The following is a 55,748-nucleotide window of genomic DNA, read 5'->3' as shown; positions in this document are numbered from 1 at the left end:
GGGTCGGTGGCGGTCAGGAGCCGGTCGACGAAGGCGTTCCGCTCGGCCGGGTCGGCGCAGAGGGTGTACAGCTCCTCGAACTGGTCGACGATCAGCCAGGTGTCGGCGTCCGTGTCCGGCACCGGGCCGAGCCGCTCCGCGTGGGTGGTCGCCGGTGTCGCGCCGGGGGTGAGGATGCGGACGGCCGCGGGGGCGGCGGGTGCGTCGGCGCCGGTTCTGGGGGCGCGCAGGCGGGGGATCAGGCCGGCCCGCAGCAGGGAGGACTTGCCGCTGCCCGAGGGGCCGAAGACGGCGGTGAAGCGGTGCTCGCGGGACAGTCCGGCCAGCCGGTCCACCAGTCGGTCGCGGCCGAAGAACAGGGCGGCGTCGTCCGGTTCGTAGCGGGTCAGGCCGCGGTAGGGCGGGCGGGTCTCGTCGTCGGCGCCGGCGAGTGCGGCGGCCTCCGCGCTCGCCGCCCGCCAGCGCCGCTCCCACTCCCCCGGGTCGCCGCCGCAGACGTCGACGTAGGCGAGGGTGACCGCGAGGGTGGGCAGTTGCCGTCCGGCGGCCGCCTGGGACAGGGCGGTCACCGAGAACGGGACCTTGTCGGCCATCGTCCGGTACGTCGGCCGCCCCACCGCGTCGCGCAGGGCGCGCAGTTCGGCGGCGAACCGCTGTACCGGTCCGGCCGCGGGGTCCAGCCGTCGCTCCCGGCGTCCCACTCCGTTTCCGCCCACGTGTGCCCCGCCCCGCCGTCGCTCTCGGTCCCCGTCCGGGCGCCCACGGTAGGGAGGTGCGGCAGCGGGCGGCAAGCGCCGGGCTGCCCGTCGGGGGGTGGCGCACGGGGAGTTCACGGTGTCTTCACGCCGGGTCCGCACGGTTCCGGTTCGCTCCGCGAGGCCTGCCGCATTGTTCAGTGCCGGGTGCGGGCTGCTGAACAACGGTGTTCCGCGGTGGAATCGGTGGCCGGGGGAGTGCGGGGCGGCACGACCGCGGGGTCCGTCACGGCCGCGCCGCCCCGCGCCGGTTCCCCCGTCCGTCGAAGGCACCCGCACGCCCGGACAAGGCACATGAAGGAGTGATCCGATGACCGCCGAGACGGCGACCCGCCGGCCGTGGACCGTGACGCTGGCGGTGGTACTGGTGATGCTGGGCACGCTGGTCGCGGCGACCACGGCGGCCGGGCCGCAGGACGCGGCGACCCTGGTGCTCCTGCTGGTGGCGGTCTGCTTCTGGTTCGCGGTCCGGGCGGGCCGCGGCCGGCGGGGCGCCCGGACCGCGGTGAGCGGTCTGACCGCGGCGGTCCTGGTCGTCGCCGCGCCGTTCGCCCTGGACGATCCGCTGTACGGCGGCACCACGCTGCTGCTGGCCGCGCTGCTCGCCGTCCCGGGCGTGGTGCTGCTGTACCGGCCGGCCGCGGAGGCGTACGTGCGGGCCCGCAGCGGGGAGAGCGGCGAGGAGTTCGCCGGATGACCGAGCCGCCGCACGCCGGGCCGCCGGACGCCGGGCATCCGGACGGGGACCCCGCCGAGCCCTGGGATCCGCCGCCGGACTACGGGCGGATGGCGCCCCGGGAGCCGCGGGCGCCCGATCCGCTCGCCGTGGCCGTCGCCAACGCCTCGCTGCTCGGGGCGGGTTACCTGCTGCTGAGGCGCCGGGCGCTGTTCTGGGCCGCCGCGGCGGTCACCGCGTCGCTGCTGTGGCTGACGTACCGGACCGCCGAGACGTGGTGCGAACTGCTCGTGGCGCTGTGGTGGGCGACGGCCGTCGGGCACGGCTGGTGGCTGGCGCGTCGCCACCCGGCCGCGGCGGCCCGGCGCGCGCGGCGGCTGCTCGCGCTGGCCCTCGCCGTGCCGGTGCTGGCGGCCGCCGGGTGGGTGCGGTTCGACGCGCAGGGGATCCAGGACGAGGTCGCCGCCGCCCGCGCGGACGGGGACTGCGGGGCCGCCTCGGACGCCCAGGAGGGGGTGGGGTTCCGGCACCGGCTGGTCGCCGCGCCGGTGGCCGCCCGGGGGGACGCGGTGGTCGAGGCGTGCGTGCGGCTGGACACGGCCGCGGGCTATCTCAGCGGCGGGCTGACCGGTGACCTGGACTCGCTGCGGACCGGTTTCCGGCGGCTCGGCGCGGTGCTCGGCGAGCCCGGCAACGAGCGGACCGTCCGGGCCGCGCTGGACCGCTTCCTCGGGCGGCTGCCCACCGACGACGGCTGTCTCACCGTGACCATCGCGGACTGGTTGCGGGAGCACGCGACCGGGCCGAAGGACCTGACCGGCCCCGCCTCCGCCGCCGCGGCCCGGGTCGCGCCCCAGGCCCTCATGGACTGCGCCGGTGACTTCATGTTCACGCAGGACTGGCCGGACGCGCGCGAGCGCTACCAGCGGCTGCTCGACGAGTATCCGGACGACTCCCGCGCGGACGCCGCCCGCAAGGGGGTCGGGAAGGCGGGGCTGGCGATCGAGCTGAACCGGGTCGGCGGGCTGATCGAGGCGGCGGACTCCATGGACTCCGGGTACTGCCGGAAACCGGCGAAGTACTCCCGGGCCCCCGCCTACCGCGAGGGCCGGATCCGGGCGGTGTTCGTCGGCGACACCGAGTACACGGACAAGCTGCCCGAGGAGTGGCGGACCGACACGGCCCACGCCTCCCTGGTGGTGTGCGCCGGCGAGGCGGAGGCGGGGGACGTGGTCGAGACGTGCCGGTACCGGGACCACAACGGTCGCATCGGCAGTGTCAGGTTCAACAAGCTCGCGGTCCGGGTGAAGGGCTACGCGCTGCGCACCGGGAAGCTCGTCGTCGACCGCACGGTGCAGCTGGGCGGCGAGAGCTGCCCCGGCGTCCTCCGGTACTTCGACGCGCTGCCGTCGCGGATGGCCGTCACGCCCTCCAGCGGCGACGTGCGCGACGCCTTCGGGCCGGTGGTCGGGCGCTGACGGGACTCCGGCGGCCGTCGGGGCCGGTCGTCGTGCGCCGGGTCCGGCCCCGGTCGTCGTACGCGCGGCCGGTCCCGGTCGTCGTACGCGCGGCCGGTCCCGGTCGTCACGCCGGTACCGGGCGCACGGAGCACGGCAGGCGGTAGGCCTGTTCCGCGCCCTCGGCGACGCGCGCCCAGGTGTAGTGCCGCAGGACGCGCTCGCGGCCGTTCCTGCCGTACTGGCGGCGCAGCCGTTCGTCGGCGAGGAGCGCACGTGCCGCCTCCACCAAGGCCCCCAGGTCCTGCGGGGCCACCAGGCGGCCGGTGCCGCCGTCGGCCAGGGAGTCACGGTGGCCGCCGACGTCGGTGGCGAGGACGGGCACGCCGCACGCCATGGCCTCCAGGGGCACGAGGCCGAACGCCTCGTACACCGGGGTGCACATCACCAGGTCGGCACTGCGCAGCAGGGCGGGCATGTCGTCCGGGTGCACCGCGCCGAGCAGCCGGACCCGGTCGGCCACCCCCGCCCGGTGGGCGATGTCCGTCAGACGCCGCGCCTCGGTGTCGGCCTCCACGGTGCCGGCCGGCGGACCGCCGGCGACGAGAAGCTCGGTGTCGGGGAGGTGGGCCAGGGCACGGACGGCCTGGTCGTAGCCCTTGCGCCGGACGAGCCGTCCGCAGGCGAGGAGCCGGTGCCGCAGGCGCCGCTCGGGGGTGCCGCCCGTGTCGGCGCCGGGGTGGAAGTGCTCGGTGTCGACACCGCCGGGCACCACTCGGATCCGCCGGGCCGGGACACCCATGCGGCCGAGTTCGACGACCTCGTCGGTGCTCGTGGCCAGGACCCCCTCGCAGGTGCGGCCGAGGTGCCGCTCGATGCCGACGCGCTCGTACGGGCTGGTGTCCCGCATGCCCTCGTGGCGCCGCTCGACCGCGCCGAGGGTGTGGAAGGTCTGGAGGAGGGGGATGCCGAGCGGGCCGGCGCCCAGCTGCGAGGCGGTACCGGACATCCAGAAGTGGGCGTGGACCACGTCCGGCCGGTCCCGGGCCCAGGCGCGGGCCAGATGGGCGCCGAAGGCGGGCATGTGCGGCAGGAGTTCGTCCTTGGGGACGGACACGGGCGGTCCGGCCGGTACGTGTTCGACGACCGCGCCGCCGGGCAGCGGCATCCGGTCGGCCAGGCCCGTGGCGTCCCGGCGGGTGTAGACCGTGACGTCGTGACCGCGTTTGGCCAGCTCCTCGGTGAGACGGGCCACGTAGACGTTCTGTCCTCCGGCGTCGACACCGCCGGGCGCGGCCAGCGGGCTCGCGTGCTCGGACACCATGGCGATCCTCATCGGGTCACCTCCTTGAGCAGCCGCTCCCGTCCGTCGGGGAAGCGGGGCGGACCGTGGCGGCCCGGGACGGCCGGGGCCATCACGGCGATCCCGGCCGCGCGTGCCGCGCGGGCGGTGGGCCGGTGGTGCGGGCGGTGGTGCGGGCGGGCTCGCCGGACCGTGTCGGCGTCCGGGGGCACTCCGATGCGGTCGGCTACGGCGCGGATGCCGCGGGCGTGGCGCCCTGCCGGCGACGGCGCCGTGCCGGCTCCCGCGACCGGACGGGCCCGTCCCCGGCGGCCGTCGCGGAGCGCACCGAGGACGACGGCCGCCCCGGCACGCGTGCGGGACGTCCTGAGAGGCATACGGGGCAGCACGGGACGTGTAGGAGGCCTCATACGGCCGCCTCGTGCCACGCGGGCGCGCCGCGATGGCGCCACAGTCCGCTCAGCCGGTGCCAGGTCGCGGCGGGCGGGACGAGCACGCTGGTGATAAGCACGGTGGTGACCTCGTGCCGGGTACGCGGTCCGGGCTCGATCCGGGCCCAGGCGAACTCGGCGGTGCCCGCGGCCCAGCCCGCGCCTGCCGCCGCCGCGGCTCGGGGACGACCGGCCGCCGCGAGGGCGAGGGCCGTGGTACCGGCTGCGGTGATCGCCACGTGGCGCCGGATCCGGCCCCGGGGTGCGACGGCCTTGGCCCACCAGCGCGGGCCGTGCAGCCGCCGCATCAGGGCGTCGTCGGCGTTGCCGCTCTGCTGCTTCACGGCGGCCCAGCGGGGGGCCGGGCGTACGGGATGACGGGTGGCGCGGCCGCCCCTGCGAATGCGCCAGCCCGCGTCGAGGACGCGCAGCGCCAGGTCGGCGTCCTCGCGGAAGGGCCGAGTGAAGCGTTCGTCGAAGCCGTGGACCTGTTCGAGTACGTCGGTGCGGTAGGCCATGTCGGCGGCGGTCCACCGGGCTCGCGCGAGGCCGGCCGTGTCCCGCTCCCGGTCGGTGGGACGGCGTCCCTCCGGCAGCGGCACGGTGATCACACCCTGCACGGCACCGGTGTCGGGCGCCGCCTCGACGACGTCCTGGACCAGCTGGTCGCACCAGTGCGGGCCGACCTGGACGTCGTCGTCGAGCAGGACGGTCCAGGGCGAGGTGACCGCCCGGGCGCCGGCGTTGCGGGCGGCGGCGGGGCCGCGGCCGCCGCTGCGCAGCACCGTCGTGCGCTCCCGCAGGTCGCCGAGGACGGTCAGGGCGTGCTCCAGCGTGTCCGGGTCGGCATCGGGGTCCGTCCGGTCGTCGACCAGCACGATCTCGTCGGGGGCGGCCCGTGCGCGGCGGCCAGCGCGGCCAGGCAGTCGGCCAGCGTGTCGCGCACCAGGGTGGGGACGACGACGGCGTAGCCCGCGCAAGGGTCGCCGGAGTCGTGGGCGCCCGTCACGCGAGCGCCCCCGCGGGGCGGGACGCCGGACGTCTGCCGTGCTCGCGAAGGGTGCGCATGGGGCGTGCTCCTCTCTCGACGTCGCGGGTGCCGCGGCCGGTCCGCCTCAAACACCCGGGTCCGGCGCTTGGGCTCACTGGCAGCAGGCTCTCCGGCGGCCTGATGGGCGCCTCGCCGCCCCTCGCCGCCCCGGTACGTCGAGCCGAGGGGGTCACTATGAACCGCGTATATACACGCAGCGTATAGTCCTCGCATGCCTTCGCTGACCAGGAAGATGACAAAAACGGGGACCAGGTTGCGTGTGCTCGCGACCTTCGCGGCCGCGGCCTCGCTGACCCTCGCGCTGAGCGGCTGCACGAAGCTGGAGACGCACTCCCCCAGCTCCGTCCGCAACGCCGCCGACACCGCCGACACCGCCGACACCGCTGCCGCCGTGCCGGCGGACACGGCCGGCACCCAGGCCCGCGCGGGCGGCCTCGGCACCGTGGACTGCGCGCACGCCAAGTGCATCGCGCTGACCTTCGACGCCGGACCGAGCGAGAACTCCGCCCGGCTGCTCGACATACTCAAGGAGAAGCAGGTCCCGGCGACCTTCTTCCTGCTCGGCAAACGGCACATCGACACATACCCCGAGCTTGTCAGGCGCATGGCCGACGAGGGCCACGAGGTGGCGAGCCACACCTGGACGCACAAGATCCTCACGGACGCCGAGCCGGACGAGATACGCGAGGAGCTGGAGCGTCCGAACAAGGAGATAGAGCGCCTGACGGGCAAGCGGCCGACCCTGATGCGCCCGCCGCAGGGCCGCACGGACGACACGGTGCACGACATCTCCCGCGAGCTGGGGCTGGCGGAGGTGCTGTGGACCGTGACCGCCAAGGACTACAAGACGAACGACTCCGACCTGATCACCGAGCGGGTCCTGGACCAGTCGTCGCGGGACGGCATCATCCTGCTGCACGACATCTACGACGGCACCGTGCCCGCCGTGCCCGGGATCATCGACGCGCTCAAGAAGCGGGGCTACGTCTTCGTGACGGTCCCCCAGCTGCTGGCCCCGGGGAAGGCCGAGCCGGGCAAGGTCTACCGCTGAGTCGTGCCTACGATCGTCCGGTGGCCGTCTTCTCGCTCGAACGCACCGTGCCGCTCGCCCCGGACGAGGCCTGGCGCCGCCTCACCCGGTGGGAGCGGCACGGCGACACCGTGCCGCTGACTCGGGTCACCGCCGGCCCGCCCGGCCCCACCCGCCGAGGCACGGTGGTCGTGGCCCGCACGGGGGCCGGGCCGCTCGCCTTCGACGACACCATGGAGGTGACGGTCTGGCGGCCGCCGCGCGGGGACGCCCCCGGCCGGTGCCGGCTGGAGAAGCGCGGCCGGGTGGTCGGGGGCTGGGCGGAGATCGAGGTCGGGGCCGGGCCCGGCGGCCGGGCGCGCGTCGTGTGGCGCGAGGAACTGGACGTCCGGCTCCTCCCGTCCTTCCTCGACGGCCTCCTCGCCCGCTCGGGACGCCACGTCTTCGGCCGCACGGTCACCCACCTGCTGCGGCACCCGTGAACCGGAGGTTGCGGGCCGGGGACGGGACGCGGTCGCCATCGCGCCGCACGCCTCGCGGTGGCCGTTTCCCGCGTACCGTGCCGGCATGTCTCTCAGAGCGCGCACCTTCACCCAACTGTCCGTCGCGGGTGCATTGTTGGCCCTTGCTGTGACCGTGACCGCCCCGCCCGCCTCGGCCGCCGACCGGGGCCATTCGGTCCCGCTGCGCATCGCCACCTACAACATCCACGCCGGGGCGGGCTCGGACGGCGTCTTCGACCTCGACCGGCAGACCGCCGCGCTGCGCGCCCTCGACGCGGACGTGATCGGCCTCCAGGAGGTCGACGTGCACTGGGGAGCCCGCAGTCGGGGGCTCGACGTGGCCGGGGAGCTGGCCCGGCGGCTCGGCATGCGGGTGTCCTTCGCGCCGATCTACAGCCTCGACCCCGTGACGGCGGGGGAACCCCGGCGCGAGTACGGCGTGGCGGTACTCTCCCGCTTCCCGGTCCGTTCCGCGACGAACCACGAGATCACACGCCTGTCCACGCAGGACGAGAATCCGGTACCGGCCCCCGCGCCCGGATTCGGCGAGGTGACGCTCAAGGTGCGCGGGGTTGCGGTGCAGGTCTTCGTGACCCACCTCGACTACCGGGCGGACCCGGCGGTGCGCCGGGCCCAGGTCGCCGACACGCGGCGGATCATGGCCCGGGAGCGGGCGGAGCGGCCGGGCGCGCACCAGTTCCTGCTGGGCGACTTCAACGCCGAGCCCTCGGCACCCGAGCTGGCGCCGCTGTGGAAGGAGCTGAACGACGCGGGGGCGGGGACCTCCGCCACGTATCCGGCCGAGGCCCCCGTTAAGCGCATCGACTACGTGCTGGCCGGCAAGGAGGTAAGGATCCGGAGCAGCGCGGTACCGGAGGAGCCCGCGGCCTCGGACCACCGCCCGGTGGTCGCGGACGTGTCCCTGCCCAGGAGGACCCCCGGCCGGGACTGAGACCGGCCTTACCGCGCCTTACCGCGCCTTACCGCGCGAGCGTGGCCAGGACGTCCGCGACCGGGGCGGGGTCCAGCGGGCCGACGTGTGACGCCTCGGGGAAGTCGTGCACGCGGAAGCGGTTGCCGGGTGTGGCCGCGTCGGCTTCCGCGATCATCCTGTCCTGGAGCGCGGTGGCGATCGTACGGTCCCTGCCGAAACGCAGGTACGTGCGCGGGAGGCGTCCCCACCGGCCGGCCCGGCCGACCGCTCGGCCCGCATAGGCGGCGACGGGCTCGTCGCTCTGCATGCCGGCCAGGATCCGGCGGAAGTCGGCGTCGGGGTGGTCCGCGCAGATCATCTCCTTCAGGAGGGCCAGCTCACCGCCGACGCCCGTACGGAAATTCAGCCGCAGGACCCCGAGCCGATCCGGGTCGCCCACCGTCAGCTCCACCGGGCTGACGGCGTTCGCGTTCTCGGGTGCCGCCGTACAGGCGTCCGCCGTGGGCAGGACGCGGCTGGGGCAGAAGGCCGCCATGTAGCAGATGTGGTGAAGCAGGTGCGGGACGGCTTCGCCGACCCGGCTGACCGAGACGCCGCCCAGGCTGTGCCCGACCAGCACCACCGGGCCGTTGCGGGCGGCCCGCCGCACGATGCCCGTGACGCGCGCCTCGTAGTCGTCCAGCCCGAGGCCGTTGAGCGGGGAGGGCTCGACCGCCATCGCGGTGAGGTCCTGCCGCTGGTACGACTCGGCCACGAACGCCTCCGCGCCGTGCCGCGGCTGGTCCACCATGACGACGCGGTGGCCGCGCAGCACCAGCTCCCGCGCGATCGGCAGCCAGAACGCGCCGGCGCTGTGCGTACCGTGCACCAGCACGTACGTGGTGATCCCGGGACGCGGGGCCGCCGCGGCCGGCGAGGTTGCGAGCCCGGCGGCCGACGCCATGCCTCCCACCGCGAGTCCCAGCCCACGCAGCGCCGTCCGCCGGGTGGCACCTTCTCGTCCTTCGTTCGTGTCATCCGTCATGAACGCAACGCTATGAAGGGCCCGTTCGGCCCACCAGCGGTCCAGCACCCCCACGGGGGTGGCCCCAGGACCACCCTGCCGGCGGCCCGTCGTGGTGGATGGGGGTGTGGGCGCCGGTCAGGCGGGTGCCCGTGCCGCCGTGGCGGGCCGCGACGATCTCGGCGGCGATGGACAGGGCCGTCTCCTCGGGGGTGCGGGCGCCGAGGTCGAGGCCGATCGGCGACCTGAGGCGGGACAGCTCCGGCTCGCTCACCCCGGCCTCGCGCAGGCGCGCCTCGCGGTCCAGGTGGGTGCGGCGGGAGCCCATCGCGCCGACGTACGCCACCGGGAGGCGCAGCGCCAGCCGGAGCAGCGGGATGTCGAACTTGGCGTCGTGGGTGAGGACGCACAGCACCGTGCGCGCGTCCACGGCGGTGCGCGCCAGGTACTCGTGCGGCCACTCGACGACGATGTCGTCCGCGTCCGGGAAGCGGGCCGGGGTGGCGAAGACGGGGCGGGCGTCGCACACGGTCACGTGGTAGCCGAGGAACTTGCCGGCCCGCGTCAGTGCCGAGGCGAAGTCGATCGCACCGAAGACGATCATGCGGGGAGGCGGGACCGAGGACTCGATCAGCAGGGTGAGCGGTGCGCCGCAGCGCGAGCCCCGCTCGCCGATCTCCAGCGTGCCGGTGCGCCCGGCGTCCAGGAAGGCGCCCGCCTCGGCGGCCGCCGTGCGGTCCAGCTCGGGGTGGGAACCGAAGCCGCCGGTGCGGGAGCCGTCCGCGCGGACGACGAGCGCGCGGCCCAGCAGTGCCGCCGGGCCGCTCACGACGCGTGCCACGGCCGCCGTCTCCCCGCGTGCGGCGGCGGCGAGGGCCGTGGCCAGGGCCGGACGGACGGGGTCGCCCGTCCGTACCGGGGTGACGAGGACGTCGATGACCCCGCCGCAGGTCAGACCCACGGCGAAGGCGTCCTCGTCGCTGTAGCCGAAGCGCTCCAGGACCGTTTCGCCGTCCTGGAGCGCCTGCCGGCACAGCTCGTACACGGCTCCCTCCACGCACCCGCCGGAGACCGAGCCGACCACCGTGCCCCCGGCGTCCACCGCGAGCGCGGCGCCGGTCGGCCGGGGGGCGCTGCCGCCCACGGCCACCACGGTGGCCACGGCGAAGTCGCGCCCCTGCTCGACCCACCGGTGCAGCTCTTCGGCGATGTCCAGCATGTTCCGGTCCTCCTCGGCCGACGGGTACGTGAAGGGTTCCCGTCGTGGCGGTCAGTGCACGCCCAGCCAGCTCTCGATCGGGTTGAGGGCGAAGTAGACGACGAAGATCACCGTCAGGGCCCACATGAACGCGCCGATCTCCCGCGCCTTGCCCTGCGCGACCTTGATGGCGACGTAGGAGATGACTCCGGCGGCGACACCGGCCGTGATCGAGTACGTGAACGGCATCAGGACGACGGTCAGGAAGACCGGGATCGCGGTGGCCCGGTCGGCCCAGTCCACGTGCCGGGCGTTCATCATCATCATCGCCCCGATGACGACCAGCGCGGCGGAGGCGACCTCCTGCGGGACGATCGCGGTGATCGGGGTGAAGAAGAGGCAGGCGGCGAAGAACAGGCCGGTGACGACCGAGGCGAGCCCGGTGCGGGCACCCTCGCCGACGCCGGTCGCGGACTCGACGAAGACGGTCTGGCCGGAGCCGCCCGCCACGCCGCCGATGGCACCGCCGGCGCCGTCGATGAACAGCGCCTTCGACAGGCCCGGCATGCGGCCCTTGTCGTCGGCGAGCTTGGCCTCGGTGCCGACGCCGATGATGGTGGCCATCGCGTCGAAGAACCCGGCGAGCACCAGCGTGAAGACGATCATGCCGACCGTCATCGCGCCGACCTCGCCCCAGCCGCCGAACTCCAGGTCGCCGAAGAGCGAGAAGTCCGGCATGGAGACCGCGCTGCCGTGCAGTTCGGGGGCGCCGTTGGCCCACTGCTTGGGGTCGATGACCCCGGTGGCGTTCAGGACCGCCGCGACGATCGTGCCGGTGACGATGCCGATCAGGATGGCGCCGGGCATGTTTCTGGCCTGGAGCATGAAGATCAGCAGCAGGGTGCCCGCGAAGAGCAGGACCGGCCAGCCGGCGAGTTCCCCGGCCGGGCCGAGGGTGAGCGGGGTCGCCTCGCCCGCGTGCACGAAGCCGCCCTTGACCAGGCCGATGATGGCGATGAACAGGCCGATGCCCATGGTGATGCCGTGCTTGAGGGCGAGCGGGATCGCGTTCATGATCATCTCGCGGAGCCCGGTGACCACGAGCAGCATGATCACCACGCCGTACATCACACACATGCCCATGGCCTGCGGCCAGGTCATCTGGGGGACGACCTGGCCGGCGATCACGCCGGACACCGAGAGCCCGGCGGCCAGGGCGAGCGGCACCTTGCCGACGAAGCCCATCAGGAGCGTGGTGAGCGCCGCGGCGAAGGCCGTCGCGGTGATCAGGGCCTTCTGTCCCAGGGTGTCCCCGGCGGCGTCCTTGCCGGAGAGGATCACGGGGTTGAGCAGGACGATGTAGGCCATCGCCATGAAGGTGGTGGTGCCGCCGCGCACCTCACGCGCGACCGTGGATCCCCGGTGGGATATGTGAAAGTACCGGTCGAGCCAGGACCGTCCGCCGGGGACGCGGGAGCCCGCGCCCGCGTCTTCGGCGGTGATCTCGGGCTCCACTGACTGCTGGGTCATGGGGCCGTCTCCCAAGGTTCATAGGTGCACCCGGCCGGCCGCTGGGGCGGCCGCGGGATTTGGGATATGCACGACCCGGGGGACGGCCCGAGACGAACGCATGTGTGGTGGTACTGGTACTGCTGCTGGTGACACCGGTGGTGCTGCTGGTGACACTGGTGGTGCTTCAAGTGCCGCGAGCGGAGCGGGACTTGGTCGGTGCTCCGGGCGGCGCGGAGGGTGTGACGTTCCGTGCGCCGCCCGGAGGGTCCTGGGGGTGCCGATCGGAGCCCGCCGTGCCGGTGAGGTGTTCCGGTCGTACGGGCGTGCGGTCGAGCGCCAGCCCGGTCGCGTCCCTGACGGCCGCGAGGACCGCCGGGGTGGACGACAGGGTGGGTGCCTCGCCGACGCCGCGCAGCCCGTAGGGCGCGTGGTCGTCGGCGAGTTCGAGCACGTCGACCGGTAGGGCCGGCGTGTCGAGGATCGTGGGGAGGAGATAGTCCGTGAAGGACGGGTTCTGGACCTTGGCGGTCACCGGGTCCACGACGATCTCCTCCATCACCGCGATGCCCAGGCCCTGGACGGTGCCGCCCTGGATCTGGCCGACCACGGAGAGGGGGTTCAGCGCCTTGCCGACGTCCTGGGCGCAGGCCAGCTCGATCACCTTGACCAGGCCGAGTTCCGTGTCGACCTCGACGACGGCGCGGTGCGCGGCGAAGGAGTACTGGACGTGCCCGTTGCCCTGGCCGGTGCGTAGGTCGAAGGGTTCGGTCGGCCGGTGCCGCCACTCCTCCTCGACCTCGACCGCCTCGTCCGCCAGGACGTCCACGAGATCGGCGAGGACCTCGCCGCCGTCGGTGACGACCTTGCCGCCCTCCAGGAGGAGGTCGGCGGTGGCCCAGGCGGGGTGGTGGGAGCCGAGCCTGCGGCGCCCGATCTCCAGGACCCGCTCGCGCACCAGCTCGCAGGCGTGCTTGACGGCGCCGCCGGTGACGTATGTCTGCCGGGAGGCCGAGGTGGAACCGGCCGAGCCCACCCGGGTGTCGGCGGGCTGGATGGTGACCTGGGTGACGCCCAGCTCGGTGCGGGCGATCTGCGCGTGGACGGTGACGCCGCCCTGGCCGACCTCCGCCATCGCGGTGTGCACGGTGACGACGGGGCGGCCGCCCGCGATCTCCAGGCGGACCCGGGCCGTGGAGTAGTCGTCGAAGCCCTCGGAGAAGCCGACGTTCTTGATGCCGACCGCGTAACCCACGCCCCGTACGACGCCCTCGCCGTGCGTGGTGTTGGACAGGCCGCCGGGCAGCTGCCGTACGTCGGCGCCCTCGCTGGACTCCCACTGGCGCTGCGGCGGCATCGGCATCGCCTTGACGCGGCGCAGGAGTTCGGCGACCGGCGCCGGGGAGTCGACGGGCTGTCCGGTGGGCATGAGCGTGCCCTGCTCCATGGCGTTGATCCGGCGGAACTCCACCGGGTCCAGGCCGAGTTCGGCCGCCACCTTGTCCATCTGCGCCTCGTAGGCGAAGCACGCCTGGACCGCGCCGAAGCCGCGCATCGCGCCACAGGGCGGGTTGTTGGAGTAGAGGGCGAGGGCCTCGATGTCCACGTCGTCGACCACGTACGGTCCCACCGAGAGCGAGGCGGCGTTGCCGACGACGGCCGGGGAGGCGGAGGCGTAGGCCCCGCCGTCCAGGACGATGCGGCACCTCACGTGGGTGAGCCGGCCGTCCCGGGTGGCGCCGTGCTCGTAGTGGAGCCTGGCCGGGTGGCGGTGGACGTGGCCGAAGAAGGACTCGAAGCGGTTGTAGACGATCTTGACGGGTTTGCCGGTGCGCAGTGCGAGCAGGCAGGCGTGGATCTGCATCGACAGGTCCTCGCGTCCGCCGAAGGCGCCGCCGACGCCGGACAGCGTCATCCGCACCTTGTCCTCGGGCAGGCCGAGCACGGGGGCGATCTGGCGCAGGTCGGAGTGGAGCCACTGGGTGGCGATGTAGAGGTCGACGCCGCCGTCCTCGCCGGGCACGGCGAGACCCGACTCGGGGCCGAGGAAGGCCTGGTCCTGCATGCCGAAGTGGTAGTCGCCCGTGACGACCACGTCGGCGCGTGCGGCGGCCGCGGCGGCGTCGCCGCGCACGATCGGCTGGCGGTGCACGATGTTGGGGTGCGGGACGTGGCCGCTGTGGTGGTCACGTCGGTTCTCGTGGACGAGGATCGCGTCGGGGGCGGTCGCGGAGGCCTCGTCGGTGACGAGGGGCAGTTCCCGGTACGCCACCTTGATCTTGGCGGCGGCGCGGCGCGCGGTCTCCGGGTGGTCGGCGGCGACGATCGCGACCGGCTCGCCGTGGTGGCGGACCTTGCCGTGGGCGAGGACCGGGGTGTCCCGGATCTCCAGCCCGTAGTGGCGCACGTCGGTGGGCAGGTCGTCGTACGTCATGACGGCGTACACGCCGGGGGTGGCGAGCGCCTCGCCGGTGTCGATGGAGACGATCTCGGCGTGCGCGACGGTGGAGCGCAGGATCTGGCCCCAGAGCATGTCCTCGTGCCACATGTCGGACGCGTACGCGAACTCGCCGGTGACCTTGAGGACGCCGTCCGGGCGGAGCGTGGACTCGCCGATCCCGCCCTTGGTCCCGGAGCCCTGGGTGAGGCCGGTGGGTGCGCCGTTGGCAGCCATGCTCAGGCCTCCTCGGACCGGCGGGCGGCGGCCAGGCGGACCGCGTCCATGATCTTCTCGTAGCCGGTGCAGCGGCACAGGTTGCCCGACAGCGCCTCGCGGATGTCCTCGTCGCTCGGGTTCGGGTGGCGCTCCAGCATCTCGTCGGCGGCGACCAGCAGTCCGGGGGTGCAGAAGCCGCACTGGACGGCACCGGCGTCGACGAACGCCTGCTGCACGGGGGCCAGTTCGATGTTCTCGCCGGTCTGCGAGTCGGTCCCGCCGGCCTGCCACCGCCGGGCCGCGTCCAGTGAGGCGCCCGCCCCGCCGCGGGCGCCGGTGGCGGCGCCGCCCTCGGCGCGCTGCCGGGCGAACTCCGCCAGGCCCTCCACCGTGACGACCTCGCGGCCCTCGGCCTGGCCGGCCGCGACCAGGCAGGAGCACACCGGCACGCCGTCCAGGCGGACCGTGCAGGAGCCGCACTCGCCCTGCTCGCAGGCGTTCTTGGAACCGGGCAGGCCCATCCGCTCGCGCAGCACGTACAGCAGGGACTCGCCCTCCCACACGTCGTCGGCCTCCTGCGGTCGTCCGTTGACGGTGAGGTTGACGCGCATCACGCGGCTCCTTCCGTGGTGCGGCGGGCGCCGCGGTACGACTCCCAGGTCCAGGTGAGCGTCCGGCGGGCCATGACGCCGACCGCGTGGCGGCGGTAGTCCGCGGTGCCCCGGACGTCGTCGATGGGGTTGCAGGCGGCGGCGCACAGGTCCGCGAACCGTTTGACCGCCGACGGGGTGACGATCTTCCCGTTCTCCCAGAAGCCGCCCTCCTCCAGCGCCGCGTTCAGGAACTCCTCGGCGACCGTGGCCCGGACCGGGGTGGGCGCCGCCGAGCCGATGCCGGTGCGGACGGTACGGGTGGCGGGGTGCAGGGCGAGGCCGAAGGCGCACACGGCGATGACCATGGCGTTGCGGGTGCCGACCTTGGAGAACTGCTGCGGCCCGTCGGCCTTCGCGACGTGCACGGCGCGGATCAGCTCGTCGGGCGCCAGCGCGTTGCGCTTCACGCCGGTGTAGAACGCGTCGATGGGGATGCGGCGGGTGCCGCGCACCGACTCGGCCTCGACCTCGGCGCCGGCGGCGAGCAGCGCCGGGTGGGCGTCGCCGGCCGGGGACGCGGTGCCGAGGTTCCCGCCCACGCCGCCGCGGTTGCGGATCTGCGGGGAGGCGACCGTGTGCGAGGCGAGGGCGAGACCCGGCAGCTCGGTGCTCAGGTCCTCCATGATCCGGGTGTACGGCACGGAGGCACCGAGCCGTACGGAGGTCTCGCCGACCTCCCACTCGGCCAGGTCGGCGATGCGGCCCAGGTCCATCAGGTACTCGGGCCTGCGGTGATCGAAGTTGATCTCGACCATCACGTCGGTACCGCCCGCGATCGGCACCGCGGTGGGGTGCTCGGCCTTCGCGGCGAGCGCCTCCTCCCAGCTGGCGGGGCGAAGGAAGTCCATGACCGGCTCTCTTCCTCGTCTGATCGGGTGCGCATTGCTCGGGGCGGGTCTGACCGGGGCGTACGGATTGAGCCATCTGCGGGTACGGGAGGCCCGGCTCGTTCATGTGCTGTTCACGTGGAGTGGCCTCAGTACACCGTCGTGTACTCCACCAGGGTCAGTCGCAGAAACCATGAAGGAGTTGGCTGGCCAGGGCGGGCATCTTGTAGATTCGTATGAACGGAGGTGCTCAATTGCCTCCCTGTTCTCCTCTGGAATCGGGCGACACAGCCGCGTGACCTGGAACACTTCGAGACAAAGAACGGCGGCGACGAGAATGCGGCTGCGCGCACTGCTGGACACCGACGCGCTGGGCCTCAAGCTGCTCGGCGGCGAGGACGAGCTGGACCGCACGGTCCGGGGCGTGATGACCACCGACCTGCGCGACCCCAGCCGCTACCTGTCGGGCGGCGAACTGGTGCTCACCGGTCTGGCCTGGCGCCGCGGCGCCGCCGACTCCGAGCCGTTCGTCCGCCTCCTGGTGCAGGCCCAGGTGGCGGCGCTGGCCGCCGGTGAGGCGGAGCTGGGGGACGTGCCGGAGGACCTGGTGGTGGCGTGCGCGCGGCACCGGCTGCCGCTGTTCGCGGTGCACGAGTCGGTGGCCTTCGCGACGATCACCGAGCACGTCGTGCGCCAGGTGTCCGGCGAGCGGGCCGGGGACCTGGCGGCCGTGGTGGACCGGCACCGCCGGATGATGACCTCGGGGCCGGCGGGCGGCGGCCCCGACGTGGTCCTGGACCTGCTCGGCTCCGACCTCGACCTGCGGGCGTGGGTGCTCTCCCCCACCGGGCGGCAGGTCGCCGGGCCGAAGGACGCGGAGCCCGCGCTGTCCGCGCAGGTGTGCGCCGAGCTGGCGGCCGAGCACCTCGCGGCCACCCGCACGGGCCGGCGGGCGCCGCACCGGGTGACCGTGGGCTCGACGACGTACAGCCTCTTCCCGGTGCGCGGCCGGGGGCAGCCCCCGGTCACGCCGCCGGGGGCGCGTTCCCCGCAGGGCGCCGGTGCGGGGCGTGCCGTGCGCGAGACGGTGCTGTCCGACTGGCTGCTGGTGGTGGAGGCGGACGCCGGGGACTGGGCCGAGGAGCGCCTCGACCTGCTGTACGGGGTCACCCAGCTGATCGCGGTCGAGCGGGACCGGCGGGACGCGGCGCGCACGGTGCGGCGGCGGCTGGCCCAGGAGGTCCTGGAGCTGGTGCAGACGGGCGCCGCGCCGGCCGAGATCGCGGCCCGGCTCCGGGTGGCGGCGCCGGTGCTGCTGCCCGGCCTCGGCGCCGCGCCGCACTGGCAGGTCGTGGTGGCCCGGGTGGAGTGGGAGGACGGCGACGAGCAGACCGGCCGGGTCGCGCAGACGCTGCTGGAGGAGATCCTCGTCGACCCGCTCGCCACCGGGCCCGAGCAGTCGGACCGTATCGCCGTGGCGCACACCGGTGAGGAGGCGGTCGCCCTGGTACCGCTGCCGGCGGTCTCCAGCGAGCACGACGGCTCCGAGGCGGGGGTCCTCGCGGAGGCGCTGCTCGCGTCCGTGCGGGAGCCGCTGACGGCGGGCCTGGACGGCGACGGGCGCATCACGCTCGGCGTCAGCGCGGCCGTGCACTCGGCGGAGGGGCTGCGCGGGGCGCTGGAGGAGGCCCGGCACGCGCGCCGGGTCGCCGCGGCCCGCCCCGGCCGGGTCTGCGCGGCCGGCCACCAGGAGCTGGCCTCGCACGTGCTGCTGCTCCCCTTCGTCCCCGACGACGTCCGGCGCGCCTTCACCGCCCGGCTGCTGGACCCGCTGCGGGACTACGACCGCCGTCACCGCGCCGAGCTGATCCCGACGCTGGAGGCGTTCCTCGACAGCGACGGATCCTGGACGCGCTGCGCGAACCGGCTGCACCTGCACGTCAACACGCTGCGCTACCGCGTAGGGCGAATCGAGCAGTTGACGGGGCGTGACCTGTCGCGCCTGGAGGACAAGCTGGACTTCTTCCTGGCCCTGCGGATGAGCTGAGGCCGCGGGGCCCGCCGAGGGCGCCGGAGAGCCCGGCGTGCTCCCAAACCTCGGTGGCCCGAAGTCCACGACTTTGTGAAATCTTTCACCCATCCCCTTGGCCGGGCCGCCGGATCCGTGCTGAGATGCGGCCACCACTCGAGAGCTCGATGGCGTGCTAAGGGGAGGGCGACGTGGCGCATTCCGCCATGGCTGGTTCTGGCTGGGGAACGACCGAAGGTGACGATCCGCTCCAGACCGCGGTATGGCGGTTGCGCTCGCGCGGCTGCTGGTCCGACGCGGCGGCCCTGCTGGAGCCGGTCACCGCGGACACCGCCTTGCAGCGGACCGCGCTGCTGGTGGAGCGGTGCCTGTACACGGAGCAGGGCTGGGCCGAGGCGGAGGACGCGCTGCGCACCGCGGAGGCCCTGGCGCACACCGACGACGAGCGCGGGGCCGCCGCGTGCGAACGGGGGCAGCTCGCCTACGCCGCCACGGTGCACGGCGTGCGCGACCGGGCCGACGAGGCGCGGGCCGCGCTGGGGCGGGCGGCGGCGCTGATCGCGCCGGGGGCCGGGGGGCGGGCGCTGCTGGACTTCCGGCGGGGGCTGCTCGCGGAGAACCTGACCCGCTCGCCGCAGGCCGCCCGCGCGGCGTACCGGCGGGCCCACGCCGGTGCCACCGCGCACGCCGACCCGCTGCTCCAGTCCTTCACCTGGCGGCATCTGGCCGGACTCGCCCTGCGGGAGGGGGAACTGGCCGAGGCGCGGCACGGTTTCGCGGAGTCGCTGCGGATCCGCGAGGAGCTGGGGTACCTCGTCGGCACGGCCCCGGCGCTGGCCTCGCTGGCGGACGCCGAGTCGGAGCCGGAGGCGTCCCGGCTGCGGGAGGAGGCGCGGCGGCTGTTCCGGCTGCTGGGCGGCGTACCGACGTGGCTGGCGCGGCAGTTGGCGCCGCCGGCGGCGGGGGCGGCGACGGCGTGAGGGACCCGCGCCCGGACGGGCGTCACGGGTGTCTGCTCCAGCGCGGGGCGGTGTTGGCCCAGGCCGCGTCCCACTGGGCGAGGTTGCGCCGGTGCAGCACGAGGCCGGTGGCGGCGTGCGCGGCGAGGCCGGTGACGACGACGCCGAGGAAGGCGAGGATCGCCCAGCCCATGGTGCGGCTGCGGATCTGCTCCGCGGTCAGCGGCGGCTCGGTGATCCGGCCCGCGTCGTCGACCCAGACCAGGACCGTGCTGTCCGCCGGCAGTCCCGGTTCGACCTCGGTCCTCCCGGTCCTGCTCGCCCCGTCGGGGCCGGTGAAGCGGACCGGGACCGGGTAGCGGGTCTTCTTCGCCTCGTCCGAGCCCGGCTCGGGATGGCGCGGGGCGTCGTGGGTCAGCACCGCGGGGCGGTGGTCCCGGGTACGCGCCTCGTGCTCGGCGGTGCTCCGGTAGTGCCGGTACGCGCTGTCGCCGACCCCGAACATCGCGGCCGGGGCCGCCACCAGCACGGCGAGCACGAGCCCGAGCGAGACCCAGGCCCGCAGCCGGTCGCTCGGCCGCCGCAACGGGTTGCGCCGCCAGCGCCACAGCAGGACATACGGGTACCGTCCGCGCTCGGCGCCGGGCTCGGGAACGGCGGGCGGCGGCTGGGCCTGAGGGATCTCTCCGGCCACGGGGTGCCTCCTTCCTGGAACGGGGCGGTTGTCGGGTCGGTCGGGTCGCACGATCCCCCCCCCCCGCTGAGATACGGGTCACGACCGACACCGGGGCGGACGCCGACCGTACGAAGGGGGACGCCGACCGTACGAAGGGGGACGCGGGACGGGGGAAGGGGCGGGGGCGGGGGTGCGAGGACGGGGACGGGGACGGGGGACGGATCGGGAACGGGACGGGGACGAGGACGCGGGACGGGAGCAGGCGGGGCAGGTACGCGGACGGGGATCGGGTAACGAGGGCGGCTTCCGGGAGAAGTTGGGTGCGGTGTTTCCGGTCCGGCGGGCCGGGGCGAGCGGTGCCCGACGTGTGGTGGACGCCGGAGCCTCCGGGTTGGGCCCGACGGCCGGCGTCCCACGCCCGTGCCGGTGCCGTGGCCCCGGAACCGGTTCCGGCAATCGTTTTCCGTGCGGCGGCCGGTACTGGCGGCGCCTGTCTCCTGGGGCGGGTGACCGGGCGCCGAAGTGCCGGGCCCGCGCTCCGCCGGACCAGGGCCTGCCCGGCACCGGAGTGGTGCGAGTGAACCCTCCGGCGGCGCCAACCCCGTCCCACGGACGAACGACCGACACCCTCGGCACCCAGCCCGCCCCCGCCGCACCAGGAAACAGACCCGCGCCCCGGACGGACCCGGCACCGCAACCGAGCGAGCGACACCACCGGCGAAGCCACTCCCCTCCCGGACGAACGACCGAAACCACAACACCCAGGCCCCCGCCCCACCAGGAAACGGACCTCCACCCCGCACGAACCCGGCACCGCAACCGAGCGAGCGACACCACCGGCGAAGCCACTCCCCTCCCGGACGAACGACCGACACCCTCGGCACGCAGCCCGCCCCCGCCGCACCGGAAGACGGACCGGCGGCCCCGGCACCGGCGCGGTACCGGATCAATGCGGGGGGTTGTCCGGGGGGTCCGTGCCGGTGGTCGGCGGGTGGGTGTGGGCGGCCTCCAGGAGCTTCGCGGCGCCGCGGACGGCCGCCGTGTGCGGTGCGGGGACCGCGCGCAGCGGCACGTGCAGGCGGTCGGCGAGCCGGCAGGTGATCTCGGGGCGCAGCGCACCCCCGCCCGCCAGCAGCGGCCCCCGCGCGAGCGCGTCGAGCGTGAGGGACGTGCCGTCCTGGCGCAGCATCGAGGTCGTCATGTCGGCCAGCGCCTCGCCGATCCGCGCGGACGGGGTCGCGTCGTCGATGTCCCCCGTGCCGAGCGCCGCGCGGCGGGCGTCGAAGACGGCGCCGTCCACGAGCAGCACCACCTCCGTGAGATGGGCGCCGATGTCCATCACGAGCAGCGGCCGGGTCAGGTCGGCCCCCGCCGCGAGGGCCACGGCCCGCGCGCTGGGCACGGTCAGCACCGTGCGCGGGCGCAGCACCTCCACGGCCGTACGGGCCTCGGTCCGGTAGGCCAGCCCGTCGAGGACCGGCGCGGTCACCACGACCACCGGGCGGGCGAAGCGGGGCAGCCGGTGACCCAGCAGCCGGTCGAGCATCCGGGCCGTGCCCTGGGTGTCGACGATGGAGCCGCGCTGGATGGGGTACACCGCGCCCGCGCCGGGGAAGGTCACCGTCGGCACGTCGAGGATCATGCCGCGCCCGGCGACCCAGGCGCGGGTCCGGGCGCTGCCCATGTCGAGGGCGACGCCGCCGCACCGCCGGCACAGCGGCCAGGGCCGGTGCCGGGACAGGGCGGCCCGGGGCCGCCGGAGCACGGTCATCGTCCGGCCTCCCGCACCTGCTGGCAGCGGGCGCAGTAGCGGGCCTGCGGCACGATCGTCAGGCGCTCGCGGTCGATGGCGCGCCGGCACAGATGACAGTGGCCGTAGCGGCCCTCGGCGATGCGGTCGAGCGCCGCTTCCACGTCGGCGAGGACCATGCGTGCGGAGGCCGCCAGCTTGACCCGGACCTCGGTCTGCGCGGCGGACCGCCGCCGGATCGGCTCGTCGGTGCGGGACGGGTACGCCGCGATCTGCCGCAGCTGCTCCTCGCGGAACAGCCGTTGCTCCCGGAGGTTGTCCCGGAGCGCGGCGAGGTCCTCGGGCGACAGGGGCGACAGACGCGTGTCGCGGTCGCGGTCGCCGATGATCTGGTTGTTCACCACTTCACCCCTTGGGCAGGGCGGGAGGGACGGTACTGGACGGGGACGGTGGGACGGTGGGACGGGGCGTCAGGCGGCGGCGCGGCGCTGGCAGGCCACGCAGTACCGCGTGTAGGGAAGGATCTCCAGGCGCTCCCCCGGTACGGGCTTGCCGCAGCCCAGGCAGGCGCCGTAGGTGCCGTCCTCGACCCGGGCGAAGGCCTCGTCGATCTCCTTGAGCACCCGCTCGATCGCGGCCTTCTGCGCGGACATCAGCTGATCGTCCGCCTGGCCGCTCTCGGCGAGGGCCTGCAACTGGGTGACGCGGGTGTTGCGGGCGTGTTCGAGGCGCTGGCGCGCCTCGTGAGCGGTCAGCCGCTCGGGGCGGGGTTCGATGCGGGAGGCGTCGAGCGACACGATGAGTGGTCCTTTTCTCGGAAGGTGCTGCGGGTATGCCGAGTGCCGGGCCGATCGGACCCGGTCAGCCTCAACCCTGGCCGGGCCGCCCGGGGAAACCCATCGGGCGCAGGACCCATTTGCCCGGGGGCGCGGGATCCACTCGGCGGTGCGCCGGGGCGGCCATATGGGTATGCCGCGGACCGGAAATGGGGGTCGGGCCCCATCGACCGGACGGGCCCGCGAGGAGCACGCTGGTCGCTTGCTCGGTCGCTACCTGGGCCGCAGCTCCCACCGAGGGTGCGCGATGACCGACAGTAGAGGCGTATCCAAGTCGACACGTCGCCGAAGGAGGCGTACCCCCGGTGTCCCTGTTCTGGCGGATCTTCGGGCTCAACGCGGTGGTGCTGGGCTTCGCCACGGCGCTGCTGCTGTGGGCTCCGGTGACCGTCTCCGTGCCGATCCTGCTGACCGAGGCCGTCGTCCTGGTGGTCGGCATGGGCGTCATGCTGGTGGCCAACGGCGCCCTGCTGCGCTGGGGCCTGGCGCCGCTGGAGCGGCTCACCAGGCTGATGACCACCGTCGACCTGCTGCGCCCCGGCCAGCGGCTGCCGATCTCCGGCGGCGGTGAGGTCCCGGAGCTGATCCGCACCTTCAACGCCATGCTGGACCGCCTGGAGAACGAGCGGGCCACCAGCAGTGCCCGCGTCCTGCTCGCCCAGGAGGCGGAGCGGCGCCGCATCGCCCAGGAGCTGCACGACGAGGTCGGGCAGAGCATGACCGCGATCCTGCTGGTCCTGGGGCGTGCCGCGGACGACGCCGAGGAGCCGCTGCGCGACGAGCTGCACCAGGCTCAGGAGATCACCCGGGAGAGCCTGGACGAGGTCCGCCGCCTGGTGCGCCGGCTGCGGCCCGGCGTCCTGGACGACCTCGGTCTGATCAGCGCGCTGTCCTCGCTCACGCACGACTTCGCCACCCACACCGGGCTGCGGGTGGTGCGCCGTTTCGACGCCGACCTGCCGGTCCTGGACCACGAGACCGAGCTGGTCCTGTACCGGGTGGCGCAGGAGAGCCTGACCAACGCCGCCCGCCACGCGGACGCCGAGCGCCTGGAGGTGGGCCTGGCCCGCGCCGAGGGCGCGGTGACGCTCACCGTCGCCGACGACGGGCGCGGCATCGAGGCGGCGCACGAGGGCGCCGGCATCCGCGGCATGCGGGAACGGGCCCTGCTCATCGGGGCCGCCCTCGACATCACGTCGGCACCCGGCGCCGGCACCCGCATCCGGCTCACCGCACCCCTTCCCAGGAAGTAGCACCGACCATGTCCGACCCGTCCCTGCCCGAGCCGTCCGAGCCGTCGTCCGCGCACGGCCGCCACGCCGACGCGTCCGCGACGCCCTCGTCCGCGACGTCCGCGTCCACGACGTCCGCGTACGGCACGCCCCCGGCGTCCGCCCCCTCGAAGATCCGCATCCTGCTCGCCGACGACCACGCGCTGGTGCGCCGCGGTGTGCGCCTCATCCTCGACCGGGAGCCGGACCTGGAGGTGGTGGCCGAGGCCGGGGACGGCGCGGAGGCCATCGACATGGCGCGGGCGCACGAGGCCGACCTCGCGGTCCTGGACATCGCGATGCCGCGCCTCACCGGCCTCCAGGCGGCCCGCGAACTGGCCGCGCTGAAGCCGGGGCTGCGCATCCTGATGCTGACGATGCACGACAACGAGCAGTACCTGTTCCAGGCGCTGAAGTCGGGGGCCTGCGGATACGTGCTCAAGTCGGTCGCCGACCGGGACCTGGTCGCCGCCTGCCGCGCCGCGATGCGCGACGAGCCCTTCCTGTACCCGGGCGCGGTGACCGCGCTCATCCGCAACTACCTCGACCGGGTGCGGCACGGCGAGGAGACCTCCGACCACATCCTCACCCCGCGCGAGGAGGAGGTCCTCAAGCTCGTCGCCGAGGGCCACTCCTCGAAGGAGATCGCCGAGATCCTCTTCATCAGTATCAAGACCGTCCAGCGGCACCGGGCGAACCTGCTGCAGAAGCTCGGCCTGCGCGACCGCCTGGAGCTGACCCGGTACGCCATCCGCGCCGGGCTCATCGAGCCCTGACGGTCCCCCGGACCGCCCGTGGCTCTGGCCGCCCACTCCCCGGCCGGAGCCCCGGGCTCCTCCACCCGCCAGGCCCGCTCATCCACCACGAAAGGGGACGGTGCATGCGACGACGGCTCGCGAGCGTGCTCACCGTCCTGCTGACCGTCCTGCTGCCCCTGGTCCCGGCCTGGCCCGCGGCCGGTGCGCACGTCGGTCCGAGCGGTCCCCTCACGGCGGCCGCCGCCACGGCCGTGCCGCACCCGGCCCTCGACCTCCACGCCGACGACGGCTGCACGCCGGTCTGCGCCGCCCAGCCCCGGGCCCGGCACGACCAGCCGGCCGGTCGTCCGGCGGCACCGGACCAGCACCCGGCGACCACCGCGCACCTCGGGGGCGGCGCCGCCCCCGGCGGCCACGCACGGACGTCGTTCGCGCCCGGCCCGGTGCCGGTCTCCCCCGGCCGCGCGAGCCACGACAGCGGCCGGGCGCCACCCGTCCCCTCCGGCACCTGAGGCACCACTCCTTCCCCGCACCTTCTTCCGCCGCGGCCGCGCTCGGCCGCCGCCGCGGCGTGCCCGCCGGAGGCCCGTCTTGAAACGCTCCCGTCCCCCTTCCCGCTCCCGGTCCCGTACGCGGTCCCGTACGCGGTCCCGTTCCCTGAACGTCCGCGCGCTCGTCGCGCTGGCCGTGATGGCCGGGGCCGTGTCCATCGCCCTGACCATGCCGGTCCGCCTGGGGCTCGACCTGCGCGGCGGCACCCAGATCGTCCTGGAGACCAAGTCCACCGAGACCACCAAGGCAGACCGGGAGGCCACCGACCGCACCGTGGAGGTGCTGCGCGGCCGCATCGACGCCCTCGGTGTCGCCGAGCCGACCATCGTCCGCTCCGGCGAGAACCGGGTCGTCGTCGAGCTGCCGGGCGTACAGGACCCGAAGAAGGCCGCCGACGTGCTCGGCCGCACCGCGCAGCTCACCGTCCACTCGGTGCTCGGCCCGGCCGAGAGCCCCGGGGACGGGGCCGACGGGACGGCGGCCAAGGACGGTGCGGACGGCGAGCGGGTGCTGCCGGACGAGTCCGGGCAGTCGCTGCGGCTGAAGGACGCCACGCTGACCGGGCAGGACGTCAAGGGCGCCGACGCCCGCTTCGACCAGCAGAACGGCGCGGGCTGGCACGTCACCGTCGACTTCAAGGACGCCGGCAGCGACCGGTGGGCCCAGGTGACCGGCGAGGCGGCCTGCCATCCGGCCGGTGATCCCCAGCGCCGGGTCGCCATCGTGCTCGACGACAAGATCATCTCCTCGCCGCAGGTCGACCCCTCCGTGGCCTGCGGGGCGGGCATCACCGGCGGCTCCACGCAGATCACCGGCTCCTTCGACGACGCCGAGGCCCGCGAGCTGGCGCTGCTCGTCAAGGGCGGCGCCCTGCCCGTGCCGGTGGAGACGATCGAGCAGCGCACCATCGGCGCCACCCTGGGCGACGAGGCCATCTCGGCCGGCGCCTGGGCCGCCGTCATCGGCACCGCGCTGACCGCGCTGTTCATCATCGTCGTCTACCGGCTGATGGGCGCCCTCGCGACGGTGGCCCTGCTCTGCTACGGCCTGATCTCCTACGCCGCCCTGGCCGCGGTCGGCGCGACCCTGACCCTGCCGGGCCTCGCGGGCTTCGTGCTGGCGATCGGCATGGCGGTGGACGCCAACGTCCTCGTCTTCGAGCGGGCCCGCGAGGAACAGGCGGCCCGGACCCGTCCCAGTACGCGCTCCGCGCTGACCGCCGGTTTCCGCAGCGCCTTCAGCGCGATCGCCGACTCCAACGTCACCACGCTGATCGCCGCCGCCCTGCTGTTCTTCCTGGCCTCCGGTCCGGTCAAGGGCTTCGGCGTCACGCTCGGCATCGGTGTGCTGGCCTCGATGGTCAGCGCCCTGGTGATCACCCGGGTGCTGGCCGAGTTCGCCGCGAGCCGCCCGTCGGTCTACCGCCGCCCCCGCATCACCGGCATCTCGTCGACGGGCCCGGTCCGGGACGCCCTGCTGCGTCGCAACCCGTTCCTGATGCGCCGGCCGCGCCGCTGGCTGGCGGCCTCGCTGATCGTCCTCGTGGTGGCGGGCTCCGGCATCCTGGTGCGGGGCCTGAACTTCGGCATCGAGTTCACCGGCGGTCGGCTCATCGAGTACTCCACCGCCACCCACGTCGATCCCGACCGGGCGCGGGACGCCCTGGCCGACGCGGGCTTCCCGCGCGCCGTCGTCCAGTCCTCCGGCGACGGCGACCTCACGGTGCGCACGGAGGAGCTGACCGACGCCGAGGCGGCGACCGTCACGGAGGCCGTCGCCGAACTGGGCGGCGAGACGGAGAAGGTCCGCGACGAGCTGATCGGCCCGAGCCTGGGCGAGGAGCTGCGCCGGGACGCCCTGATCGCCCTCGGCCTGGCGCTGGCCGCGCAGCTGGCGTACCTGGCGGTCCGGTTCCGCCTGCTGTTCGGCACGGCGGCGGTCGGCGCGCTCGCCCACGACGTGGTCATTCTGGTCGGTGTGTTCGCCTGGCTGGGCAAGCCGATCGACGGGGTGTTCCTGGCGGCGCTGCTGACCGTGATCGGCTACTCGGTCAACGACTCGGTGGTGCTCTTCGACCGCATCCGGGAACTGCTGGGCAAGGAGCGCAAGACACCGTTCGACCGGCTCACCAACGACGCGATCCTGCAGACCCTGCCGCGCACGGTCAACACCGGCATGGGCGCGGTGCTCATCCTGGCCTCGCTGGCGGTCCTGGCCGACGACTCGCTCACCGACTTCGCGCTCGCGCTGCTGATCGGCGTGGGGGTCGGCACGTACTCGTCGGTCTTCACCGCCTCTCCCCTGGCCATCGAACTGCACAACCGCGACACCGGCTCCCGCCCCGGGCGCCGCAAGGGCGGCCGCGCCCGCGCCACGGGGAAGTCCGAGAAGCGGGTCCCCACGAGCCGCACGGAACGGCAGGAGGCCCGGTAGCGACGGGCGCCAGGTCCGGGCCCCCTCACCCGAGGGCGCCCGGACCCAGGACACGCACGGCCCGGGACACACGCGACCCAGGGCACGCCGGTCCGGAAACCCGGCCCAGGGACACCCGCCCGAGAGCCCGGCTCAGGGACACCGGTCCGGGAGCCCGGCTCAGGGACACCCGTGCGGAAACCCGGCCCAGGGCGCGCCGGTCCGGGAACCCGGCCCAGGGACACCCGCCCGAGAGCCCGACTCAGGGACACCCGTGCGGAAACCCGACTCAGGGACACCCGTGCGGAAACCCGACCCAGGGACACCCGTGCGGAAACCCGACTCAGGGACACCGGTCCGGGAACCCGGCGCAGGGACACCCGCCCGGAAACCCGGCGCAGGGACACCGGCCTGGGAACCCGGCCCAGGCACACCCGCCCGGAAACCCGGCCCAGGGACACCCGCCCGAGAGCCCGGCTCAGGCACACCCGTGCGGAAACCCGGCCCAGGCACACCCGCCCGGAAACGCGGCCCAGGCACACCCGCTCGGGAACCCGGCCCAGGTCGTGCCCGGCAGACGACCGGCCCGAGGCACATCCCACCCGAGGCCCGTCCCACCCGAGGCCCGTCCGGTCCGGGCGCCCGACCCGGGCGTCCGGGCGGAGGGCGCTCTGCCCGGGCCTCCGGGCGGAGGGCGCTCTGCCCGGGCCTCCGACTCACGGCGTGGCCGTGAAGTGGTCCCCGATCAGGGCCCGCACCGCGGCCGGGTCGCCGGCGATCAGCGCGTCCAGCAGCGCGGTGTGCTGGTGCGCGTCGGCGACCAGGTCGGCCCGGCCGCGCACGGAGGGCGAGCCGGCCGGCGGCCACTGGGCGCGGCGGTGCGCGTCACCTGCGATCCGGACGAGCTGTTCGTTGCCGGCCAGCGCGAGCACGGCGCGGTGGAAGGCGCGGTCGGCCTCGGCGTAGGTGGCCGGGCTGCCGGAGGACGCGGCCCGGACCGTGGCCTCGGCGAGGGGACGCAGCTCCGCCCAGTGCTCCGCGGGCACCGTACGGGCCAGCCGGAGCCACACCGGGACCTCGATCAGGGCCCGGACCTCGGCCAGTTCGGCCAGCTCGCGGTCACCGCGTTCCAGGACGCGGAAGCCCCGGTTGGGGACGACCTCGACGGCGCCCTCCAGGGCGAGCTGCTGCATGGCCTCCCGCACGGGTGTGGCCGAGACGCCGAACCGCTCGCCGAGCACCGGTGCCGAGTAGACCTCGCCGGGCCGCAGTTCACCGGTGACCAGCGCGGAGCGCAGGGCGTCGAGGATCTGCCCGCGCACGGAGGAACGCTGGACGAGGGGCCGGGGGCGGGGCACCGGCGGTTCGCCGTGGGTGTGCTCGCCGCGTGCCGGGCCGTCCGGCTCCGCACCGCCGGGGGCCCGGTCCCGCGCCCTGTCCGCCGCTCCCGGCTGCACCGGGATCCGCACCGCTTCGGCCGCCGCACCCGTTCCCGCACCCGCACCCGTTCTTGCGGCGCCCTGCGCGCTGTGCTTCACGGGTCCTCCTGCGGGACGTGTCGGTACTTGGGGTCATTACGGCGGGTTGTCACCTGTCCGTCAAGCACCATAAGCGCAGGGGCCGTCAGTTCAAATCTCGAACATATTGGGTAAGGTAAGGCTTACCTTTAAGCAGCCCGTTCTCCCGACGTGGATCGGTGGTCCCGTATGCCTGTCGCCCGCACGGCCCTCACGGACGCCTACGCGCGCCTGTCCGAGGTCCTCCCCGGGCTGGGCGTGACCGAACTGGCCGCGGCCGACGAGGTCCCGAGCGGCGACGGCTGGGTCACGGCCGCCTCCCTCGCCGCGGGAGGAACGGAGCTGGCGGGCTTTCTCGCCTGGGACGAGGCCCAGGTACTGCGGGACTACGGACAGCGGGCCCGGCCGGACGTGATCGCGAGCTTCGGCCTGCACCGGTACGCGTGGCCCGCCTGCCTGCTGATCACCGTGCCGTGGTTCCTGCACCGCCGGGTGCCCCGCCACCCCGCGGCCCACGTCTCCTACGACCGCACGGCCGCCGGGCTCCCGCTCGGCCGGATGGCGGTGCGTGCCGCATCGTTCGCCTGCCTCCCCGGCGACCCCGCCGCCGCTCTGCCCGGCGCCCGGGTGGTCGCCGACGAGGAGGCGCTGCGCGGCGAGGTGCGGGCCTCGGTCGCCGAGCACCTGGAGCCGGTCCTGGCCGGATTCGGCCCCCGGATGCGGCGGCGCGGACGTGCCCTGTGGGGGATGGCGACCGACGAGGTCGTCGAGGGTCTGTGGTACGTCGCCCACCTGCTCGGCGAGCAGGAGCGGGCCCGGCGCGAGCTGGACCTGCTGATGCCGGGCGCGACCAGGCCGTACGTCGGGGACGCGGCGTTCCGTGAGCTGAAGGGGCCGGACGGCGAACCGCTGCACACCCGGGACCGGGCGAGCTGCTGCATGTTCTACACCCTGCGCCCCGAGGACACCTGCGCCACCTGCCCGCGGACCTGCGACGCCGACCGCGTCGGCAAGCTGCTCGCCGCGGCGGGCTGAACGGCCGTCAGCTAAGATCGTCCGCGTTGTTCCACAACTCCCCCACACGTGGCGGGAACTTTCCGTGGAACCACCCGTACGGGTAGTCTTAATCGAACTCAACTCCCGCCCCTCACGCGGCAGTTCGAGCAGAACGCCGCCCTGGGCACCCCCTCTGCACTCCCTTGGCGGCCTCTTGCCCCGAAACCCCCTGAGGGCCGCTGGGTTTGGGCCACCATGGCGGGCGTTACGCCCTATCCCACTGCAAGGGACCCCAGATGAGATTGACCGACATATCGCTGAACTGGCTGCTTCCGGGCGCCGTGCTGCTCCTGGGCATGCTGGCGGCGGTGGCGGTGCTCGCGCGCGGCAGGCGTTCCTCGGGGAAGGACGCGGGCGCGGACGACTCGTGGGAGCGCATGGAGGAGCGCCGCAGGCGCAAGGAGGCCCTCTACGGCACCTTCTCCTACGTCCTGCTCTTCTGCTGTGCCGCGGTCGCCGCGGCGCTCTCCTTCCACGGTCTGGTCGGCTTCGGCGAGCAGAACCTCGGCCTGAGCGACGGCTGGCAGTACCTGGTCCCGTTCGGGCTCGACGGTGCGGCGATGTTCTGCTCCGTCCTCGCGGTGCGCGAGGCCAGCCACGGTGACGCGGCGCTCGGCTCACGGATACTCGTGTGGGCCTTCGCCTTCGCCGCGGCCTGGTTCAACTGGGTGCACGCGCCGCGCGGCCTGGGGCACGCGGGTGCCCCGCACTTCTTCGCGGGCATGTCCCTGTCGGCGGCGGTGCTGTTCGACCGGGCCCTGAAGCAGACCCGCCGGGCCGCCCTGCGCGAGCAGGGTCTGGTGCCGCGTCCGCTGCCGCAGATCCGCATGGTCCGCTGGCTGCGCGCCCCCCGCGAGACGTACCGCGCCTGGTCGCTGATGCTCCTGGAGGGCGTGCGCAGCCTGGACGAGGCGGTCGAGGAGGTGCGCGACGACCGGCGCCAGAAGGAGGAGAAGAAGCTCCGGCGGCGCGAGCAGGAGCGGCTGGAGCGGGCGCAGCTCAAGGCGATCAGCCGGGGCCACGGCCACCGCGGCTTCCCCGGGCGCGGCGGCCGTCAGGTCGAGGTCGAGGTGCAGCAGGTCGAGCGGGGCTCGGAACGCGCCACCGCGGAGCCTGCCATATCGACCCAGGAGCAACTGCCCCCGGCGAGCCGGCGGCCCTCCCTGCAGCCCGTGCGGAGCGGGTCTGAGCAGATGTCCGTGGAGACCGTCGACCTCACCGCGGAGGACGACACCCAGGCCCTGCCCCGCCTGGACTCCCTGGAGCGCAAGCTCAAGGATCTGGAGCAGCAGTTCGGCTGAGCCGAGCGCGCACCGTCTCCGATGCCGATGGCCTGAGGCGCCGGTCTCCCCGGCGCCTCAGGCCGCTTCCGCGCCCGCGTCCGCCTCCGCGCCCAGTTCGAACCAGACCGACTTGCCCACCTCGCAGGGCTGTACGCCCCAGTCGTCGGCGAGCGACTCGACCAGGACCAGCCCTCTGCCGTTGGTGCTCTCCTCCCGCTGCGGTGCGCACGGCCGGGGCTGCCTCGCTGGGCCCACGAAGTCCCGTACCTCGACCCGCAGGGCGCGCGGCCCGACCGTCGCGGTCAGGACGGCGCCCTCGTCGGTGTGCACGAGCGCGTTGGTGACCAGCTCGCTGGCGAGCAGCTCCGCGACCTCCGACTGGCCGGGCCCGCCCCAGTGCCGCAGCAGCTCACGCAGCGCCCGCCGGGCCTCGGGCACCGCCCGCAGGTCCGCCCGGCCGAGCCGCCGCCTGAGCTGTGGCACCGCCTGCTCCTTCATGTCCCCCGTCGGCGCGCTGATGTCGTCTCCCCCTGTCTGTCCCGCTCCGGTCGAACATCTTCACGGGGAAAGCCTTGCCCGTTCGGGCCCCCGGCAGTCATCGGGTTTCGGCCGGGTCGTCCGTCCGGTCACGGGCGGGGGACGTTGCGCAGGTTGGAACGGGCCATCTGGACCATGCGTCCGACCCCGCCGTCCAGGACGATCTTCGAGGCGGACAGGGCGAAGCCGGTGACCATGTCGGCGCTGATCTTCGGCGGGATGGACAGGGCGTTGGGGTCGGTGACGACGTCGACGAGGGCGGGGCCCTTGTGCTTGAACGCCGCCTTCAGCGCCCCGGCCAGGTCCTTGGGCTTCTCCACCCGGACGCCGAAGACACCGCAGGCCTCGGCGACGGCGGCGAAGTCGGGGTTCTTGTTGGCCACCCCGTGCGAGGGCAGGCCCGCGACGAGCATCTCCAACTCCACCATGCCGAGCGAGGAGTTGTTGAAGAGGACGACCTTCACCGGGAGGTCGTGCTGGACGAGGGTGAGGAAGTCGCCCATCAGCATGGTGAACCCGCCGTCGCCGGACATCGACACGACCTGTCGGCGCCGGTCGGTGAACTGGGCGCCGATCGCCATCGGCAGCGCGTTCGCCATCGAACCGTGGGAGAAGGAACCGATGATGCGGCGGCGTCCGTTGGGCGAGATGTAGCGGGCCGCCCAGACGTTGCACATCCCGGTGTCGACGGTGAACACCGCGTCGTCGTCGGCCATCTCGTCCAGCAGGGCGGCCACGTACTCGGGGTGGATCGGGACGTGCTTGTCGACCTTGCGGGTGTACGCCTTGACGACGCCCTCCAGCGCGTCGGCGTGCTTCTTCAGCATCCGGTCCAGGAAGCGGCGGCTCTTCTTCTCCTTGACCCGCGGGATCAGGCAGCGCAGCGTCTCCCGCGCGTCGCCCCACACCGCGAGGTCCAGCTTGGAGCGCCGTCCCAGGTGCTCGGGCCGCACGTCGATCTGGGCGATCTTCACATCGTCCGGGAGGAAGGCGTTGTACGGGAAGTCAGTGCCGATGAGGAGCAGCAGGTCGCACTCGTGGGTGGCCTCGTAGGCGGCGCCGTAGCCGAGCAGTCCGCTCATGCCGACGTCGTACGGGTTGTCGTACTGGATGAACTCCTTGCCCCGCAGGGCGTGCCCGACCGGTGCCTTGAGCTTCCCGGCGAACTCCATGACCTCGGCGTGCGCGCCCGCGGTGCCGCTGCCGCAGAACAGGGTGACCCTGTCGGCGTCGTCGATCATCCGGACCAGCCGGTCGATCTCCTCGTCGCCGGGCCGGACGGTGGGCCGGGAGGTGACGAGCGCCGTCTCGGCGGCCTTCTCGGGGGCGGGCTCGTCGGCGATGTCGCCGGGCAGCGAGACGACGCTGACGCCGCCCTGGCCGACGGCGTGCTGGATGGCGGTCTGCAGCAGCCGGGGCATCTGCTTCGGGCTGGAGATCAGCTCGCTGTAGTGACTGCACTCGCGGAACAGCTGGTCGGGGTGGGTCTCCTGGAAGAAGCCGAGCCCGATCTCGCTGGACGGGATCTGGGAGGCGAGGGCGAGGACGGGGGCCATGGAGCGGTGGGCGTCGTAGAGCCCGTTGATGAGGTGCAGGTTGCCTGGGCCGCAGGAGCCCGCGCACGCGGCCAGCTTCCCGGTGATCTGGGCCTCCGCCCCGGCGGCGAAGGCGGCGGTCTCCTCGTGCCGCACGTGCACCCATTCGATGCCGGAGTGGCGGCGCACGGCGTCCACGATCGGGTTGAGGCTGTCCCCGACCACTCCGTAGAGGCGCTGGACCCCGGCGCGGGTGAGGATGTCGACGAACTGTTCCGCGACGTTCTGTTTGGCCATGGGTCCAGCTATGCCACAGCGAGCGGTCTCACGCCTCCCAAACGGCGGCGGCCGTACGGTCGTCCGCGTATCCCTTGACCCGTACGCCGCTGTCCGCGAGGAACTCCACCGGTCCGGGTGCCGGGCGGCCCGCCCATCGCCGGGCGAGGAGTTCGCCCAGATCGGGCTCGCTGAGCAGCGGCTCGGCGAGGCCCGCGGTGCACATCAGGAGCACATCACCCGGGCGGGCTACGGAGGCCCGGAAACGGAACGGCTCACGGAACGGCTCGCGGGGCGGCCCGGCGGGCGGGCCCTCGTACGGGCCCGGGGGCGCGGTGATGCCGAGGTCCATGGTGAGCCGGTCGCCCTCGGGCGCCTCGCTCGGCGCGTCGCGGGGTGCGTCGCGCGGCGCGTCGTGGGGCGCGGAGCCGAAGCCGAGGACGGGCTCTCCGGTGACGTCACCGGCGTCCGGCTCCATGTCCTGCCAGGCGCCGTCGCGCAGCCGGAGCAGTCCGCCCGCGCCGACGCCGAAGAACACCCGCGTGCGGCACCCGGGGTCGGCGGGCAGCAGCAGGCAGCGCAGGGTGGCCGCGTACTCGTCCGGGGCCAGGCCCTGTTCGGCGGCACCGGCCCGGAGCCGGCCGAGGCTGCGGTCGGTGAGGCGGTGCAGGCCGGACTTCAGGTCGCCGCGCCGGGCGGCCCGCAGGTCCTCGGCGAGCCGGGCGTGGCTGCGGCCCACGGCCCGTCCGATCCACCGGCACACCTCGGCCGCCGCCCGGTGCGCCCCGGCGGTGGCACGGGCGCCGGTCGCCATCGCCACCAGGACCAGCGCCTGCTCGCCGGCGCCGAACCGGGCGACGAGCAGCGCGTCGCGCCGCGGCTCCCCCCGGTACCGCGCGGAGTCCCCGCGCACGGAGACGGCCCGCAGCGTGCACGTCCCGTACCGGGCGCCCTCCAGCACGGTGTCCGGGACCAGCCCGTCGAGGCCGTCGGGATCGGCGGGCGGCAGCACGGTGGGCTCGGCGTCGTAGGTGGGCGGCCCGCTGCCGACGTAGTCGCGGTCGGCCTGCGACGAGGGGAGGAAGGGCGGCGGAAGCGGCGGCAGGTCGGACACGGTCGGGGTCGGCGGAACCGCCTCGGGCGGCTCCCTGAGGTCGGCGGCCCCGGACCCGGACGTGGTCGGCCCACGCGGATCCGGCCGCCTCGGCGCGGGAGGCCGCCCGGCACCGGACACCGGGAACGACACCGGACCGGCCCGCCCGGCACCGGACGCCGGAGACGACACCGGACCGGCCCGCCCGGCACCGGACGCCGGAGACGACACCGGACCGGCCCGCCCGGCACCGGACGCCGGAGACGACACGGGACCGGCCCGCCCGGCACCGGACGCCGGAGACGACACGGGACCGGCCCGCCCGGCACCGGACGCGGTGGGCGGCACAGGACCGGACTGCCCGCCCCCCGACCACACCGACCCCGCCCCCGGCGACGCGGGACCCGACGAGTCACCCGGCGGCGGAGTTCCGGCGGGCGTGGGCCCCGGCGCGTCTGGCGCGCCCGTGTCGCCGGGGTCGGGACTCCCGGCCGGAAAGCTCCTCGGAGCGGCGGATGCCGCGGACGGAGGCTCCCAGGGAGCCACGGGCCGGGACGGTCCGGCAGCCCGCGGGGGACCGCCGTCCCCGGTGCGGGGGCCGGGGACGGCGGCGGGCGGGGTCCTGGACCACCAGGGCCGTCCCGGTCCGGGCGCGGTGGGGGACGGTGGTGGCGCCGGGTGCGCCGGGTGCGCCGGGTGCGTCGGCTCGCCGTGGCCCGGGGCCGCCGGTCCGCGGGCCAGCGTGTCCGAGGCCGAGGCGAAGCGGTCGTCCAGGGAATCGGGTGCGGCCGTGGGGCCGGTGTCGTCGGTGGAGTCGTCGTACAGCTGCCCCCACCAGTCGTCCTCAGGTCCGGTGGGACCGGTGGGACCGGCGGGACCGGTGGGCCTTCCCCCCTGCTGACTCATGCTCCTGATTGTCCACCGATGGGGCCGGATGAAAACGGGGCATCGGGAAATTCGGGGCGGACCGGCGTGCGCCGGGCGGCGTGTCGGGGGACGCGTCGAACGGTTCTCCGAGGTGGGGTGGCCGGGCGGCCCCACCCCCCACGGGAGGACCGCCCGGCGACGCCACCTTGGCAGATTGAATCCTCCCCCTGCTGAAGCAGGGGGATTCCTGGCTCACGTCGGCTGCGGGCCAGCGACCAGCAGCTCTTACACGATCAACACCAGCCGGGTTGAAACCAGCCCGGTTTGGTAGGGCAAAGCAGAGGTGGTGCATGTGCCGTCTTGGTTCTCGATCGGCACGGTGTACGCGCTTGGTTCTCACAACGCACGCCGCACACCCTACCCGGTCATCCGGGCGGTCTACCCGGTGACCGGCGGTACGGCGATGATGTCCGCGGGCGGGTTTACGCCGTGGCCGTTTCCCGCCACGGACGTCCCCGCCGGCGGAGATGATCACGATTCCGGGGAGGGGCGACGCCCGATGCTGGGAGTGCTGGGGCTGGAGGACACGCACGAGGCGGCGTACCGGGCGCTGGTGTCGGTGGGCGCGGCCGACGTACCGGATCTGGCCAGGCGGCTGGCGCTCGGCGAGGGGGACACCGAGCGCGCGCTGCGCCGGCTGGAGCAGAACGGGCTCGCCGCCCAGTCCTCGGCCCGCCCGGGACGCTGGGTCGCGGCCCCGCCGGGCGTCGCGCTGGGCGCCCTGCTCACCCAGCAGCGGCACGAGCTGGAGCGGGCGGAGCTGGCGGCGGCGCTGCTGGCGGAGGAGTACCGGGCGGCGGCGGCCGAGCCCGCGGTGCACGACCTGGTGGAGGTGGTGACCGGCGCCGGGGCCGTCGCCCAGCGCTTCCTCCAGCTCCAGCTCGGCGCGAGCGAGGAGGTGTGCGCGCTGGTCACCGACAAGCCGGTGGCCGTGACCGGCATGGAGAACGACGCGGAGGAGCAGGCCACCGGGCGCGGTGTCCGCTACCGGGTGGTGGTCGAGCGGTCGGTCCTCGACCTGCCGACCGGCATCACCGAGCTGACCGCCGCGCTGGGCCGCGACGAGCAGGTCCGGGTCGTGGACCGGGTGCCGACCAAGCTGATCGTGGCCGACCGCTCCCTCGCCCTGGTCCCGCTCACCGCGCGCTCCTCGGAGCCCGCCGCGCTGGTGGTGCACGCCAGCGGTCTGCTCGAACTGCTGTCGGGCCTGTTCGAGGCCGTGTGGCGGGACGCCCTCCCGCTGCGTCTGGGTGCCTCCGGCGTGACCGAGCAGGCCCCCGACGGCCCTGACGGCACCGATCTGGAGATTCTCTCCCTGCTGCTCGCCGGGCTGACCGACGCGAGCGTGGCCAAGCAGCTCGACCTGGGCCTCAGGACCGTGCAGCGACGGGTGAAACGCCTGATGGAGCTGACCGGGGTCACCACCCGGCTCCAGCTGGGCTGGCACGCCTATGAAAGGGACTGGGTGGCCAGAAAGCACTGAGGAGACCCCGCCCGCCGGGCCGGACTTCTGCGGACCGGGCCCAGCTCCTGCACCCTGGACAGATGGGAGCGTGGGACCTCCTGCTGGCCGGCCTGGTCATTCTGCTCGGGCTGTGCGGCATCCTGCTGCCCGGCGTGCCGGGATCGTGGCTGGTGTGGGCCGGGGTGCTGTGGTGGGCGCTGAAGGATCCGCGGCCGCTCGCGTGGGCGGTGCTGGTCGGCGCCACCGGCGTGCTCCTGCTGTCCCGGGCGGTGCGCTGGGCGCTGCCGACCCGCAGGAAACGCCGGGACGAGGCGATGCGCCGGCTGACGGCGTACGCGGGCGCGGGCGCCGTCGTCGGCTTCGTCCTGGTCCCGGTGCTCGGCGCGATCCCCGGCTTCATGGGCGGCATCTACCTCGCCGAGCGGCTGCGGCTGGGCCGGCCCGGCGAGGCGATGGCGTCGCTGCGGACGGCGATGCGCCAAGGCGGCGCCGACCTGCTGACCGAGCTGTTCGCCTGCCTGCTGATCACCGGGGCGTGGCTCGGAGCGGTGCTGGCCGGCTGAGCGGGGCGCCCTCCAGCGACAGCAGCCGCGTCTTGCGTTCCAGCCCGCCCGCGTATCCGGTCAGGGAGCCGTCGGCGCCGATCACCCGGTGGCAGGGGCGCAGGATCAGCAGCGGATTCGCGCCGATCGCGCCCCCGACGGCGCGTACCGCGGGCCGCGACGCCCCGATGCGCGCGGCGATCTCGCCGTACGTCGTGGTCGCGCCGTAGGGCACGTCGTCCAGGGCGGCCCACACGCGCTCCCGGAAGGCGGTGCCCTCCGCGCGCAGCGGCAGCGAGAACTCGGTCAGCTCCCCGGCGAAGTAGGCGCCGAGCTGTTCCTCGGCCGCCCGGAAGGGCCCGGCGTCGTGCCGCCACCCGTCCCGGACGCTGCGGCCGCCCTTCTGCCCGGGCACGGACAGGGAGGTGAGCGCGCCGTCGGAGCCGGCGGTGAGAAGCAGCGGCCCGACGGAACTGCCGACCTCGTACCAGTACGTCTCGGCGGCGATGCTCGTGGTCGTCGGCATGGTCGTGGTCGTGTTCATCGGTCGTTCTCCCACTCTCCTGCTGCGCGCAGGTGGTTCAGTGCGTACGAGCGCCAGGGGCGCCAGGTGTCGGGGACGGTGGGACCGGGCGGCGCGACGTCCGGGTCGCCGAGGGCGCGGGTGCGCACGACGGCGGCCGTACGGGCGTCCAGTCCGGGCACGGCGAGCAGCGCGCGCTCGGCGTCGTCCCGGTCGGCGCCGGGGTCCAGGCGTACGGCGCCGTCGGCGAGGGCGGCGGCGAGCGCGCCCGGGGTGCCGTGCGGCGCGGCCCCGGCGAGGACGGCCGGTTCGGGGAAGAGGTGGGTGAGGGTGCCGCAGGGCGCGTCGAGCACCTTGCCGTACCGCTGGACGAGCCGCCCGGCCTCCGTGCGCCCCACCAGGGCACGCACCGCCAGTTCCTCGGGGTCGGCGGTGCCCGGTGAGCGCAGCCCGGGGCGGGCGGCGACCAGCGGGGCGAGCCGGGGGTCGGCGCCGAGCCGCTCGTCGACGGCGTACGGGTCGGCGTCGAGGTCGAACAGCCGCCGCAGCCGCTGTACCGAGGTGGTCAGGTCGCGCAGGTCGGTGAGGTGGAGGCGGGCGTCGAGCCAGCCCGCGCTGCCGGTGCCCGCCCGGCCCGGCCGTTCCTGGACGGCGACGATCCCGGTGCCGTACGGCAGGCGCAGGGTGCGCCGGTAGAGGCGGCGGCCGGTCTCGCCGCTCACCTCCTCGACGCCGGTGACGGCCTCCCGTTGGAGCAGGTCGAAGACGGGGCCGGCCTGGTAGGGGCCGCGGTGGGCCAGGCGCAGCGGGACGCCGGCGGAGGGGGTGGCCGTGCGCCGGGCGGCCCGGTCGCGGGCCGGGGCGGCGGCGCGCAGCTCGCTCGGGGTGGCCGCGTACACGGCCCGGACGGTGTCGTTGAACTGCCGCACGCTGGCGAACCCCGACGCGAAGGCGATCTCGGTGACCGGCAGGACGGTGGTCTGCAGCAGGACCCGCGCGGTGTGCGCCCGCTGGGCGCGGGCGAGGGCCACGGGTCCGGCGCCCACCTCGGCGGTGAGCTGCCGCTGCACCTGGCGGGCGCTGTAGCCGAGCCGTCCGGCGAGTCCGGCGACGCCCTCCCGGTCCACGACCCCGTCGCCGATCAGCCGCATGGCCCGGCCGACGACGTCGGCGCGGACGTTCCAGTCGGCGGAGCCCGGCACGGCGTCGGGACGGCACCGCCGGCAGGCCCGGAAGCCCGAGCCCTGCGCGGCGGCGGCCGTCGCGAAGAACCGCACGTTGCGCCGCTTCGGTGTGACCGCGGGGCAGCTGGGCCGGCAGTAGATGCCGGTCGTCTCGACGGCGAAGAAGAACGCGCCGTCGAACCGGGCGTCCCGGCTCCGCACGGCCTCGTACCGGACGTCCTCGCGCGTCTTCTCATGCTCGGCTGTCTGTGTCACGCTCTCCAGTCTCCGCCGGCCCGGCGGACCGGGCTGGCGGAAATCGGACATCGCGTTGGGGTGGCCGCCGGGCTACCGCAGGCCGCCCCGCTTGGCCTCCATGGCCGCCTTGCCCATGGCGTCCCGGCGCTTCCACTCCTTGCGCATCTCGGCCCGCAGCCGGGCGTCGGTCTTGGCGACGATGCGCTGGTTCTCCCGCATCAGCTTGCGGTAGCTCTCCAGCCGCCGCTCCGGCAGCTCGCCACTGCCGAGCGCGGCGAGGACGGCGCAGCCCGGCTCGCTCTCGTGGGCGCAGTCGTGGAACCGGCACTCCTCGGCCAGCTCCGCGATCTCGGCGAACACCTGGTCCACGCCGCTGCCCGCGTCCCACAGTCCGACGCCCCGCAGCCCGGGGGTGTCGATCAGTACTCCCCCGCCGGGCAGGGCGAGGAGGTTGCGGGTGGTGGTGGTGTGCCGTCCCTTGCCGTCGACGTCGCGGATGGCCTGGACGCCCATGACGTCCTCGCCGAGCAGCGCGTTGGCGAGGGTGGACTTGCCGGCGCCGGACTGTCCGAGCAGCACGGCGGTGCCGCCGGAGACGACGGCGCCGAGCACGTCGAGCCCCTCCCCCTGCTCGGCGCTGACGGGCAGCACCGGCACGCCGGGCGCGGCGGTCTCCACGTCCTGGACGAGGTACGCCAGGGTCACCGGGTCGGGCACGAGGTCGGCCTTGGTGAGGACGACCACGGGCTGCGCCCCGGACTCCCAGGCGAGGGCGAGGAACCGTTCGATCCGGGCGAGGTCCAGCTCGGCCGCGAGCGACACGGCGACGATCGCGTGGTCGACGTTGGCCGCGAGGATCTGCCCCTCGGACCGCTTGGACGAGGTGGAGCGCACGAAGGCGGTACGGCGCGGCAGATACGTCCGTACGTAGCGCGGGCTGCCGCCCTCGGGGTCGACGGCGACCCAGTCGCCGGTGCAGACGACCCGCAGGGGGTCGTGCGGCGTGACGAACGCGGTGTCGGCGCGCACGACGCCGTCCACGGTGACGACGTCGCACTGCCCGCGGTCGACCCGCACGACCCGGCCGGGCAGCAGCCCTTCGGCGGCGCAGGGGGCGAACGCGTCGGCCCAGGCGTCGTCCCAGCCGTAGGAGGACAGGGTGGAGTGGGTGGGGTTGGAAGACGTGGAACTCAAGGGGTGACCCTTCAGGGTGCGGCCCCGGCGCGAGGACTCAGGGAGCGGCTGAGATCAGCCGGTGGCCGCGGAGGTGGACTCGATGGACTCCTGGATGCGGGCAGCGCCCGTCACAGTGACAGCCATTGGTCGACACCTCCTCGAAAAAGACCCCTGTCGGCGGCCGCTGGGGCCGCCGCTCGGACATCGGTCACCCTAGTCGCGCGCCCGAGGGCCGCGCCACCGATTAACCACGGACCGTCCGCTCACACCTCGACCGGCGCGTCCTCCGGCAGGCTGTCCATGAAGGAGCTGACGGAGAAGACCGCGTTGCCGGCGCCGGGCGGGCCGTAGCCGGGGGGCGAGGAGAGGCCGTAGTCCTCCATGGTCTGGCGGTAGGCCTGGAGCAGGCGGATGTGGTACTCCAGCGGGGCGCCGTCGGGGTTGGTCTTGCCCAGCGGGGTGGTGGGCTCGGGGCACCAGGTGGTGAAGCGGGGCGTGATGCCGTGCGACATGAAGAAGCGCAGGCCCTCGGTGGTGGACGCGATGGCCTCGTCGACGGTCTTGAAGCCGAAGGGCTCGGCCATCTCCACGCCCGCGACGAAGTTGGGGATGACGTTGCGCGCGCCGAAGACCTCGGTGGAGTCCAGGATGCGCCGGTGCCACTCGTCGCGGCCGACGTAGCGCTCCTTGCCGGGGCAGTACATCTTGAACAGGTACTCGTCCCACACCTCGAAGTTGGGGTGGTAGATCTGCACGCCGTAGTCCTTGAAGCGCTGGACGTCCGGCTTGGGCAGGGCCTGGGCGACGACCTTGCCGATCCAGCGGCCGGGGAAGTACTCCTCGATGGCCTTGGCGTACCGCCCGTAGAAGTCGGCCTCGTCCAGGCCCTGGACCTTCGACGTGATCGCGCCGCCGGTGAGCGTGTACGCGGTGGAGATCTTGGCGGTGTCGTACTTGTCGATGATCTCCAGCGCTTCGAGGACCTCGTCGACGTCCTTCACTCCGGTGTACGGCCGCCCGGCGGCCTTGTGCTGGCGCCAGTTGTGGTTGATGTCGCAGTACTGGCACTCCTCCTTGGCGCCGAAGTACTGGCAGACGCGGAACGCGGTCAGGTAGATCAGGTAGCCCCACTGGATGGTCGGGGCCACCTCCATGACCGACTTCCCGTTGGAGAGCTTGTGCCGGTAGTACTCGGGCATGGGCGGCACGCCGACGTCGGCGATGCGCTTGCCGTCGAGGTAGAGGCCGAGCTGGTTGTGCTCGTCGGCCGCCACCCGGTAAGGGGAGGCCGGGTTCACGCGGACCGAGACGACGGTGCGGCGCAGGTCGTAGGGGCCGCCGGTGAGGATGATCTCCTCGGGCGGGCGGCGCAGGGCGGCCTCGCCCAGCTCGGGCAGGGTGCCGTGGTCGAAGGAGAAGATGAAGTACGACTTCGGCTTGACCTCGCCGGACTCGTTGTCGCTGAGTGCGGAGGGGTCGAAGGCGACGCCGCCGCGCAGCAGGTCCTCCTTGAAGACGGCCTCGCGCGGTACGTGCGGGAACCGCTCCATCAGATCCTCGACCAGCGCGGTACGGCTGTCCATCCCGTGTCTCCTCCCGGGTCCGGCGTTCGACTTCTCACGGTATGCCCCCGCGGGAGAGGCTTCCCGCCCGGGGCCCCTCCAGGCGTGCCGGGTAGGTTTCCGCGCTATGAGCGACATCACGGTCACCAACTGGGCCGGCAACATCACGTACACGGCGAAGGAACTGCTGCGGCCGCGCTCCCTGGACGCGCTGCGGGCCCTGGTGGCGGACAGCGCCGGGGTGCGGGTGCTGGGCAGCGGGCACTCCTTCAACGAGATCGCCGAGCCGGGCGACGGGGGCGCCTTGCTGTCGCTGGCGGGCCTGCCGTCCGTGGTGGACGTGGACACGGCCGCCCGTACGGTGCGGGTCGGCGGCGGTGTGCGGTACGCCGAGCTGGCCCGGGTGGTGCACGCGCGGGGCCTGGCGCTGCCGAACATGGCCTCGCTGCCGCACATCTCGGTCGCCGGGTCGGTGGCGACCGGAACGCACGGCTCCGGGGTGCGCAACGGTTCGCTGGCCTCGGTGGTGCGCGAGGTGGAGCTGGTCACCGCGGACGGTTCGACCGTGGTGATCGCGCGGGGCGAGGAGCGGTTCGGCGGGGCGGTGACCTCGCTCGGCGCGCTGGGCGTGGTGACCTCGCTCACACTCGACCTGGAGCCGGCCTACGAGGTGGCGCAGCACGTCTTCACCGAGCTGCCGCTGGCCGGGCTGGACACGGCGACGTTCGAGACGGTGATGGCGGCGGCGTACAGCGTGAGCCTGTTCACCGACTGGCGGGCGCCCGGTTTCCGGCAGGTGTGGCTGAAGCGGCGCACCGACCAGCCGCTGGACGGTTTCCCGTACGCGGAAGCCGCCGCCGAGAAGACGCATCCGGTGCCGGGCATGCCCGCGGTCAACTGCACGGAGCAGTTCGGGGTGCCGGGGCCCTGGCACGAGCGGCTGCCGCACTTCCGCGCGGAGTTCACGCCGAGCAGCGGTGCCGAGTTGCAGTCGGAGTACCTGATGCCCCGGGAGCACGCCCTGGCCGCCCTGCACGCGATGGACGCGATACGGGAGACGCTCGCGCCGGTGCTGCAGACCTGCGAGATCCGCACGGTCGCCGCCGACGCGCAGTGGCTGAGCCCGGCCTACGGGCGGGACACCGTGGCCGCGCACTTCACCTGGGTCGAGGACACGGCGGCGGTGCTGCCGGTGGTGCGGCGGCTGGAAGAGGCGCTCGCCCCGTTCGCGGCCCGCCCGCACTGGGGGAAGGTGTTCACCGTCCCGGCGGGCGAGCTGCGTGCGCTGTACCCGCGGCTGGCCGACTTCGGGGCGCTGACCGGGGCGCTGGACCCGGCGGGGAAGTTCACCAACGCGTTCGTGCGCGGGGTGCTCGCGGGCTGAGCACCCCGCGCTCCTCGGGGCAGGCCGGGCCGGGTCAGTGGTCGGCGCAGCAGGGTGTCGGGTCGGGGTCCTCGAACGGTACGAGGGTGCCGCCGGCCGCGGGCATGGCGGCCAGCACGAGGCGGCCGTCCTGCCAGTGCGGGCGGACGTGGTTCCGGGTGACCAGCCGGGTGTCCGGGGCGGGCTCGTGCGGTGTGCCCAGGACGGTCACCCGGTCGATCGCGGAGCGGGCGAGCAGCTCGGCGAGCGTCAGGGTGCCGGTGAGACCGGCCGCACCGGGGAAGAGGACCGCGCGGCCGGTCTCGTCCCAGGTGGCGTCGCGGACCTCGTACCCCCGGGCGGTGAGCCGGTCCCGGGCGGTGCGCAGGACCGGCTCGGCCTCGGCGGCGAGGGACAGGGCGACCCGCGGGCGGCCGTCCCGCACCAGGTGCGTGCAGCCGAAGACGCCCTCGGGGAGGGCGAGTCCGGCCGCCAGCGCCTGGAGCAGGTGGTCGGCCTCGCGCAGGGTCGTCGCGTCGGTGTCGATGCCGAGGACGTACGGCGCGGCGGGCGGTGTCACGAGGGCAGGACCCAGACGGGGTTGGAGTAGAACCACAGGTCGCGCCACGGGTCGGCGTCGCCGACGACGTCGATGGCGGGGCCGGCCGGGTCGACCTGGGCGCCCAGCGAGCCGACGGCGGAGCGGTTGCCGTCGGTGCCGCGGCTACGGACGTAGACGGGGTGGTCGACGCGGCCGAGGTCGTAGGTGAGGCGGACGGTGCCGCTGTCCGTGTTCGCCTCGGTCACCTCGTACGACTTGACGACCCGGGCGGACGGCTCGGTGAACGTGTCCTTGTCGGCGGCCGGTCCGCTCACGTCGCCCTGGATGACGTCGACGCGGGCCAGCTTCGGGACGAAGCCCGCCCAGTTGGGGCCGCCGGCCAGGGCGACGTCGATGGAGAGGGTGACCCGGGTGCCCTTGCGGACGTGCAGGGCGCCGCCGAGCGTGGCCCAGCGGCCGCCGCCCGAGACGCGGACGTCGAGGCCGCTGACGAGCTGCCCGTGGTCGACCCAGACGCGGCCGGCCCGGATGCCGTCCATGACGGCGGCGTAGGAGAAGCCGTCGGAGCCGACGTGGGTGCGGCTGTACTGGCCGGGCCAGAAGTCGTTCTGGGTGATGTCGATCTGCCCGGCGTAGACCGGGTCGTCGTAGCGGCCGTTGGCGTTGAAGTCGCCGCCACCGCGGGCGCCGGTGTCGGCGTAGACCTGGTGGGAGTCGGAGTTGGCGGTGATCCACCAGGGGCGGCCCTCGGCGATGAGGCTGTCCCACAGGCCGCCGACGGTGGCGGTCATCCAGTCGAAGCCGCCCCAGGTGCGGTAGCTCTCCAGGGGGTAGCCGGCGAAGGAGTTGGCGCTCGGGCTGCCGTCGTAGATGCCGCGGGCGCCGCCCGGTCCCAGCGGCTTCGGCAGGCCGCCGGCCTGGTGTCCCGGGGCGCCCTCGAAACCGACGGCGATCTGGTGGCCGCGGGAGGTGGCGTCGCGCCAGGCGCGGATCTCGTGCGGGGAGTCGATGCCCTTGCGCGCCGGGTGGTTGGCGAGCATCAGGGCGTCCTTGACCTTGCGCCGCTTGACCTGGTCGGCGAGGAAGGAGAGTCCGGCGATGGCGAGGGCCTCGTTGGCGGGGGTGGAGTCGCCCGCGCCGTTGACGCTGCCGTCGTAGTCGGTCTCGAACTGCTTGAGGACGGAGACCTCGTGCCTGCCGGGGTGGACGAAGACGGTGCCGTGCTCGGCGGCCGGGATGTTCCACTCCAGGCCCTGGAAGACGAGGGTGTCCTCGTGGGCGTCGCGGGCCTCGCGGATGTCGGGGTTGACCTTCTCCACGCCGATCCTGGCGTGAGTGGCGCTGCCGTGGTCGGTGATGACCAGCCAGTCCATGCCGTGCCGGGCGCCCTGGCGGACCTGGTCGACGACGCGGTACTTGCCGTCGCTGCTGTACTGGGTGTGGATGTGGTGGTCGCCGGCCAGCCAGAGGAAGCCCTTCCCGCGGCGGCCGTTGCCCGCGGCCCGCGCGGGGGCGGCGGTGGCGGCGGTGGTCGGGGCGAGGACGGTACCGGCGGCCAGTCCGGCGCCGAGCAGACCGGCGCGGCGCAGCAGACCGCGGCGCGACTGCTGTGCGGGGTTCAGGGCCTCGTCGGGGACGCTGGTGTCGAAGGCGGCGGGCAGGGCCTGTGCGGTGGCGTGCTCGTGGTCGTGCGGGTGTCCGTGGTGGTGGTGACCGTGCGGGTGTCCGTGTCCGTGCCCGTGTCCGTGTCCGTGCCCCATGCGTGTTCCTCCTGGATACCGCCGCCGTGCGCGGCTTCGAGGAGAATCGGCGCGGAAGGTGAACGTTGAACGACTCGCGGGTGATCCGCCGCTGCCGCCCGGCCTGCCTTAGCATGAAACCTAGGAACTCTAGGTTGCGGGAAGGCGGCCCATGCCCCGAGTGGGTCTCACCACGGACCGTGTCGTCGCCGCGGCCGCCGACCTGGCCGACGAGACCGGCTTCGAGGCGGTCACCGTCTCCGCGCTCGCCCGGCGCTTCGGGGTGAAGGACGCCAGCCTGTACACGCACGTGCGCAACCTCCAGGACCTGCGCGTCCGGGTCGCGCTGCTGGCCGGCGGGGAGTTGATCGAGGAGATCGCCGGGGCGGTGGCGGGCCGGGCCGGGAAGGAGGCGCTGGCCGCCTTCGCGGGCGCCTACCGCGCGTACGCCCTGCGCCACCCCGGCCGCTACGCCGCCACGCAGATCCGCGTCGACCAGTCCCTGGTCGCCGACTCCCCCGCGCTGCGCCGCACCGCCGAGATCACCTACGGCATGCTGCGGTCCTACGGCCTCACCGAGCCCGACCTCACCGACGCCGTGCGCCTGCTGCGCAGCACCTTCCACGGGTACTGCGCGCTGGAGTCCTCCGGCGCCTTCGGCGCCCCGCGGGACGTGCGGGCGTCCTGGGACAAGGCGGTCGACGCGCTGCACGTGGCGCTGGAGAACTGGCCGCGCGCCTGATCCCCCGGGCCCCCCACGGCGCCGGCGAAGATCAGTGACTTGCGCCCAGGCATTGACAAGTTATTCACGCACCGAGAGTCTGCATGACTATATGCAGGAGGCGTGGCCGTCCTCGTGCCCGTGTCGCCGGGCGGCGGCACGACGGCCTGCCTTCGGATGATCAAGAAGCAGGAGGGCCTTGACCATGGCAGCGGTAGTCGAGAAGCACTCCATCGACGTCGTGCCGGACAGCGAACGGCACGGCACCGCCTTCAACCAGTTCACGCTCTGGCTCGGCGCGAACCTCCACATCACGGCCGTCGTCACCGGTGCCCTCGCCGTCGTCTTCGGCGGCGACGTGGTCTGGTCGCTGCTCGGGCTCGTGCTCGGCAACCTGCTCGGCGGCGCCGTCATGGCGCTGCACTCGGCGCAGGGCCCGAAGCTCGGGCTGCCGCAGATGATCCAGTCCAGGGCCCAGTTCGGGGTGAAGGGCGCGGTCGTCCCGCTGCTCCTCGTGATCCTGATGTACGTGGGGTTCTTCGCCAGCGGCACCGTGCTCGCGGGTCAGGCCACGGCGCGGCTCACGCACACCGCAGACACGACGGGCATCATCGTCTTCGCGCTCGTCACGGGGGTCGTGGCGACGGTCGGCTACCGGGTCATCCACGTTCTCGGGCGGGTGGCGAGCGTGGTGTGCGCGCTCGCCTTCGTCTACCTGGGCATCCGGCTGTTCGACCAGGTCGACGTCGGGGCGCTGTTCTCGGACGCGCACTTCTCAGCACCGATGTTCCTGCTCGCGGTGTCGCTGGCGGCCTCCTGGCAGCTCGCCTTCGGACCGTACGTCGCCGACTACTCGCGCTATCTGCCGCGCACGACCAGCGGCAAGGCCACGTTCTGGTGGACGCTCGCGGGCTCCGCGCTCGGCTCGCAGTGGTCCATGGCGTTCGGTGTGCTGGTCGCGGCGAGCGCCGGGGACAGGTTCGTCGACAACCAGGTCGGGTACGTCGTCTCGCTCGGCGGAGCGGGACTCACGGCCTCGTTCTTCTACTTCGTGATCGCCCTCGGCAAGCTCACCGTCAACGTCCTCAACACGTACGGCGGCTTCATGTCGATGGTGACGGGGATCAGCGGGTTCCGCGGGCAGCGGGAGCTGTCGCGGCGCGGCCGGGCCGTCTACATCGGCACCATCATGGTCGCGGGCACGGTCGTCGCGCTCGCGGGCAAGGACAGCTTCCTGACCTCGTTCAAGGACTTCCTGCTGTTCCTGCTGACGTTCTTCACGCCGTGGTCCGCGATCAACCTGGTCGACTACTACCTGATCTCCCGCGAACGCTACGACCTCCCCGCCCTCTTCGACCCGGACGGCCGCTACGGCGCCTGGCGCTGGGACGCGCTCGTGGTGTACGCGGTCGGGCTGCTCGCCCAACTGCCGTTCCTGGCCACCGCCTTCTACACCGGCCCGCTCGTCGGACCGCTCGGCGGCGCGGACGTCTCATGGATCGTGGGGCTCGTGGTGCCCGCCGCCCTGTACTGGCTGCTCGCCCGGGGCCGGGCGAGTGACCGGCCGCCCGGCGAGAAGACGGAGGACAGCCCTGCCCCGTTGGGCGCCCCGGCTCCTTAGGGCCGGACCAGCGCGCGCACCTCGTCGTACGTGGGCGTCGGGCCGTCCGGGGCCCGGCCCGCCCGGAGGGCGGTGGCCGTCTCCAGGGCGGCGCCCAGCGCGCGCCGGTAGAGCAGCGAACCGAGGCTGACACGGCGCACACCGAGGTCGGCGAGGTGCGCGAGGGTGGGTCCCGTGGGCGAGTACAGGACGTTGAGGGGCACGTCGAAGCGGGCGGCGAGGGCGGCGATGCGGGCCGGGTCGGTGAGCCCGGGGACGAAGACGCCGTCGGCACCGGCCTCGCGGTAGGCCGCCAGGCGCCGCATGGTCTCCGCGGGGTCGCCGTCGCCCGACCAGTACGTGTCGGTACGGGCGTTGACGAACAGGCCGGGGGCGGCCGAGCGGACGGCGGCGATCTTCGCGGCGTGCCGGTCGGCGGGCCCGAGGGCGTCCTCCAGGTTGATCCCGACGGCGCCGACCGCCGCCAGCTCCCGGGCGAACTCCCCCACCTCGTCCGGGTCGTCGCTGAAGCCGTCCTCCGCGTCGACGGAGAGCAGGAAGGGTGCCGAGCCGAGGGTGAGCGCCAGCCGCAGCGTCTCGTCGCGGGTCGCCGACGCCCCGTCGGGCAGTCCGGCCGCCGCCGCGACGCCGAGGCTGGTCGTGCCGACGGCGCCGAAGCCCTGCCCGGCGAGGGCGTGCGCGGAGGCATGGTCCCAGGCGCACGGCAGCAGCAGCGGTTCACCGGCGCGGTGCAGGGCGGCGAAGGCGGTCGCGGTCACGCCCACGCTCACGCTCACGCTCACGAGAGGTCACCCACCGCGTCGGCGTAGTACACGGACTCCGCGAGGTGCGCGGCCAGTTCGCGAAAGCTCCAGCCCTCGCCCGGCGAGTGGTCGAGCTGCTCGTCGGTGAGCGCGTCGAGGCGGTTGGCCCAGATCCGGGCGAGCCGGGTGAGGCGGCTGCGGGCCTCGTCGAGGTCCTCGGCGGTGAAGGGCGCGCGGTCCGCGTCGGTGGTGATCAGGGAGGCGTGCCAGTGGTCGGGCTGCGTCTCCTCGCCCGCCAGGCGGGCCTCCAGCTCCGCGAGGTGGTCGACCAGGTGGTCGGCGACCCGCCGGACCGCCTTGTGCGGGGTGTAGACGCGGCCGTCGACGTGTGCGGGCCGCCCGTCCCAGCGGGTCCAGCCGGCGGCCAGGGTCAGGACGTGGTCGACCATGCCGGTGACGGCGTCGGCGGGTGCGGGTGCGGGTGCGGTGACGGTGTTCGTGTCGCTCATGTCCCGAACGTTAGGGGCCCGTTGCTTCGGCCACGGCCGAAGTGTTCCGGGGGATCGGGGGTATCCGGCCTGCACCGGACTTCCACATCCTCCCCGGAGAGGTGACATGGCGAGCGCAGACGGAGACGACGACCGGCCGCGGCCGCGGTGGCAGGACAGACTCTGGGCCATCGGTGGGATCGCGCTGGTCGTGGGCGTCGGGATACGACTGCTCATGAACGGCGCGTCGGCGTGGCCGTCGGCCGTGGTGGGCGCGGTGCCGGCCGCCGCCTGGCTCGTGTGGTGGGTACGCCGTCGGCGCGTGCGCGACGCCGGAGCGGTCGGTGCGCAACCGCAGGACGTGCCGGGCATGGAGCGGCAGATCCTCAAGGGCGGACCGGCGCCCCGGGACCCCGCGCGGCGGCGGGCGCTGGCGGCGCTGGTCGACTCGCGCCAGCAGCGGCTGCGGCGCAACCGCTGGTGGGCGTTCCCCACGCTGACGCTCACCTTCTTCGGTACGTCGGCCCTGTGGTTCGTCTCGGGTTCGGTCGGCGCCGGAAGCCTGATGCTCGGCCTGGCCATCGTGTTCATGGGCTGGCTGACCTGGTACCACCTCCGTTTCGACCGGCGTCTGTCGCAGATGCGCAGCCGGTTGCAGGACTGAGCGGCCCGAGGCCGGGCGTCAGGTCACCAGCCCGTGGCGGTAGGCGAAGACGACCGCCTGGACGCGGTCGCGCAGGTCGAGTTTGGTGAGGATGCGGGAGACGAAGGTCTTGACGGTCTCGGGGCTGATCACGAGGGCCGCGGCGATCTCGCCGTTGGACAGCCCGTCCGCGATCAGGCGCAGGACCTCCGTCTCCCGGGGGGTCAGCGGAATGTCCCGCGCGGTGCCCTCGGCGGGGCGGATCCGGGCCGCGTACCGGCCCACGAGGCGGCGCGTCACATCGGGGTCGAGCAGCGCCGCGCCCATGGCCACGGTGCGGATGCCGTGCAGCAGCCGGTCCGGCGGGGCGTCCTTGAGCAGGAAGCCGCTGGCGCCCGCGCGCAGCGCCTCGTAGACGTACTCGTCCAGGTTGAACGTCGTCACCACGAGCACCTTGACGGGGTGCGCCACCCCGGCACCGGCGAGCAGGCGGGTGGCTTCCAGGCCGTCGAGCACCGGCATGCGGATGTCCATCACCACGACGTCCGGGCGCAGTTCGCGGGCCAGGTCGACCCCGGTCTGCCCGTCCCCGCACTCGCCGACCACCTCGAGGTCGGGCTGGGCGTCGACGATCGTCGCGAGCCCGGTGCGGATGAGTGCCTGGTCGTCGCAGATCACGACCCGGATCGGCGCGCTCATGCCGTACTTCCCCCGCTCCCGCCGGGTATCCGGGCCCGGACGACGAAGCCGCCGTCCGCCGGACGGTCGGTGCTGAACTCGCCGCCCAGCACGTCGACCCGCTCCCGCAGGCCCGCCAGCCCCCGCCCGCTTCCGCCGGGGGACGCGGCCCCCGTGCCGGAGCCGTCCGTGCCGACCTCCACCGTGATCTCCCGTTCCCCGTGGCGCACCAGGACCGAGGTCCTGCCGCCGTGGTCGTACTTGAGGGCGTTGGTCAGCGCCTCCTGGACGACACGGTAGGCCACGAGGTCGGAGCTGCCGGTGGCCGCCGCCGGGGTGCCCTCCTCGGTGAACTCCACCGGCTGCCCGGCCCGTCGGGTCTGCTCGACCAGCGTGAGCACCCGGCCGACGGGTGGTGTCCTGGGCTCGGCGGTGCCGTGGTCGGGGTTGAGGAGGTCGAGCAGGTGCCGCAGGTCGGTGATGGCGCGGCGGCCGGTGTCGCTGACGGCGGCCAGGCTCTCGTCGAGCCGCTCGGGCGCGGCGGTCAGGTACCGGGCCGCCTCGGACTGCACGACCATCGCCGTCACGTGGTGGGTCACGACGTCGTGCAACTCGCGGGCGATGCGGGTCCGTTCGGCGTTGCGGGCGTCCTCGGCGACCCGGCTGCGGCGTTCGGCCTCCGCGGCCCGCGCGGAGCGCATCCACGCGCCGATGCCCCACGCCAGGGCGAGGATCAGGTAGAACGTCACGTACTCGATCAGCGTCTCGTCGCCGCCGCGCGCGTTCAGCCCGACGGCCATGGCCACGTACGCGAGGCTGGCGCCGACCTGCGTGGCACGCCGGTACTTGTCCTGGTGGGAGCCCGCGTTGATCAGCACGATGGGGAGCGCCGCGCCCGCGAAGAGGTGGTAGCCGCGCAGTTGGTCGAGGGCGAAGCCGAGCGAGACCAGGGCGAGGCAGAGGAGTGTCCACCGCCGGCGCACGGCCAGGGGGACGGACTGGAGAACGGCCGCCACCCCGGCGAGCGCGTCGGCGGGGCGGGTCGGCAGGCCGCCGATCTCCGTGCCCTGACCGCGGAGCGACGGCAGCAGCGACGCGACGAGCAGCAGTACCCCGAGCGGGAGGTCCCGGACCGTGACGTCGAGTCGACGCCACAGCTCCAGGACCCGTCGTCGATCGATCACCGGGGAAGTGTAGCGGCGGAGTTGACGCCCGCGGCCCGGCGCCGAGAGCCGAACGCCACGATGTTCCCGCGCCGGTGCGCCAGCCACAGGAACACCAGGGTCAGCAGCGCTCCGAAGCCCACCGAGTACACGCTGCCCTCCGGGCCGAAGTCGCCGCCGGTGAGCAGCTTCGGACCCGACATGGTGGCGGCCAGCAGGCCCTCGCTGTCGCCGTTGCCGGAGACGACGGTGCTGAAGACGCCGCCCGCGGCGAAGTTCCAGCCGAAGTGCACGCCGATCGTCAGCCACAGGTTGCGGGTGGCGGCGTACGCGGCGGCGAGCATGAAGCCGGCCTCGATGGCGATGGCGACGGCGCCCCACAGGGTGGCGTCCTCGTTCAGCAGGTGCGAGAGCCCGAACACCAGGCCGGTCAGCCCCAGCGCGAGGTAGGTGCCGATGTGCTCCTCGATGATCCGGAACAGCACCCCTCGGTAGACGACCTCCTCCGTCGCGGCGGCACCGGCCATGAAGCCGACCAGCCCGATCGCGCCCTGCACCGAGCCCAGACCGTCGACCTCGTAGTGCCCGGAGGTGTAGAGGTTCACGATGACGGCCGAGAACATCCCGGCACCGATCAGCGTGCCCCAGCCGAACTTGGCGCCGGCGCCCTCCAGGGCCACGTCCAGGGCCTGGCGGCGCTCGGTCCGCCGCACCACCCACCCGTACACGAACACCACCAGCGCGGCCGCCGTGAGTCCGACGACCAGGGTGAGCCAGTCGTTGTCCTTCACCGCGTTGATGGCGACGCCGCCCACGGCGTATGCCGCCAGCACGGCCAGGAACTGCCAGACAAACCTCACGGGAACTCCTCTGTCGGGCCCGTGACTTCGACGCCTCGGGCTGCTGCACCGGACGCTACGGATCCGGCGGCCGCAGATCGTCACCTCACGGTGGACACCTGGCCGTAGCTCGCTCGGGGGACAAGGACCCGCAACGCGGGGGTCAGGGCCGTAGCCTCGGCTGCATGACCAGCGACTTCGCCGACGCCCTCGCCTCCGGCCCGCTCGTGCTGGACGGCGGGCTGTCCAACCAGCTGGAGGCGGCCGGGCACGACCTGGGCGACGCGCTGTGGTCGGCCCGGCTGCTCGCCGAGGACCCCGAGGCGATCACGCGGGCCCACCTCGCCTACTTCGAGGCGGGCGCCGACGTGGTGATCACCTCCAGCTACCAGGCCACCTTCGAGGGCTTCGCCCGGCGCGGCATCGGGCGGGAGCGGGCCGCCGAACTGCTCGCGCTCAGCGTGGCCTCGGCCCGCGAGGCCGCCCGCCGGGCACGGCCGGCCCGCCCGGACCGCGCACGGTGGGTGGCGGCGTCGGCGGGCCCGTACGGGGCGATGCTCGCGGACGGATCCGAGTACCGGGGACGGTACGGGCTCGGCAGGGGCGAACTGGAGCGCTTCCACCGCCCCCGCCTGGAGGTGCTGGCCGCCGCACGGCCCGACGTCCTCGCGCTGGAGACGGTCCCGGACACCGACGAGGCGGCGGCGCTGCTGAGGGCGGTGCGCGGACTGGGCGTGCCCGCCTGGCTGTCGTACACGGTGGCCGGGGACCGCACCCGCGCCGGGCAGCCGCTGGACGAGGCCTTCGCCCTGGCCGCCGACGCGGAGGAGGTGATCGCGGTGGGCGTCAACTGCTGCTCCCCCGAGGACGTGTCCGGCGCGGTCGAGACCGCCGCCCGTGTCACCGGCAAACCGGTCGTCGCCTATCCCAACAGCGGAGAGACGTGGGACGCGAAGTCCCGTGGCTGGCGGGGGCGTTCGTCGTACCCGGCCGAGCGGGTACGGGACTGGCGGGAGCGCGGGGCGCGGCTGGTCGGCGGCTGCTGCCGGGTGGGCCCGGAGACGATCACGTCGATCGCGCGGGCCCTGCTCCGGGAGTGACCGGTACGGCGTGTGCCAAGATTGCCGTGAACAGGCGTTCGGGGGCGGCGAGGGGTTCGGCGGGGGGCACTGCATGGGACGCGGGGAGCGGACGCGACGCGGGGTGGCACCGGGGGTGGTGGCCGCCGCGGCGGTGGTCGGGGCGCTGTCCGTCGCCGCGCTCGCGCTGCGGCCCGCGGAGGGGCTGCTCCACTCCGGCCGGGGTCCGCTCGGTCACTGGGGTTTCGTGGCGATCGGGGCGTCCGTCGCCTGGACCTTCGGGGCCTGGACGGTCGTACAGCGTCTTCGCTCCCGTTTCGGCGCCGACCGCCGTTCGCTGCCGCCGGGTGAGGAGCGGCTGCGGGAAGCCGCCGCGCCCCTGCTGCTCACCGCGGCGGGCGGCATCGGCCTCCTGGCCCTGGTCCTGCACCGGTTCTCCACCGGCGGCAACACGACCGGCCCGCCCCCGCCCCTCGCGACGCGACCGGCGCCCTCACCGACCCTCCTGGTCACTCCCCCGCCCCGGCAGCCGCACGGTTCGACGGACCATTCCTCCCTGCCGCTGTACCTCGTGCTCGCGCTGCTGGCCGCGGTCGCCGTCGTGCTCGTCGTGGTGGCCGTCGTGCGGCGGCTGCGACGGTTCGGCCTGCGGGTGCCGCAGCGTCCGGGACCTGCGGGCACCGCCGCGCAGGACGACGACGCGCGGCTGCTGCTGTCCGCCGTGGACTCGGGCCGCCGCGCCCTGGCCGGCACGGATGACGACGCCCGGGCGGCCGTCATCGCCTGTTACGCCGCGATGGAGGACGCCCTCGCCGCGTCCGGTGTGCCGCGGCACGCCTCCGACAGCCCCGCCGACCTGCTCACCCGCGCCGCCGGTACGGGCTTCACCCCGGGTCCGGCCGCGCCGCGGCTCACCGCGCTGTTCCGCGAGGCCCGTTACTCCTCGCACCCGATGCACGACTCGCACCGGGAGGCCGCGGCGGACGCCCTGGAGGAGATCGCGTCCCTGCTCCGGGACCGTGACGCGGCCGCGGGCCGGGAGACAGGGCGGTGAACCGGCCCGTGGAGGAGACCTCGGTGGCGGAGACCTCGGGAGCGGAGACCTCGGTGGCGAAGACCTCGGTGACGAGAGCCTCGGGAGACGACATGCTCAGCCTGCCCCGGCTCGGGCTGCTCGGCGCCGCGGTCGCCGGCTCGGGCGTCCTGCTCGTCCTGCTCTTCGACGGCCCCGTGGCCGCCGGTGCCCTGGTGGCCCTGCTCGTCGCCGTGGCCGTGCTCGCCGCCCGGTACGTCGCCGGGGCGGGCGCCCTGGACTCCGCGTACCGCGACGAGGTGCGGCTGCTGCGGACCCGGGCCCCGGGCATGGGCGAGTGGCGGCGGAACGTGGGCACGTCCACCGGGCCCGACGGCGCCCTCTACTACCGCGCGGTGCTCCGCACCGAGCTGCGCCGCCTGTACGCGGCCGCGCTCGCCGAGCACCACCACGTGTCCCTGGAGCACCAGCCCGAGCGGGCCGCCGAGCTGGTCGGCCCCGAGCTGTGGCCGTGGCTGGGCCCCGTGCCACCGGGCACCGGACCCGACGGCGAGGTGCCCCTCGACGTGCTGCGCCGCCTCGTCGACCGCCTCGAAGCACTCGGCTCACCCCGCGCTCCCGGCACCCGCACCGTCAGCACCAGCACCAGCACCCGCACCCGCACCCGCACCCGCAACCCCCGTACCGGTAAGGACCAAGCGACGTGACGACTACCTCCACGCCCCAGCTCCGCACCGCCGAGCAGGTCGGCGAGCAGGCCGGTGCCGTACTGCGCGAGATCGGCCGTGCCGTCGTCGGCAAACCGGACGCCCTGGAACACGTGATGCTGGCCGTGCTGGCGGGCGGCCACGTCCTCGTCGAGGACCTGCCGGGACTCGGCAAGACGCTCCTCGCCCGGTCCTTCGCCACCACCCTCGGCCTGGACTTCCGCCGG

General features: G+C 74.2%; 51 protein-coding genes and 1 pseudogene (2 of these 52 only partly in view). 23 read left to right on the top strand and 29 right to left on the bottom strand.

The annotated features are described in order from the left end of the window. Window positions 1-716, bottom strand: the 5' end (the start) of a protein-coding gene (locus tag ACFV9J_RS27880; RefSeq protein ID WP_385358409.1) for a WD40 repeat domain-containing protein. Its footprint begins 3,112 nt before the window's first position; only the first 716 of its 3,828 coding nucleotides appear in the window; its start codon is at window positions 714-716; its stop codon lies beyond the left edge, outside the window. A gap of 349 nt (window positions 717-1,065) precedes the next feature. On the opposite strand from ACFV9J_RS27880, the gene ACFV9J_RS27875 reads away from it, so the two are divergent. Further along, window positions 1,066-1,452 (top strand): hypothetical protein, encoded by a 387-nt coding sequence (locus ACFV9J_RS27875; protein WP_385358407.1) that lies wholly within the window; start codon window positions 1,066-1,068, stop codon window positions 1,450-1,452. Beyond that, on the top strand, window positions 1,449-2,909 hold the full coding sequence (locus tag ACFV9J_RS27870; protein ID WP_385358405.1) for a hypothetical protein: 1,461 nt from the start codon (window positions 1,449-1,451) through the stop codon (window positions 2,907-2,909). The genes ACFV9J_RS27875 and ACFV9J_RS27870 overlap by 4 nt, the downstream gene beginning before the upstream one ends. A gap of 106 nt (window positions 2,910-3,015) precedes the next feature. On the opposite strand, the gene ACFV9J_RS27865 is transcribed toward ACFV9J_RS27870, so the two are convergent. The 3 genes and pseudogenes from ACFV9J_RS27865 to ACFV9J_RS27855 form a co-directional block, all read right to left on the bottom strand. After that, window positions 3,016-4,224 (bottom strand): glycosyltransferase, encoded by a 1,209-nt coding sequence (locus tag ACFV9J_RS27865; RefSeq protein ID WP_385358403.1) that lies wholly within the window; start codon window positions 4,222-4,224, stop codon window positions 3,016-3,018. Further along, on the bottom strand, window positions 4,221-4,568 hold the full coding sequence (locus ACFV9J_RS27860; protein WP_385358401.1) for a hypothetical protein: 348 nt from the start codon (window positions 4,566-4,568) through the stop codon (window positions 4,221-4,223). The genes ACFV9J_RS27865 and ACFV9J_RS27860 overlap by 4 nt, the downstream gene beginning before the upstream one ends. Before the next feature lie 29 nt (window positions 4,569-4,597). Next, window positions 4,598-5,631 (bottom strand): annotated as a pseudogene (locus tag ACFV9J_RS27855) (glycosyltransferase). A gap of 274 nt (window positions 5,632-5,905) precedes the next feature. On the opposite strand from ACFV9J_RS27855, the gene ACFV9J_RS27850 reads away from it, so the two are divergent. The 3 genes from ACFV9J_RS27850 to ACFV9J_RS27840 all read left to right on the top strand — a co-directional run bounded on the left by ACFV9J_RS27850 (window position 5,906) and on the right by ACFV9J_RS27840 (window position 8,158). Beyond that, a complete protein-coding gene (locus ACFV9J_RS27850; RefSeq protein ID WP_385358464.1) occupies window positions 5,906-6,724 on the top strand; it encodes a polysaccharide deacetylase family protein in 819 nt (272 codons plus the stop codon). A gap of 20 nt (window positions 6,725-6,744) precedes the next feature. Beyond that, on the top strand, window positions 6,745-7,185 hold the full coding sequence (locus tag ACFV9J_RS27845) for an SRPBCC family protein (protein WP_385358399.1): 441 nt from the start codon (window positions 6,745-6,747) through the stop codon (window positions 7,183-7,185). 85 nt (window positions 7,186-7,270) lie between these two features. Then, on the top strand, window positions 7,271-8,158 hold the full coding sequence (locus ACFV9J_RS27840) for an endonuclease/exonuclease/phosphatase family protein (protein ID WP_385358397.1): 888 nt from the start codon (window positions 7,271-7,273) through the stop codon (window positions 8,156-8,158). 28 nt (window positions 8,159-8,186) lie between these two features. Here ACFV9J_RS27840 and ACFV9J_RS27835 read toward each other — a convergent pair whose 3' ends face one another. The 6 genes from ACFV9J_RS27835 to ACFV9J_RS27810 form a co-directional block, all read right to left on the bottom strand. Further along, window positions 8,187-9,083 (bottom strand): alpha/beta hydrolase, encoded by an 897-nt coding sequence (locus tag ACFV9J_RS27835; protein WP_385358462.1) that lies wholly within the window; start codon window positions 9,081-9,083, stop codon window positions 8,187-8,189. Between the two features lie 91 nt (window positions 9,084-9,174). After that, the gene (locus tag ACFV9J_RS27830) at window positions 9,175-10,362 is read right to left on the bottom strand and encodes an XdhC family protein (protein ID WP_385358395.1); all 1,188 of its coding nucleotides are present in this window, start codon (window positions 10,360-10,362) and stop codon (window positions 9,175-9,177) included. Window positions 10,363-10,413: 51 nt separating this feature from the next. Next, entirely contained in the window at window positions 10,414-11,871 is a 1,458-nt protein-coding gene (locus ACFV9J_RS27825) for an NCS2 family permease (RefSeq protein ID WP_385358393.1), read from the bottom strand. A 166-nt stretch (window positions 11,872-12,037) separates the two neighbouring features. Next, window positions 12,038-14,524, bottom strand: a complete 2,487-nt coding sequence (locus ACFV9J_RS27820; RefSeq protein WP_385358390.1) for a xanthine dehydrogenase family protein molybdopterin-binding subunit — start codon at window positions 14,522-14,524, stop codon at window positions 12,038-12,040. Between the two features lie 2 nt (window positions 14,525-14,526). Then, on the bottom strand, window positions 14,527-15,117 hold the full coding sequence (locus ACFV9J_RS27815; RefSeq protein ID WP_385358387.1) for a (2Fe-2S)-binding protein: 591 nt from the start codon (window positions 15,115-15,117) through the stop codon (window positions 14,527-14,529). After that, window positions 15,117-16,007, bottom strand: coding sequence for an FAD binding domain-containing protein (locus tag ACFV9J_RS27810; RefSeq protein ID WP_385358384.1), 891 nt, complete (start codon window positions 16,005-16,007; stop codon window positions 15,117-15,119). Before ACFV9J_RS27810 ends, ACFV9J_RS27815 begins: the two co-directional genes overlap by 1 nt. Window positions 16,008-16,323: 316 nt before the next feature. On the opposite strand from ACFV9J_RS27810, the gene ACFV9J_RS27805 reads away from it, so the two are divergent. Both ACFV9J_RS27805 and ACFV9J_RS27800 read left to right on the top strand, forming a co-directional pair. Then, the gene (locus tag ACFV9J_RS27805) at window positions 16,324-18,033 is read left to right on the top strand and encodes a PucR family transcriptional regulator (protein ID WP_385358382.1); all 1,710 of its coding nucleotides are present in this window, start codon (window positions 16,324-16,326) and stop codon (window positions 18,031-18,033) included. A 173-nt stretch (window positions 18,034-18,206) separates the two neighbouring features. Then, window positions 18,207-18,995: a hypothetical protein gene (locus tag ACFV9J_RS27800; protein ID WP_030178984.1), complete on the top strand. Its 789-nt coding sequence runs from the start codon at window positions 18,207-18,209 to the stop codon at window positions 18,993-18,995. 22 nt (window positions 18,996-19,017) lie between these two features. Here the strand turns inward: ACFV9J_RS27800 and ACFV9J_RS27795 are convergent, their stop codons facing one another. The 4 genes from ACFV9J_RS27795 to ACFV9J_RS27780 all read right to left on the bottom strand — a co-directional run bounded on the left by ACFV9J_RS27795 (window position 19,018) and on the right by ACFV9J_RS27780 (window position 22,197). Further along, complete coding sequence (locus ACFV9J_RS27795) at window positions 19,018-19,668, bottom strand: hypothetical protein (RefSeq protein WP_385358379.1); 651 nt, start codon at window positions 19,666-19,668, stop codon at window positions 19,018-19,020. A 928-nt stretch (window positions 19,669-20,596) separates the two neighbouring features. After that, on the bottom strand, window positions 20,597-21,421 hold the full coding sequence (locus ACFV9J_RS27790; protein WP_385358377.1) for a rod shape-determining protein: 825 nt from the start codon (window positions 21,419-21,421) through the stop codon (window positions 20,597-20,599). Further along, a complete protein-coding gene (locus ACFV9J_RS27785) occupies window positions 21,418-21,804 on the bottom strand; it encodes a TraR/DksA family transcriptional regulator (protein WP_385358375.1) in 387 nt (128 codons plus the stop codon). The genes ACFV9J_RS27790 and ACFV9J_RS27785 overlap by 4 nt, the downstream gene beginning before the upstream one ends. Window positions 21,805-21,870: 66 nt before the next feature. Then, complete coding sequence (locus ACFV9J_RS27780) at window positions 21,871-22,197, bottom strand: TraR/DksA C4-type zinc finger protein (protein ID WP_109029625.1); 327 nt, start codon at window positions 22,195-22,197, stop codon at window positions 21,871-21,873. A 344-nt stretch (window positions 22,198-22,541) separates the two neighbouring features. On the opposite strand from ACFV9J_RS27780, the gene ACFV9J_RS27775 reads away from it, so the two are divergent. From ACFV9J_RS27775 to secD, 4 genes are all read left to right on the top strand, one after another. Then, window positions 22,542-23,489 (top strand): HAMP domain-containing sensor histidine kinase, encoded by a 948-nt coding sequence (locus tag ACFV9J_RS27775; RefSeq protein ID WP_385358373.1) that lies wholly within the window; start codon window positions 22,542-22,544, stop codon window positions 23,487-23,489. An 8-nt stretch (window positions 23,490-23,497) separates the two neighbouring features. Then, entirely contained in the window at window positions 23,498-24,283 is a 786-nt protein-coding gene (locus ACFV9J_RS27770; protein ID WP_385358371.1) for a response regulator, read from the top strand. A 104-nt stretch (window positions 24,284-24,387) separates the two neighbouring features. Continuing rightward, window positions 24,388-24,777, top strand: coding sequence for a hypothetical protein (locus ACFV9J_RS27765; RefSeq protein WP_385358369.1), 390 nt, complete (start codon window positions 24,388-24,390; stop codon window positions 24,775-24,777). Between the two features lie 79 nt (window positions 24,778-24,856). After that, window positions 24,857-27,250: a protein translocase subunit SecD gene (gene secD, locus ACFV9J_RS27760; protein WP_385358367.1), complete on the top strand. Its 2,394-nt coding sequence runs from the start codon at window positions 24,857-24,859 to the stop codon at window positions 27,248-27,250. A 695-nt stretch (window positions 27,251-27,945) separates the two neighbouring features. On the opposite strand, the gene ACFV9J_RS27755 is transcribed toward secD, so the two are convergent. Further along, the gene (locus tag ACFV9J_RS27755; protein ID WP_385358364.1) at window positions 27,946-28,767 is read right to left on the bottom strand and encodes a GntR family transcriptional regulator; all 822 of its coding nucleotides are present in this window, start codon (window positions 28,765-28,767) and stop codon (window positions 27,946-27,948) included. A gap of 168 nt (window positions 28,768-28,935) precedes the next feature. Between ACFV9J_RS27755 and ACFV9J_RS27750 the strand changes: the two genes are divergently transcribed. Both ACFV9J_RS27750 and ACFV9J_RS27745 read left to right on the top strand, forming a co-directional pair. Further along, window positions 28,936-29,781, top strand: a complete 846-nt coding sequence (locus ACFV9J_RS27750) for a (2Fe-2S)-binding protein (RefSeq protein WP_385358362.1) — start codon at window positions 28,936-28,938, stop codon at window positions 29,779-29,781. A 257-nt stretch (window positions 29,782-30,038) separates the two neighbouring features. Continuing rightward, window positions 30,039-31,103: a DUF2637 domain-containing protein gene (locus ACFV9J_RS27745; protein WP_385358359.1), complete on the top strand. Its 1,065-nt coding sequence runs from the start codon at window positions 30,039-30,041 to the stop codon at window positions 31,101-31,103. Window positions 31,104-31,160: 57 nt separating this feature from the next. Here ACFV9J_RS27745 and ACFV9J_RS27740 read toward each other — a convergent pair whose 3' ends face one another. The 3 genes from ACFV9J_RS27740 to ACFV9J_RS27730 form a co-directional block, all read right to left on the bottom strand. Beyond that, entirely contained in the window at window positions 31,161-31,568 is a 408-nt protein-coding gene (locus ACFV9J_RS27740) for an ATP-binding protein (RefSeq protein WP_385358357.1), read from the bottom strand. A gap of 143 nt (window positions 31,569-31,711) precedes the next feature. Beyond that, window positions 31,712-33,454 carry a pyruvate dehydrogenase gene (locus ACFV9J_RS27735; protein WP_385358354.1) on the bottom strand — a complete coding sequence of 581 codons (1,743 nt, stop codon included), beginning with the start codon at window positions 33,452-33,454 and terminating at the stop codon, window positions 31,712-31,714. A 28-nt stretch (window positions 33,455-33,482) separates the two neighbouring features. Next, window positions 33,483-34,547 (bottom strand): protein phosphatase 2C domain-containing protein, encoded by a 1,065-nt coding sequence (locus ACFV9J_RS27730; RefSeq protein WP_385358351.1) that lies wholly within the window; start codon window positions 34,545-34,547, stop codon window positions 33,483-33,485. 1,405 nt (window positions 34,548-35,952) lie between these two features. On the opposite strand from ACFV9J_RS27730, the gene ACFV9J_RS27725 reads away from it, so the two are divergent. Continuing rightward, window positions 35,953-36,936 (top strand): helix-turn-helix domain-containing protein, encoded by a 984-nt coding sequence (locus ACFV9J_RS27725; RefSeq protein ID WP_385358348.1) that lies wholly within the window; start codon window positions 35,953-35,955, stop codon window positions 36,934-36,936. A gap of 62 nt (window positions 36,937-36,998) precedes the next feature. After that, window positions 36,999-37,481: a DUF456 domain-containing protein gene (locus ACFV9J_RS27720; protein ID WP_385358345.1), complete on the top strand. Its 483-nt coding sequence runs from the start codon at window positions 36,999-37,001 to the stop codon at window positions 37,479-37,481. Here ACFV9J_RS27720 and ACFV9J_RS27715 read toward each other — a convergent pair. From ACFV9J_RS27715 to ACFV9J_RS27700, 4 genes are all read right to left on the bottom strand, one after another. Next, window positions 37,444-38,004: a methylated-DNA--[protein]-cysteine S-methyltransferase gene (locus ACFV9J_RS27715; RefSeq protein ID WP_385358342.1), complete on the bottom strand. Its 561-nt coding sequence runs from the start codon at window positions 38,002-38,004 to the stop codon at window positions 37,444-37,446. The genes ACFV9J_RS27720 and ACFV9J_RS27715 overlap by 38 nt on opposite strands. After that, window positions 38,001-39,473, bottom strand: a complete 1,473-nt coding sequence (locus ACFV9J_RS27710; protein WP_385358339.1) for a DNA-3-methyladenine glycosylase 2 family protein — start codon at window positions 39,471-39,473, stop codon at window positions 38,001-38,003. Before ACFV9J_RS27710 ends, ACFV9J_RS27715 begins: the two co-directional genes overlap by 4 nt. A gap of 21 nt (window positions 39,474-39,494) precedes the next feature. Beyond that, complete coding sequence (rsgA, locus tag ACFV9J_RS27705) at window positions 39,495-40,598, bottom strand: ribosome small subunit-dependent GTPase A (RefSeq protein ID WP_385358336.1); 1,104 nt, start codon at window positions 40,596-40,598, stop codon at window positions 39,495-39,497. A gap of 245 nt (window positions 40,599-40,843) precedes the next feature. After that, window positions 40,844-42,163, bottom strand: a complete 1,320-nt coding sequence (locus ACFV9J_RS27700) for a radical SAM protein (RefSeq protein ID WP_385358333.1) — start codon at window positions 42,161-42,163, stop codon at window positions 40,844-40,846. A gap of 106 nt (window positions 42,164-42,269) precedes the next feature. Between ACFV9J_RS27700 and aldO the strand changes: the two genes are divergently transcribed. Next, window positions 42,270-43,526 carry an alditol oxidase gene (gene aldO, locus ACFV9J_RS27695; protein ID WP_385358329.1) on the top strand — a complete coding sequence of 419 codons (1,257 nt, stop codon included), beginning with the start codon at window positions 42,270-42,272 and terminating at the stop codon, window positions 43,524-43,526. 34 nt (window positions 43,527-43,560) lie between these two features. On the opposite strand, the gene ACFV9J_RS27690 is transcribed toward aldO, so the two are convergent. Further along, entirely contained in the window at window positions 43,561-44,085 is a 525-nt protein-coding gene (locus ACFV9J_RS27690) for a hypothetical protein (protein WP_385358327.1), read from the bottom strand. Next, window positions 44,082-45,827: a PHP domain-containing protein gene (locus ACFV9J_RS27685; RefSeq protein WP_385358325.1), complete on the bottom strand. Its 1,746-nt coding sequence runs from the start codon at window positions 45,825-45,827 to the stop codon at window positions 44,082-44,084. The genes ACFV9J_RS27690 and ACFV9J_RS27685 overlap by 4 nt, the downstream gene beginning before the upstream one ends. A gap of 151 nt (window positions 45,828-45,978) precedes the next feature. Between ACFV9J_RS27685 and ACFV9J_RS27680 the strand changes: the two genes are divergently transcribed. Then, window positions 45,979-46,548: a TetR-like C-terminal domain-containing protein gene (locus ACFV9J_RS27680; protein WP_385358323.1), complete on the top strand. Its 570-nt coding sequence runs from the start codon at window positions 45,979-45,981 to the stop codon at window positions 46,546-46,548. A 184-nt stretch (window positions 46,549-46,732) separates the two neighbouring features. Continuing rightward, window positions 46,733-48,148, top strand: coding sequence for a purine-cytosine permease family protein (locus ACFV9J_RS27675; protein WP_385358321.1), 1,416 nt, complete (start codon window positions 46,733-46,735; stop codon window positions 48,146-48,148). On the opposite strand, the gene ACFV9J_RS27670 is transcribed toward ACFV9J_RS27675, so the two are convergent. Together ACFV9J_RS27670 and ACFV9J_RS27665 are read right to left on the bottom strand one after the other, a co-directional pair. Continuing rightward, the gene (locus ACFV9J_RS27670) at window positions 48,145-48,906 is read right to left on the bottom strand and encodes an isocitrate lyase/phosphoenolpyruvate mutase family protein (protein WP_385358459.1); all 762 of its coding nucleotides are present in this window, start codon (window positions 48,904-48,906) and stop codon (window positions 48,145-48,147) included. The genes ACFV9J_RS27675 and ACFV9J_RS27670 overlap by 4 nt on opposite strands. Before the next feature lie 20 nt (window positions 48,907-48,926). Next, entirely contained in the window at window positions 48,927-49,400 is a 474-nt protein-coding gene (locus ACFV9J_RS27665; RefSeq protein ID WP_385358318.1) for a hypothetical protein, read from the bottom strand. Window positions 49,401-49,506: 106 nt separating this feature from the next. Here ACFV9J_RS27665 and ACFV9J_RS27660 point away from each other — a divergent pair, with 106 nt between their 5' ends. Next, window positions 49,507-50,043 (top strand): hypothetical protein, encoded by a 537-nt coding sequence (locus ACFV9J_RS27660; protein WP_385358316.1) that lies wholly within the window; start codon window positions 49,507-49,509, stop codon window positions 50,041-50,043. 18 nt (window positions 50,044-50,061) lie between these two features. Here the strand turns inward: ACFV9J_RS27660 and ACFV9J_RS27655 are convergent, their stop codons facing one another. From ACFV9J_RS27655 to ACFV9J_RS27645, 3 genes are read right to left on the bottom strand one after another with little or no spacing between them, the layout of a single operon-like run. Then, complete coding sequence (locus ACFV9J_RS27655) at window positions 50,062-50,721, bottom strand: response regulator (protein WP_385358313.1); 660 nt, start codon at window positions 50,719-50,721, stop codon at window positions 50,062-50,064. Further along, window positions 50,718-51,884: a sensor histidine kinase gene (locus ACFV9J_RS27650; protein ID WP_385358310.1), complete on the bottom strand. Its 1,167-nt coding sequence runs from the start codon at window positions 51,882-51,884 to the stop codon at window positions 50,718-50,720. The genes ACFV9J_RS27655 and ACFV9J_RS27650 overlap by 4 nt, the downstream gene beginning before the upstream one ends. Then, a complete protein-coding gene (locus tag ACFV9J_RS27645) occupies window positions 51,881-52,723 on the bottom strand; it encodes a CPBP family intramembrane glutamic endopeptidase (RefSeq protein ID WP_385358307.1) in 843 nt (280 codons plus the stop codon). Before ACFV9J_RS27645 ends, ACFV9J_RS27650 begins: the two co-directional genes overlap by 4 nt. 164 nt (window positions 52,724-52,887) lie before the next feature. Between ACFV9J_RS27645 and mmuM the strand changes: the two genes are divergently transcribed. The 4 genes from mmuM to ACFV9J_RS27625 form a co-directional block, all read left to right on the top strand. Continuing rightward, on the top strand, window positions 52,888-53,802 hold the full coding sequence (gene mmuM / locus ACFV9J_RS27640) for a homocysteine S-methyltransferase (protein ID WP_385358304.1): 915 nt from the start codon (window positions 52,888-52,890) through the stop codon (window positions 53,800-53,802). Window positions 53,803-53,875: 73 nt separating this feature from the next. Continuing rightward, entirely contained in the window at window positions 53,876-54,835 is a 960-nt protein-coding gene (locus ACFV9J_RS27635) for a DUF4129 domain-containing protein (protein ID WP_385358301.1), read from the top strand. Then, window positions 54,832-55,521 carry a hypothetical protein gene (locus tag ACFV9J_RS27630; RefSeq protein ID WP_385358299.1) on the top strand — a complete coding sequence of 230 codons (690 nt, stop codon included), beginning with the start codon at window positions 54,832-54,834 and terminating at the stop codon, window positions 55,519-55,521. The genes ACFV9J_RS27635 and ACFV9J_RS27630 overlap by 4 nt, the downstream gene beginning before the upstream one ends. Then, window positions 55,518-55,748, top strand: partial view of an AAA family ATPase gene (locus ACFV9J_RS27625; protein WP_385358297.1) — the 5' end (the start) only. 768 nt of this gene lie beyond the right edge of the window; only the first 231 of its 999 coding nucleotides appear in the window; its start codon is at window positions 55,518-55,520; its stop codon lies beyond the right edge, outside the window. The genes ACFV9J_RS27630 and ACFV9J_RS27625 overlap by 4 nt, the downstream gene beginning before the upstream one ends.

The organism is Streptomyces sp. NPDC059906 (assembly GCF_042730645.1).
GTDB lineage: Bacteria > Actinomycetota > Actinomycetes > Streptomycetales > Streptomycetaceae > Streptomyces > Streptomyces rubrogriseus.
The sequence above is the reverse complement of the archived record's forward strand: the minus strand, read 5'-3'. Positions and strand labels throughout refer to the sequence as shown.

Coding starts and splice junctions, on each gene's coding strand:
- ACFV9J_RS27840 (WP_385358397.1), top strand. CDS start 7,271: ATGTCTCTCAGAGCGCGCACCTTCACCCAACTGTCCGTCGCGGGTGCA.
- ACFV9J_RS27700 (WP_385358333.1), bottom strand. CDS start 42,163: ATGGACAGCCGTACCGCGCTGGTCGAGGATCTGATGGAGCGGTTCCCG.
- ACFV9J_RS27765 (WP_385358369.1), top strand. CDS start 24,388: ATGCGACGACGGCTCGCGAGCGTGCTCACCGTCCTGCTGACCGTCCTG.
- ACFV9J_RS27635 (WP_385358301.1), top strand. CDS start 53,876: ATGGGACGCGGGGAGCGGACGCGACGCGGGGTGGCACCGGGGGTGGTG.
- ACFV9J_RS27860 (WP_385358401.1), bottom strand. CDS start 4,568: ATGCCTCTCAGGACGTCCCGCACGCGTGCCGGGGCGGCCGTCGTCCTC.
- ACFV9J_RS27830 (WP_385358395.1), bottom strand. CDS start 10,362: ATGCTGGACATCGCCGAAGAGCTGCACCGGTGGGTCGAGCAGGGGCGC.
- ACFV9J_RS27815 (WP_385358387.1), bottom strand. CDS start 15,117: ATGCGCGTCAACCTCACCGTCAACGGACGACCGCAGGAGGCCGACGAC.
- ACFV9J_RS27820 (WP_385358390.1), bottom strand. CDS start 14,524: ATGGCTGCCAACGGCGCACCCACCGGCCTCACCCAGGGCTCCGGGACC.
- mmuM (WP_385358304.1), top strand. CDS start 52,888: ATGACCAGCGACTTCGCCGACGCCCTCGCCTCCGGCCCGCTCGTGCTG.
- ACFV9J_RS27665 (WP_385358318.1), bottom strand. CDS start 49,400: ATGAGCGACACGAACACCGTCACCGCACCCGCACCCGCACCCGCCGAC.
- ACFV9J_RS27865 (WP_385358403.1), bottom strand. CDS start 4,224: ATGAGGATCGCCATGGTGTCCGAGCACGCGAGCCCGCTGGCCGCGCCC.
- ACFV9J_RS27850 (WP_385358464.1), top strand. CDS start 5,906: ATGACAAAAACGGGGACCAGGTTGCGTGTGCTCGCGACCTTCGCGGCC.
- ACFV9J_RS27870 (WP_385358405.1), top strand. CDS start 1,449: ATGACCGAGCCGCCGCACGCCGGGCCGCCGGACGCCGGGCATCCGGAC.
- ACFV9J_RS27720 (WP_385358345.1), top strand. CDS start 36,999: ATGGGAGCGTGGGACCTCCTGCTGGCCGGCCTGGTCATTCTGCTCGGG.
- ACFV9J_RS27725 (WP_385358348.1), top strand. CDS start 35,953: ATGCTGGGAGTGCTGGGGCTGGAGGACACGCACGAGGCGGCGTACCGG.
- ACFV9J_RS27675 (WP_385358321.1), top strand. CDS start 46,733: ATGGCAGCGGTAGTCGAGAAGCACTCCATCGACGTCGTGCCGGACAGC.
- ACFV9J_RS27685 (WP_385358325.1), bottom strand. CDS start 45,827: ATGGGGCACGGACACGGACACGGGCACGGACACGGACACCCGCACGGT.
- ACFV9J_RS27790 (WP_385358377.1), bottom strand. CDS start 21,421: ATGACCGTGCTCCGGCGGCCCCGGGCCGCCCTGTCCCGGCACCGGCCC.
- ACFV9J_RS27680 (WP_385358323.1), top strand. CDS start 45,979: ATGCCCCGAGTGGGTCTCACCACGGACCGTGTCGTCGCCGCGGCCGCC.
- ACFV9J_RS27750 (WP_385358362.1), top strand. CDS start 28,936: ATGCCTGTCGCCCGCACGGCCCTCACGGACGCCTACGCGCGCCTGTCC.
- ACFV9J_RS27660 (WP_385358316.1), top strand. CDS start 49,507: ATGGCGAGCGCAGACGGAGACGACGACCGGCCGCGGCCGCGGTGGCAG.
- ACFV9J_RS27825 (WP_385358393.1), bottom strand. CDS start 11,871: ATGACCCAGCAGTCAGTGGAGCCCGAGATCACCGCCGAAGACGCGGGC.
- aldO (WP_385358329.1), top strand. CDS start 42,270: ATGAGCGACATCACGGTCACCAACTGGGCCGGCAACATCACGTACACG.
- ACFV9J_RS27805 (WP_385358382.1), top strand. CDS start 16,324: ATGCGGCTGCGCGCACTGCTGGACACCGACGCGCTGGGCCTCAAGCTG.
- ACFV9J_RS27745 (WP_385358359.1), top strand. CDS start 30,039: ATGAGATTGACCGACATATCGCTGAACTGGCTGCTTCCGGGCGCCGTG.
- ACFV9J_RS27715 (WP_385358342.1), bottom strand. CDS start 38,004: ATGAACACGACCACGACCATGCCGACGACCACGAGCATCGCCGCCGAG.
- ACFV9J_RS27875 (WP_385358407.1), top strand. CDS start 1,066: ATGACCGCCGAGACGGCGACCCGCCGGCCGTGGACCGTGACGCTGGCG.
- ACFV9J_RS27835 (WP_385358462.1), bottom strand. CDS start 9,083: ATGGCGTCGGCCGCCGGGCTCGCAACCTCGCCGGCCGCGGCGGCCCCG.
- ACFV9J_RS27770 (WP_385358371.1), top strand. CDS start 23,498: ATGTCCGACCCGTCCCTGCCCGAGCCGTCCGAGCCGTCGTCCGCGCAC.
- ACFV9J_RS27710 (WP_385358339.1), bottom strand. CDS start 39,473: ATGTCCGATTTCCGCCAGCCCGGTCCGCCGGGCCGGCGGAGACTGGAG.
- ACFV9J_RS27735 (WP_385358354.1), bottom strand. CDS start 33,454: ATGGCCAAACAGAACGTCGCGGAACAGTTCGTCGACATCCTCACCCGC.
- ACFV9J_RS27810 (WP_385358384.1), bottom strand. CDS start 16,007: ATGGACTTCCTTCGCCCCGCCAGCTGGGAGGAGGCGCTCGCCGCGAAG.
- ACFV9J_RS27655 (WP_385358313.1), bottom strand. CDS start 50,721: ATGAGCGCGCCGATCCGGGTCGTGATCTGCGACGACCAGGCACTCATC.